This window comes from Limnothrix sp. FACHB-881 (assembly GCF_014698135.1).
Lineage (GTDB): Bacteria > Cyanobacteriota > Cyanobacteriia > CACIAM-69d > CACIAM-69d > CACIAM-69d.
On sequence record NZ_JACJSN010000015.1, the window covers coordinates 57672 to 115342 of the forward strand.

Annotated in this window: 50 protein-coding genes and 1 tRNA gene (1 of these 51 only partly in view); 27 read left to right on the forward strand and 24 right to left on the reverse strand. The window is 55.6% G+C overall.

What is annotated here, in order from left to right; translation table 11 throughout:
• On the forward strand, positions 1-250 hold the 3' end of the coding sequence (locus H6G52_RS13715; protein ID WP_190529044.1) for an NUDIX hydrolase. 308 nt of this gene lie to the left of the window's left edge; only the last 250 of its 558 coding nucleotides appear in the window; its start codon lies beyond the left edge, outside the window; it ends in the stop codon at positions 248-250.
• A gap of 376 nt (positions 251-626) precedes the next feature.
• The gene (locus H6G52_RS13720; protein WP_190529047.1) at positions 627-2045 is read left to right on the forward strand and encodes an FAD-binding domain-containing protein; all 1419 of its coding nucleotides are present in this window, start codon (positions 627-629) and stop codon (positions 2043-2045) included.
• A gap of 49 nt (positions 2046-2094) precedes the next feature.
• On the opposite strand, the gene H6G52_RS13725 is transcribed toward H6G52_RS13720, so the two are convergent.
• From H6G52_RS13725 to H6G52_RS13740, 4 genes are read right to left on the reverse strand one after another with little or no spacing between them, the layout of a single operon-like run.
• The gene (locus H6G52_RS13725; protein WP_370567708.1) at positions 2095-2502 is read right to left on the reverse strand and encodes a type II toxin-antitoxin system VapC family toxin; all 408 of its coding nucleotides are present in this window, start codon (positions 2500-2502) and stop codon (positions 2095-2097) included.
• Positions 2502-2912, reverse strand: coding sequence for a hypothetical protein (locus H6G52_RS13730; protein WP_190529049.1), 411 nt, complete (start codon positions 2910-2912; stop codon positions 2502-2504). Before H6G52_RS13730 ends, H6G52_RS13725 begins: the two co-directional genes overlap by 1 nt.
• Positions 2913-2939: 27 nt before the next feature.
• The gene (locus H6G52_RS13735) at positions 2940-3341 is read right to left on the reverse strand and encodes a type II toxin-antitoxin system VapC family toxin (RefSeq protein ID WP_190529051.1); all 402 of its coding nucleotides are present in this window, start codon (positions 3339-3341) and stop codon (positions 2940-2942) included.
• Positions 3342-3346: 5 nt separating this feature from the next.
• Positions 3347-3757, reverse strand: a complete 411-nt coding sequence (locus tag H6G52_RS13740) for a hypothetical protein (protein ID WP_190529053.1) — start codon at positions 3755-3757, stop codon at positions 3347-3349.
• Between the two features lie 460 nt (positions 3758-4217).
• Between H6G52_RS13740 and H6G52_RS13745 the strand changes: the two genes are divergently transcribed.
• The gene (locus tag H6G52_RS13745; protein ID WP_190529055.1) at positions 4218-5312 is read left to right on the forward strand and encodes a hypothetical protein; all 1095 of its coding nucleotides are present in this window, start codon (positions 4218-4220) and stop codon (positions 5310-5312) included.
• 98 nt (positions 5313-5410) lie between these two features.
• On the opposite strand, the gene H6G52_RS13750 is transcribed toward H6G52_RS13745, so the two are convergent.
• Complete coding sequence (locus tag H6G52_RS13750) at positions 5411-5785, reverse strand: hypothetical protein (RefSeq protein WP_190529057.1); 375 nt, start codon at positions 5783-5785, stop codon at positions 5411-5413.
• Positions 5786-5997: 212 nt separating this feature from the next.
• Here H6G52_RS13750 and H6G52_RS13755 point away from each other — a divergent pair, with 212 nt between their 5' ends.
• Positions 5998-7368 carry an AAA family ATPase gene (locus H6G52_RS13755; protein ID WP_190529059.1) on the forward strand — a complete coding sequence of 457 codons (1371 nt, stop codon included), beginning with the start codon at positions 5998-6000 and terminating at the stop codon, positions 7366-7368.
• Positions 7329-8243 carry a DUF4435 domain-containing protein gene (locus tag H6G52_RS13760; protein WP_242026386.1) on the forward strand — a complete coding sequence of 305 codons (915 nt, stop codon included), beginning with the start codon at positions 7329-7331 and terminating at the stop codon, positions 8241-8243. The genes H6G52_RS13755 and H6G52_RS13760 overlap by 40 nt, the downstream gene beginning before the upstream one ends.
• 170 nt (positions 8244-8413) lie before the next feature.
• Here the strand turns inward: H6G52_RS13760 and H6G52_RS13765 are convergent, their stop codons facing one another.
• Positions 8414-13129, reverse strand: a complete 4716-nt coding sequence (locus H6G52_RS13765) for a glutamate synthase-related protein (protein ID WP_190529061.1) — start codon at positions 13127-13129, stop codon at positions 8414-8416.
• 879 nt (positions 13130-14008) lie between these two features.
• Between H6G52_RS13765 and H6G52_RS13770 the strand changes: the two genes are divergently transcribed.
• The gene (locus H6G52_RS13770) at positions 14009-14320 is read left to right on the forward strand and encodes a carbon dioxide-concentrating mechanism protein CcmK (protein ID WP_190529063.1); all 312 of its coding nucleotides are present in this window, start codon (positions 14009-14011) and stop codon (positions 14318-14320) included.
• A gap of 131 nt (positions 14321-14451) precedes the next feature.
• Complete coding sequence (locus tag H6G52_RS13775) at positions 14452-15057, forward strand: Uma2 family endonuclease (protein WP_190529065.1); 606 nt, start codon at positions 14452-14454, stop codon at positions 15055-15057.
• Between the two features lie 124 nt (positions 15058-15181).
• Here H6G52_RS13775 and H6G52_RS13780 read toward each other — a convergent pair whose 3' ends face one another.
• From H6G52_RS13780 to H6G52_RS13790, 3 genes are read right to left on the reverse strand one after another with little or no spacing between them, the layout of a single operon-like run.
• Positions 15182-15475 (reverse strand): antibiotic biosynthesis monooxygenase, encoded by a 294-nt coding sequence (locus H6G52_RS13780; RefSeq protein WP_190529121.1) that lies wholly within the window; start codon positions 15473-15475, stop codon positions 15182-15184.
• 60 nt (positions 15476-15535) lie between these two features.
• Positions 15536-16225, reverse strand: coding sequence for a response regulator transcription factor (locus tag H6G52_RS13785; RefSeq protein WP_190529067.1), 690 nt, complete (start codon positions 16223-16225; stop codon positions 15536-15538).
• Positions 16206-17330, reverse strand: a complete 1125-nt coding sequence (locus H6G52_RS13790; RefSeq protein WP_190529069.1) for a sensor histidine kinase KdpD — start codon at positions 17328-17330, stop codon at positions 16206-16208. Before H6G52_RS13790 ends, H6G52_RS13785 begins: the two co-directional genes overlap by 20 nt.
• A gap of 309 nt (positions 17331-17639) precedes the next feature.
• On the opposite strand from H6G52_RS13790, the gene kdpA reads away from it, so the two are divergent.
• From kdpA to H6G52_RS13815, 5 genes are all read left to right on the forward strand, one after another.
• The gene (kdpA, locus tag H6G52_RS13795) at positions 17640-19280 is read left to right on the forward strand and encodes a potassium-transporting ATPase subunit KdpA (RefSeq protein ID WP_190529124.1); all 1641 of its coding nucleotides are present in this window, start codon (positions 17640-17642) and stop codon (positions 19278-19280) included.
• A gap of 147 nt (positions 19281-19427) precedes the next feature.
• Positions 19428-21518 carry a potassium-transporting ATPase subunit KdpB gene (gene kdpB / locus H6G52_RS13800; RefSeq protein WP_190529070.1) on the forward strand — a complete coding sequence of 697 codons (2091 nt, stop codon included), beginning with the start codon at positions 19428-19430 and terminating at the stop codon, positions 21516-21518.
• 171 nt (positions 21519-21689) lie between these two features.
• A complete protein-coding gene (gene kdpF / locus H6G52_RS13805) occupies positions 21690-21941 on the forward strand; it encodes a K(+)-transporting ATPase subunit F (RefSeq protein ID WP_099531710.1) in 252 nt (83 codons plus the stop codon).
• Between the two features lie 3 nt (positions 21942-21944).
• The gene (gene kdpC / locus H6G52_RS13810) at positions 21945-22526 is read left to right on the forward strand and encodes a K(+)-transporting ATPase subunit C (RefSeq protein ID WP_190529072.1); all 582 of its coding nucleotides are present in this window, start codon (positions 21945-21947) and stop codon (positions 22524-22526) included.
• 155 nt (positions 22527-22681) lie between these two features.
• Positions 22682-25531: a cyclic nucleotide-binding domain-containing protein gene (locus tag H6G52_RS13815; protein WP_190529074.1), complete on the forward strand. Its 2850-nt coding sequence runs from the start codon at positions 22682-22684 to the stop codon at positions 25529-25531.
• 186 nt (positions 25532-25717) lie between these two features.
• Here the strand turns inward: H6G52_RS13815 and H6G52_RS13820 are convergent, their stop codons facing one another.
• Entirely contained in the window at positions 25718-27091 is a 1374-nt protein-coding gene (locus tag H6G52_RS13820) for a TldD/PmbA family protein (protein ID WP_190529076.1), read from the reverse strand.
• Between the two features lie 415 nt (positions 27092-27506).
• Between H6G52_RS13820 and H6G52_RS13825 the strand changes: the two genes are divergently transcribed.
• The gene (locus tag H6G52_RS13825; protein WP_190529078.1) at positions 27507-28670 is read left to right on the forward strand and encodes a GuaB3 family IMP dehydrogenase-related protein; all 1164 of its coding nucleotides are present in this window, start codon (positions 27507-27509) and stop codon (positions 28668-28670) included.
• A gap of 265 nt (positions 28671-28935) precedes the next feature.
• Here the strand turns inward: H6G52_RS13825 and H6G52_RS13830 are convergent, their stop codons facing one another.
• The 6 genes from H6G52_RS13830 to H6G52_RS13855 all read right to left on the reverse strand — a co-directional run bounded on the left by H6G52_RS13830 (position 28936) and on the right by H6G52_RS13855 (position 34964).
• Positions 28936-29286 carry a DUF5615 family PIN-like protein gene (locus tag H6G52_RS13830; protein ID WP_190529080.1) on the reverse strand — a complete coding sequence of 117 codons (351 nt, stop codon included), beginning with the start codon at positions 29284-29286 and terminating at the stop codon, positions 28936-28938.
• 2 nt (positions 29287-29288) lie between these two features.
• A complete protein-coding gene (locus tag H6G52_RS13835; RefSeq protein ID WP_190529081.1) occupies positions 29289-29513 on the reverse strand; it encodes a DUF433 domain-containing protein in 225 nt (74 codons plus the stop codon).
• A gap of 125 nt (positions 29514-29638) precedes the next feature.
• Positions 29639-30478: a nitrate ABC transporter ATP-binding protein gene (locus H6G52_RS13840; protein ID WP_099531717.1), complete on the reverse strand. Its 840-nt coding sequence runs from the start codon at positions 30476-30478 to the stop codon at positions 29639-29641.
• 92 nt (positions 30479-30570) lie between these two features.
• A complete protein-coding gene (locus H6G52_RS13845; RefSeq protein WP_190529083.1) occupies positions 30571-32568 on the reverse strand; it encodes a nitrate ABC transporter ATP-binding protein in 1998 nt (665 codons plus the stop codon).
• Between the two features lie 80 nt (positions 32569-32648).
• Entirely contained in the window at positions 32649-33485 is an 837-nt protein-coding gene (gene ntrB / locus H6G52_RS13850) for a nitrate ABC transporter permease (protein WP_190529084.1), read from the reverse strand.
• Between the two features lie 105 nt (positions 33486-33590).
• Positions 33591-34964, reverse strand: coding sequence for a CmpA/NrtA family ABC transporter substrate-binding protein (locus H6G52_RS13855; protein WP_190529085.1), 1374 nt, complete (start codon positions 34962-34964; stop codon positions 33591-33593).
• A 616-nt stretch (positions 34965-35580) separates the two neighbouring features.
• On the opposite strand from H6G52_RS13855, the gene H6G52_RS13860 reads away from it, so the two are divergent.
• The 4 genes from H6G52_RS13860 to murD all read left to right on the forward strand — a co-directional run bounded on the left by H6G52_RS13860 (position 35581) and on the right by murD (position 39553).
• Positions 35581-35835: a hypothetical protein gene (locus tag H6G52_RS13860; RefSeq protein WP_099531721.1), complete on the forward strand. Its 255-nt coding sequence runs from the start codon at positions 35581-35583 to the stop codon at positions 35833-35835.
• Positions 35836-36305: 470 nt separating this feature from the next.
• Positions 36306-37520, forward strand: coding sequence for a murein transglycosylase A (locus H6G52_RS13865; protein ID WP_370567711.1), 1215 nt, complete (start codon positions 36306-36308; stop codon positions 37518-37520).
• 101 nt (positions 37521-37621) lie between these two features.
• On the forward strand, positions 37622-38116 hold the full coding sequence (locus H6G52_RS13870) for a hypothetical protein (protein ID WP_190529086.1): 495 nt from the start codon (positions 37622-37624) through the stop codon (positions 38114-38116).
• Positions 38117-38182: 66 nt separating this feature from the next.
• Entirely contained in the window at positions 38183-39553 is a 1371-nt protein-coding gene (gene murD / locus H6G52_RS13875) for a UDP-N-acetylmuramoyl-L-alanine--D-glutamate ligase (protein ID WP_190529087.1), read from the forward strand.
• A gap of 22 nt (positions 39554-39575) precedes the next feature.
• Here the strand turns inward: murD and H6G52_RS13880 are convergent, their stop codons facing one another.
• Both H6G52_RS13880 and H6G52_RS13885 read right to left on the reverse strand, forming a co-directional pair.
• A complete protein-coding gene (locus H6G52_RS13880; RefSeq protein ID WP_190529088.1) occupies positions 39576-42320 on the reverse strand; it encodes a DNA methyltransferase in 2745 nt (914 codons plus the stop codon).
• A 96-nt stretch (positions 42321-42416) separates the two neighbouring features.
• Positions 42417-43211 (reverse strand): TIGR01548 family HAD-type hydrolase, encoded by a 795-nt coding sequence (locus H6G52_RS13885; protein WP_190529089.1) that lies wholly within the window; start codon positions 43209-43211, stop codon positions 42417-42419.
• Between the two features lie 313 nt (positions 43212-43524).
• On the opposite strand from H6G52_RS13885, the gene H6G52_RS13890 reads away from it, so the two are divergent.
• From H6G52_RS13890 to aguB, 4 genes are all read left to right on the forward strand, one after another.
• Positions 43525-43824, forward strand: a complete 300-nt coding sequence (locus tag H6G52_RS13890) for a 30S ribosomal protein PSRP-3 (RefSeq protein ID WP_099531728.1) — start codon at positions 43525-43527, stop codon at positions 43822-43824.
• A gap of 353 nt (positions 43825-44177) precedes the next feature.
• Entirely contained in the window at positions 44178-45218 is a 1041-nt protein-coding gene (locus H6G52_RS13895; RefSeq protein WP_190529090.1) for an agmatine deiminase family protein, read from the forward strand.
• Between the two features lie 23 nt (positions 45219-45241).
• On the forward strand, positions 45242-45577 hold the full coding sequence (locus H6G52_RS13900; RefSeq protein ID WP_190354041.1) for a nucleotidyltransferase family protein: 336 nt from the start codon (positions 45242-45244) through the stop codon (positions 45575-45577).
• A 53-nt stretch (positions 45578-45630) separates the two neighbouring features.
• On the forward strand, positions 45631-46491 hold the full coding sequence (aguB, locus tag H6G52_RS13905; protein WP_099531733.1) for an N-carbamoylputrescine amidase: 861 nt from the start codon (positions 45631-45633) through the stop codon (positions 46489-46491).
• 312 nt (positions 46492-46803) lie between these two features.
• Here the strand turns inward: aguB and H6G52_RS13910 are convergent, their stop codons facing one another.
• Positions 46804-46965 carry a hypothetical protein gene (locus H6G52_RS13910; protein WP_190354042.1) on the reverse strand — a complete coding sequence of 54 codons (162 nt, stop codon included), beginning with the start codon at positions 46963-46965 and terminating at the stop codon, positions 46804-46806.
• Positions 46966-47258: 293 nt separating this feature from the next.
• On the opposite strand from H6G52_RS13910, the gene H6G52_RS13915 reads away from it, so the two are divergent.
• Complete coding sequence (locus H6G52_RS13915; RefSeq protein ID WP_190529091.1) at positions 47259-48104, forward strand: S-adenosyl-l-methionine hydroxide adenosyltransferase family protein; 846 nt, start codon at positions 47259-47261, stop codon at positions 48102-48104.
• Here the strand turns inward: H6G52_RS13915 and H6G52_RS13920 are convergent.
• Positions 48096-50309 carry a caspase family protein gene (locus H6G52_RS13920; protein WP_190529092.1) on the reverse strand — a complete coding sequence of 738 codons (2214 nt, stop codon included), beginning with the start codon at positions 50307-50309 and terminating at the stop codon, positions 48096-48098. The two genes, H6G52_RS13915 and H6G52_RS13920, sit on opposite strands and share 9 nt — an antisense overlap.
• Positions 50310-50426: 117 nt before the next feature.
• Here H6G52_RS13920 and H6G52_RS13925 point away from each other — a divergent pair, with 117 nt between their 5' ends.
• Positions 50427-51080, forward strand: a complete 654-nt coding sequence (locus tag H6G52_RS13925; RefSeq protein WP_099531736.1) for a class I SAM-dependent methyltransferase — start codon at positions 50427-50429, stop codon at positions 51078-51080.
• A 118-nt stretch (positions 51081-51198) separates the two neighbouring features.
• On the opposite strand, the gene H6G52_RS13930 is transcribed toward H6G52_RS13925, so the two are convergent.
• The 3 genes from H6G52_RS13930 to H6G52_RS13940 form a co-directional block, all read right to left on the reverse strand.
• Complete coding sequence (locus H6G52_RS13930; protein WP_190529094.1) at positions 51199-51882, reverse strand: hypothetical protein; 684 nt, start codon at positions 51880-51882, stop codon at positions 51199-51201.
• On the reverse strand, positions 51879-52487 hold the full coding sequence (locus tag H6G52_RS13935) for a DUF3318 domain-containing protein (protein WP_234406475.1): 609 nt from the start codon (positions 52485-52487) through the stop codon (positions 51879-51881). Before H6G52_RS13935 ends, H6G52_RS13930 begins: the two co-directional genes overlap by 4 nt.
• 215 nt (positions 52488-52702) lie before the next feature.
• Positions 52703-54241 carry a NupC/NupG family nucleoside CNT transporter gene (locus H6G52_RS13940; protein WP_190529096.1) on the reverse strand — a complete coding sequence of 513 codons (1539 nt, stop codon included), beginning with the start codon at positions 54239-54241 and terminating at the stop codon, positions 52703-52705.
• Positions 54242-54437: 196 nt separating this feature from the next.
• Between H6G52_RS13940 and H6G52_RS13945 the strand changes: the two genes are divergently transcribed.
• The 4 genes from H6G52_RS13945 to H6G52_RS13960 all read left to right on the forward strand — a co-directional run bounded on the left by H6G52_RS13945 (position 54438) and on the right by H6G52_RS13960 (position 56579).
• Positions 54438-54722: a hypothetical protein gene (locus H6G52_RS13945; RefSeq protein WP_099531740.1), complete on the forward strand. Its 285-nt coding sequence runs from the start codon at positions 54438-54440 to the stop codon at positions 54720-54722.
• Positions 54719-55063, forward strand: a complete 345-nt coding sequence (locus tag H6G52_RS13950) for a cupin domain-containing protein (RefSeq protein ID WP_190529097.1) — start codon at positions 54719-54721, stop codon at positions 55061-55063. Before H6G52_RS13945 ends, H6G52_RS13950 begins: the two co-directional genes overlap by 4 nt.
• Positions 55064-55212: 149 nt before the next feature.
• Entirely contained in the window at positions 55213-56382 is a 1170-nt protein-coding gene (locus H6G52_RS13955; protein ID WP_199312417.1) for a GTP-binding protein, read from the forward strand.
• A 126-nt stretch (positions 56383-56508) separates the two neighbouring features.
• A tRNA-Cys gene (locus tag H6G52_RS13960) sits at positions 56509-56579 on the forward strand.
• A 193-nt stretch (positions 56580-56772) separates the two neighbouring features.
• Here H6G52_RS13960 and H6G52_RS13965 read toward each other — a convergent pair.
• Complete coding sequence (locus H6G52_RS13965; RefSeq protein ID WP_242026389.1) at positions 56773-57447, reverse strand: TetR/AcrR family transcriptional regulator; 675 nt, start codon at positions 57445-57447, stop codon at positions 56773-56775.
• Positions 57448-57671 lie beyond the last annotated feature (224 nt).

The following is a 57671-nucleotide window of genomic DNA, read 5'->3' on the forward strand; positions in this document are numbered from 1 at the left end:
CGCCACTTGGCATTGTTTGGGAGATTTCCCGATCGCCCCGGGCTATTCCGATGAGCTAATTTATGCCTTCTTGGCCACAGATTTGACCAAGCTAGAAAAACCACCGCTACAGGATGACGATGAAGATATTGAAGTGGTGTTGATGACTCCTGAAGTGTTTGAAGAAACGGTGCGATCGGGGGTGATGGTCGATGCCAAAACCGTCACCAGCTATTTTCTAGCCAAGCCATTTCTAGCGGGATCAAACTAAGCCAATTGCCTCAGAAGTTTCGTGATTCCGTACAGATCAGCGGCTGAGTCTTGCAATCCGCAATGTGCGATCCGCAATGCGCGATCTAAACCACAGGCAAAACGAAATCCATGGCATAGACAAAGGGCTTAGGGCGTGTCGTTAAATCACCTGAAACCTTGATTCTGCCGTTGGTAGATCGTGGGGAACAAGGGGCTTAAGCCCCTTGTTACAACGCCTGGGACATGGAAAATTAATTGTCTCCGCCCGATCCTAGGAAATGACGACAGGCCCTAAGCTCCTTCTTGGCAGGCTTATTTAGTGTCTGATTCAGGGACTAGAGCAAACTCTGAAACCATATTCCTTAATTCGTTACTCTGAATCATTGGCAGAAATCATGACTGACTTAATTCTGTTTTGGCATCGAAAAGACCTGCGAATTTCCGATAATTTAGGTCTGGCCCAAGCCGTTGCTCGATCGCCCAAAGTTGTCGGTATTTTCTGTCTTGATCCTGGAATTCTTGATCGGGATGATGTGGCTCCCGCACGGGTGGCTTATCTGATCGGTTGCTTGGCAGAATTGCAGCAAACCTATCAAGAACGGGGCGGAGATTTCCTGATCCTCAAAGGGGATCCCACGGTGGAAATTCCCAACTTAGCCGATCGCCTCGGAGCTGTGGCCGTGGCCTGGAATTGGGATGTGGAACCCTACGCCTTGCAGCGAGATCGGGCCCTGTTGGCTGCCCTGAAGGAGCGGGGCGTTGCTGCTCAAACCCAGTGGGATCAACTGCTCCATGCGCCGGACGAAATTCGCACCGGCTCCGGCACGCCCTACACGGTCTATGGGCCCTTTTGGAAAAATTGGCAGTCCCGATCGAAAGCGGCCCCCGCTCCCACGCCCGATCGCCTCTTGCCCCTCACCGAAGCTGAACGGGCCAAAACCCAGGCGATCCTGCTGCCCACCGCTCGCCAATTGGGGTATCCCTGGGATGGGCCTTGGATTTTGGAACCAGGAACCGCCGCCGCCCGATCGCGCTTGGAAACCTTCTGCCAACGCGCCATTGAAGCCTACGATCCCGATCGCAACTTCCCCGCCTTAGAGGGCACATCGGGCCTGAGCGCCGCTTTGAAATTTGGGGCGATCGGGATTCGGGAAATTTGGCAGGCCAGCGCCAGCGCCCTCGACCATGCCCGCAGCGAAGAAGCCATCAACAGCATTCGCACCTGGCAACAGGAATTAGCCTGGCGCGAGTTTTATCAACATGTGATGTATCACTTTCCCGAACTTGCGGAAGGAGCCTATCGTGCGCCCCTCAAAACTTTTCCTTGGGAGAACAATGAAGCTCTCTTTGAAGCTTGGTGCAATGGCCAAACGGGTTATCCGATCGTTGATGCGGCAATGCGTCAACTGAATGAAACCGGCTGGATGCACAACCGTTGTCGCATGATTGTGGCCAGTTTCCTAACCAAAGATTTGATCATTGATTGGCGTTGGGGCGAAAAATACTTTATGCAAAATCTGGTCGATGGCGATCTTTCGGCTAACAATGGCGGTTGGCAGTGGAGCGCTTCCAGTGGCATGGATCCGAAGCCATTACGCATTTTTAATCCCGCTAGCCAAGCCCAAAAATTTGATGCGGAGGGTGACTATATTCGCCAGTGGGTTCCTGAGTTGCGCCGGTTGGATACGGGATCATTACTCACTGGAAAAATCACCCCGATCGAGCGTCGATCATTGGGTTATCCCGCCCCGATCGTTGATCACAAAATTCAGCAGGAACGCTTTAAGCAACTCTACAAAGCCCAAAAAGCCTAATCATCCAAATGAAAGGCTGAAAAGTCGATTGTGGGCAAGGGTTAGCAGTTTAGCGAATTAACCAATTCTCCAATTGCAATCCTTGCACGCGAGAGAGATCAGAATCGTTGGAAATCAAAATCCAATTGTGGGCGATCGCCGTTGCCGCAATCAAAATATCTGCATCTTGAATTAGGCAACCGCGCGATCGCAGATCTGCATAAATCTCGCTAGCAATGTCCACAATTTCTGGATGCGTCACTGGCAAGACATCGACCAATTGGCAAAAATCAGTAAAGGCTTGGATTTTCTTTTGCGACTTGTTCGCTAACAAACCACGCCGACATTCAAAGTAGGTAATAGCGCTAATAGCGATGGGCATCACCACAATTACCTCAAGAAACTTAGCTTTTACTGAGGTATTGCCCTGAATGATGGCACTCACAATATTCGTATCTAGCAGATAGCCAACCAACACTATTTCCCCTCAATGATGGCCACGAGTTCTGCTTTCTCTGTGTCGGATTCTTCGGCTGCAATCTGACTAAATGTTTCCATAACTAGCCACAAGCTCACACGCTTCAGAAGCGTTTCCTCTGGTGTGGCTAAGATGGCTCGCCAACGATCGGGCGATTGCGAAAGGGAAGATGCCACCCGATCGAGTACCGGCCGTTTCAAGCCAGGATCCCAGTCGGGATGTGCCGCCAAGGCCTGGTCAATTAGTTGTTCAATCCGGTCGATCGCCCGTTCTAGGCTAGGTTCTGCGGGCGCGGCCGGCTCGATCGCCCCATCCCAGCCCAGGAGCGATCGCACCAAGTCCCAAATCAGCCGCAACCGATCGCCCACTGATAATCGCAGCGCTGCCGATCGCAAGTCTCCTGGATTCATTGCTTGATCCTCCATTGTTTTTTAGATTCAACGAATCAGCCAATTTTCCAATCGTAATCCTTGCACGCGAGAGAGATCAGAATCATTGGAAATCAAAATCCAATTTTGGGCGATCGCTGTTGCCGCAATCAAAATATCTGCATCTTGAATCAAACAACCACGTGATCGCAGATTTGCATAAATCTCGCTGGCAATATTGACAATTTCGGGATGTGTGACCGGTACGATATTCACAAGCTGGCAGAATCGATCAAAGAGTTCTAATTGTTTGGGTGCGGCCTTCGCTAATAGACCCCGCCGAATTTCATAGTAAGTTATGGCGCTAATGGCTACGGACTCAGTTGCCAATAACAACCGAAGCTGGGACAGCAGTTGAGAATCCCGTTTTAAAAACTCACTGACAATATTGGTATCTAGTAAATAAACCATTCGGTTTATCGCCCTTCAATCAGTTGCTGCAATTCTGCCTGATCCGCTTCAGATTCGTCTTCACTGGCTGCAAGTAAGGCTTCAGTGGCTAACAGCAACGCTACTTTTTCTGATAACGCCGTCTCTGACATGGCTAATAGGGTTTGCCAATGGTTCGGGGATTGGGCAAATGTGTGGCGCAAGTTATCCAGCAAACGGGTCTTGAGTTGTGGTTGATAGTGCGGTTGGTGACTTGCCGCCTGGTCAATCAGCGGCTCAATTCGGGCGATCGCCTGTTCTAGGTTAGGTTCTGCGGGCACGGTCGGCTCGATCACCCCATCCCAGCCCAGGAGCGATCGCACCAAGTCCCAAATCAGCCGCAATCGATCGCCCACTGATAATCGCAGCGCGGCTGATCGCAAGTCCCCTGAATTCATCGCTTGATCCTCCACTCGATCGTCTGCTGTGATCTTGGCACAAGCGCTTCTGCAACGGGCGATCGCCAATCGTAAGCGCCTTCCAGACAAAGCAATCTCCCTAGCGTGTCAGGCAGCCTGCTTCCCGACCGTCCCAGTTCAAAGCATTTTCCCGCCTGCAAACGGCATCACGAAGCGCCTAATCGGCATTCCCACACACCGTCTACCATGCAGAGCAGAAATCAACTAATAATCCAGTTTATAAAGTACCTTTTGTGATCCATTTATTTCGGTATCAGTGATCAGAATCACAAAAAAGCCGTGATTAATTAAAAATTAGGGAAACATTGTTGTAATTTCATTGGAGAATGAGCATGGCGATTAAAAATAAAGCAGTTCAGCCATGAAACTGTGAAGCTCCTCAAGTCGCTTATGTTTGCCATGGACAGTTCTGATTCCTAGTTTCCCCCTCAGAATTCTCATGTCTGAATCCACATCCGAATCAGCATTCGATTTGCAGCGCAGTATTGAGGGCCTCCTAGATAGCATTTCCAGCGTTGATTTTTCTACCGTGCGGGAAGCCGTCCATAAAGCACGCATCGATAATCCCGCCGCATCACCCAAAGAGATTGCAAAAATCATCATCGGGCAGCAAGCCTTGTGGAGTGGTTTGATGGGAGCGGGAACAGGCTTATTAGGCCTGCCTTTGCTAGTGGCTACCTTGCCGGTTGCTTTAGTCAAGACACTACAATTACAAGCCTTTACTATTCAAGGTGTGGCCTATGCCTATGGCTACTCTGCTGAAACAACAGATTTCAAGACTGATGCTTCGCTGATCCTGTCTAATAAGTCCTTCGATGATATTTCTCGATCACTCCAGAAAATGCTGGCGGCTCAGATAGAACAAGCATTCACAGATCTTGAATCAGAATTGGAACGTGAAGAGCAAAATCATCAATCTAGCCACAACCTGAAAGCTACAGTTGCACAAGCAGCGACAAAGATTGCTACGGCGACCGCTGTGAAATCAACTATTTCACACAGCAGCAGGTATGTTGCCCAAGGAGCGGCTCACATGGGGAAAGATGCAATTCTGAATTTCAGCACTCAGTTATTGCCAAAGTTTGTGCAGAAAGCAGGTGCTTTTCCGCTAGTTAAAGATGCGCTTCTAAATATTAGTACTCAATCAATGCCAAGATTGTTGAAAACGGCAGTGACCTCTCCTCTAGGTAAGGATATTGTTTTGCAACATATGCCAAAGCTTGTGCAGAAAGTAGGCACTATGCATCCGTTGCGAGAAATGATTTGGAAGACATTTGGCAAGCAGATGGCTGAGAAAGGAATTAATAGAGGCTTGCGTCAGGCGCTTCCTGTAGTTGGTGCAGTGATTGGCTTTGGGTTTGATTACAAAGCAATTCAGAACGTAGGGAATGTGGCGATCGACTACTACGAAAACAATGGCCCTGAACACTTAAAAGCACTCATGGAAATCTTCGGGACAACACCTTCTGAGGATCTGGATGAGGATAATCCATTCTTGTCGAGCGATCTTGACGAACTCTTTGCAATCCCTTGATAGGGTGCATAGGAGTACGATCTCGGAGTCACGAAACAGTTAGCTTTTGTCCTACGCACCACCACCATGCATCATCGAAACCAACCAAATGGGTTTAATCAAGCTGGGTTGAGTGCTGGGGATTCGATCGCGGGTAAGGGTTCGATCGGGGCGGCGATCGGAACCCACTGACAAAAACAAACGGCGATCGCCTCAAACGCGCTGCCCATCTCCCGAGGTTCATAAACCTCAACCCGTGTTACTTGCCAATTGCTAAGGCGGCTGTGGGTGCTGGCGGCGGGAAATTGCGGATCGATTGCCGACTCAACCCGCACATAATCGCGCAATCGATAGCCCGGTTGAGGCAAGGGGCGCTGAGACGCATCGTAATACTCAGCCAAAATATCCGTCAGGCTACCGCTGGGCATCAGTTGCCGATCATCCCACCCTTCCGCGTCGGCCGTTTCCGTTTTGAAAATGATGTAGCGTCCCATGGTCTGCCTCAGTCTTCAGGGACGAGTCGGGCTAGTGACGACGAGGCTATATCGTCGGTTTCCCATCGCCCACCAAGTAACAGTGATGCTAACTTAGAGGTATCGCCTTTTTATTACACATCCGTCAATTATACTATTTGTGTGGCGGCTCAAATTTTGACCTGCACTTTGCCAAGACTACTAATAGCAAATTGTGTAAAACCAGAAAAAACATGAAAATTCAAAAAATCTCTGTTGATGGACTTTTTGGTGTTTTTAACCATGAAATATCGTTGAATTTAAGCGAAAAAATTACAATTATTCACGGGCCGAATGGGTTTGGAAAAACAGCTATCCTGAGAATGTTGAATGGATTTTTTAATGCTCAATATTCTATTTTCAAAAAAATTCCATTCAGGAACTTCCAGATTGAATTTGTTAATGGGGATAGTGTGGCAATTAAAGGGAATACAAAAGACAAGATGCAAAGCCATTTACAAGACATCGAATTTGTCTATCGTGAGCCAGGACAAGAAGACAAAGTTTTCTGTTTAAAAAGCAACCAAAGAATGACAAAGCGAAAAATGTCAAATTTTCGTTTTGATCCTGATGTATGGGAGGAAGTTATACCCGAAATTCGCCAAATCGGAAGCAAACTGTGGCGAGATTTGCGCACAGGTGAACCTCTTACGGCCCAAGAAGTGCTCGAAAAGTACGGTCATCTTCTGACTGATGAAGGAAATCCATACACAGAAGATGACTGGTTAATTAAGTTAAAAAGTGATGTTCATATTCGGTTAATCGAATCACAACGATTATTAAATTTTCTTCCGAGTCGTTCTTCTAGAAGCTACTCTGGTTCACCTTCAATGTCGCCCACAGTACTAGCCTATTCAGAAGAGATTGCTCAACTCATTAAATCGAAACTTGCAGAATATGGTGCAACTTCTCAGTCTCTCGATAGAACCTTTCCTGCAAGAGTGGTCAAGCAACCATTATCTCCTGAAGTTACAGATGAACAACTCCGCCAGCAATTAGATGAGCTAGAAGAAACTCGTTCTGGATTGATTGAAATTGGTCTATTAGATCAGGATGGGGATACAGAGTTACTAACTCAACTGCAATCAATTGATGAAAGTACTCGAAATGTTCTTTCGGTCTACATTGAAGATGTCGAGAAAAAACTTGACGTTTTCCGTGAAATCGCAAACAAAATTGACTTGCTTAAAAGGATCATTAATAAAAAATTCTCTTACTCCTATAAAGAGATCAGCTTTAGCAAAGACAAAGGATTTGTTTTTAATACACTATATCATCCTAATTCGCCAGATCATGGCACAGTTTCACCGACAGACTTATCATCTGGTGAACAACATGAACTAGTACTGCTGTACGAATTACTGTTCAAGGTTCAGCCAAATTCCTTAGTCTTAATTGATGAACCTGAACTTTCGCTTCACGTAGGCTGGCAGTCTCAGTTCTTAAAAGATTTGCAAGAGATTACAGAGCTTGCCGATCTTGATATTCTGATTGCCACCCACTCTCCTGATATTATTCAAGACCGTTGGGATTTGACTGTGGAGCTAAAAAGACCGCAGCAATGAGAGATCATATTTCTGTTAATCGCGAAGCGAATGCTATTCACATGAGGAGAAGCACATTTTCTGGTGCTTTTTTATTGATTGAAGGCAACTCAGATAGAACCTTCTATGAGCGCTTTATCGATGACAAAGAATGCCAAATAATAGTAACTTCAGGAAAGTCAAGAGCTATCAGTATTCTAGAGAGTCTGGAAGGTTTTAGTTTCCAAGGTGTGATTGCTATTGTTGATGCAGATTTTGATCGACTTGAAAATTTCGTCTCTACAAGCCCTAATTTGATTCAGACAGACACGCATGACTTAGAAACTATGCTTCTGATTTCACCTGCTCTTGAAAAGGTGATTCGCGAGTTTGGAATTCGGAGTGACGATGAAAGCTCTAGACAGAAAATGACTGATTTTAGTAATACAATCAGAACGAAACTTCTTGACTGTGGAATACCTATTGGATATTTGAGGTGGATTTCCTTGCAGGAGTCACTAGACTTAACTTTTGATGGGATTGAATTTGCCAAATTTATTGATGGAAAAACAATTCAAATTTGTCTAAAAAATTTCATAAAGGAGGTTAAAAATAAGTCGCAAGCTCATTTATTACAAACTGAAGATCTGCAAAAGAAAATAGAAAATCAAAGAAATAATAGTCATGATCCTTGGCAAGTTTGCTGTGGACATGACTTAGTTGAAATTCTATCTCTTGGATTGCGCCAACTTGCTTCCAAGAAGAATAAATCTGAAGTAAAACCAGATGATTTAGAACGAAGTTTGCGACTGGCTTACGAAGGAGTATTTTTCTACCAGACACATCTCTATACAAAAGTTCGCCTGTGGGAAAGCAACAATCCTACGTTTCGAGTCTTACATAATAGCAGTGCTTGAAATCTATAGGCTTCAAAATGTTGTGTTGCCACCACGGTCTTCTTGACTGTCGAGCCAATGCCAACATTCATTGCAAACAATAACCCCAGTCGATCGCCCTAAATAAGCAACCAACTGGGGTCAAGGCATCGGGCAGCTCATCACCACCCGATCGCCCTAGGAAACTGAAACTAAACCGTTGCGGCTACCTTTTCCTCAGCGGGGTTGGCATTTGCTTCCGGCGTGTTCGCTTCCGACGGCGGAACCACTTGCCAGAACTTGGGCAAGCTGTTCGCCCAGTCGGACAGGATCGCCTTTGCCTTCGGGCTGCCGGTCTTTTCGGCGTGGGCTTCGATCAGCGTCTTCAGTTGCTCCTCGCCCGCCGGGGTGCAAACCCGCTGGATCTTGACGATTTCGCCGTTCACCTTGCCGGGGAAACTGCCGTCCTCGTCGTAGCAGTAGGCTAAACCGCCGGTCATGCCCGCGCCCACGTTGCGACCCGTGGAACCGAGTACCACGATCGTGCCGCCGGTCATGTATTCGCAGCAGTGGTCGCCTGCGCCTTCGATCACCGCTTGGCCCTTGGAGTTACGCACGCCGAACCGCTCGCCGGCCCGACCGCTGGCGTAGAGCACGCCGCCAGTGGAACCGTAGAGGCAGGTGTTACCAACGATCGCGTTGTGTTCTGGGGCGAAGGTGGCTTCGGCGGGCGGCCGGACGATGATTTCGCCGCCGTTCATGCCCTTGCCCACGTAGTCGTTAGACTCACCAATCAGCTCCAGGGTCATGCCGTTGATGTTGAAGGCTCCGAAGCTTTGGCCGGCGCTGCCCACGAAAGTGAGGTGCAGATGCCCTTCAAAGCCCTTGTCGCCGTAGCGCTTGGCGATGTTGCCGGAAACCCGCGTGCCCACGGAGCGATCGGTGTTGATGATCTTGATCGTCTTTTGCACCGTGCCCTGGTGGCGGATCGCCCGTTGGATGTCCTCATCGCCCAGGATCGCGTTGTCCAGCACCACATCGTTGCTGTGGGGGCGGGGGCTGTGGTTCAGCCAACTGCGATCGCTCCGGGTATCGGGCAGGTTGGTCAAGATCGACAGGTCGATCGCCTGGGTCTTGGTCAGGCTGGCATCTTCGCGCCGCTTCAGCAGATCAGCGCGGCCAATCACCTCATCCAGGCGACGGAAGCCCAACCGGGCCAGCAACAACCGCACTTCCTGGGCCACGAAGTAGAAGAAGTTAACCACATGATCCGGAATACCGGGGAACCGCTTACGCAGGTGCTCCTGTTGGCTGGTGACACCCACGGGGCAGGTGTTCATGTGGCAGACGCGGGCCATGATGCAGCCCTCGGCGATCATGGCGATCGTCCCGAAGCCGAATTCTTCACCGCCCATCAGCGCCGCCATCAACACATCCCAGCCGGTCTTGAAGCCGCCATCGACGCGCAGGACGACGCGATCGCGCAGGCCGTTTTCCATCAGGGACTTGTGGACTTCCGCCAAGCCCAATTCCCAGGGGCTACCGGCGTGCTTAATCGAGCTGAGGGGCGAGGCTCCCGTGCCGCCGTCGTGGCCGGAAATTTGGATCACGTCGGCGTTGGCCTTGGCCACCCCGGCGGCCACCGTGCCGATGCCCACTTCGGCCACCAGCTTCACGGACACCTTGGCGCGCGGGTTGATTTGGTGCAGATCAAAGATCAGTTGGGCCAAATCCTCGATCGAGTAGATGTCGTGGTGGGGCGGCGGCGAAATCAGGGTTACGCCGGGCTTCGATCGCCGCAGCATGGCGATGTAGGGGCTGACCTTCTTACCGGGGAGCTGACCGCCCTCACCGGGTTTCGCCCCTTGGGCCACCTTGATTTCGATTTGCTCGGCGCTCATCAGGTATTCCGGGGTCACGCCAAAGCGCCCCGAAGCCACCTGTTTGATCGCGGAGCTGGCCGTGTCGCCGTTCCGCAGGCCCTTCAGGTGCGGGAAGGTAGCCGACAGTCCGTTTTCGTCCACATCGTTCAGGGTGGTGTAGCGGCGCGGATCTTCGCCGCCTTCGCCGGAGTTGGACTTGCCGCCAATCCGGTTCATGGCGATCGCCAGCACCTCGTGGGCTTCCGGCGACAGCGCACCGAGGGACATACCACCCGTGCAGAACCGCTTCAGAATCGACTCGATCGACTCCACCTCATCCACGGAAATCGGGCTGCGGCTGGTGTCGAAGTCCAGCAAGTCCCGCAGGGCCGTGGGGGTACGCTGCTGCAAATAGCGCTTGTAGACGCTGTAGTGGTCGTAGGCTTCAGTGGTGAGGGCTTGCGCACCGGGCATCCATTCACCGTCGGGCGTTTGGGCCTTGAAGGCATCCACGGCCTTGTGCAGGGCCTTGGCCATTTCCGGCGAGTTCATGTGGTATTCGCCACCCTTGCGGTACTGGACGAAGCCCATGTTTTCCAGCTTCTTGGCCGTCAGTTCGGGGAAGGCGGTCGCATGGAAGGTCATCACTTCCTGGGCCAGTTCCGCCACGCCCAAGCCACCAACGCGAGACGGCGTGCCCACAAAGGCCAGGTCGATCAGCTCGCGGCCAATCCCGATCGCCTCGAAAATTTGTGCCCCGTGGTAGCTAGCCAGCAGTGAGATTCCCATCTTCGAGAGGATCTTCAGCAACCCGGCTTCCACGGCGGCCCGGTAGTTGGCCTGGGCCTGCTCGATCGAGCAGGCCGGCAACTTACCGCTGCCCATCAGGTTTTGGGTGCGATCGCTGTTCCACCAATGGCGGATGCTTTCCAGGGCCAAGTAGGGGCAAACGGCGCTGGCCCCGAAGCCCACTGCACAGGCAAAGTGGTGCGTGCTCCAGCATTGGGCCGTGTCCGCCACGATCGACACCTGCATCCGCATTCCTTGGCGGATCAAGTGGTGGTGAACCGAGCCGATCGCCACCAGCGGCGGAATGTAGGTGGTGTCCGGCGACAGGCCATCGGTGCGATCGCTCAGGATCAGGATTTCCGCCCCGCCTTGCACCGCTGCCACGGCCCGCTCTTGCAGGGCTGTAATCGCTGCCTGCAGACCCGCCGGGCCATCGGCCGTGCTGTAGAGCGTCGAAAGGGTGACCACTTGCATTCCGGACTCGGACAGCTTGCCCAGTTCCGTTTCATTCAGCACGGGCGAGCTGATCTTCAGCAGGCGGGCCGCTTCCGGAATGGGTTGCAGCAGGTTGCCGCGCCGTCCCAGGTGCATTTCCAGCGACATCACCAACTTTTCGCGCAGGGGGTCGATCGGTGGGTTCGTCACCTGAGCAAACCGCTGCTTGAAGTAGTCATAAAGCAGGTGGGGGCGGGTCGAGAGCACTGCCAAGGGGATGTCATCGCCCATGCAGTAGGTCGGCTCCTTACCGTTGGCCGCCATGTCCACAATCACCAAATCAATGTCCTCGGCGGTGTAGCCAAAGGCCGTTTGGTGTTGCAGCAGGCGACCCTCATCCAGGGTTTTATCGGTGGCGAAGGGTTGGGCGGTTAACTGTTGTTGATGGTCGCGCACCCAGTCGCCGTAGGGATGCTGGCGAGCCACCTTCAGCTTCAGATCCCAATTTTTCAGGACTTCACCGGCTTCCAGATCCACGGCGATCGCCTGACCGGGGCCGAGACGACCCTTTTCGAGGATGTTCTCGATCGGGATGTCCACCACACCGGCTTCCGAACCAACGATGATGTAGTCATCGCGGGTGATGCAGTAGCGGGCGGGGCGCAGACCGTTGCGATCGAGCGTTGCGCCGACGATCTTGCCATCGCCAAATACCAGCAGCGCCGGGCCATCCCAAGGTTCTTGCACCCCGCGATAGTAGTTGTAGTAATCGACGATTTCCGGATGGTCGGCCAAATCCGGCTGATTTTCGTAGGCTTCCGGAACCAGCAGGGTGACGGCTTCCAGGATGCTGCGGCCCGATCGCACCAACAGTTCCAAGGAGTTATCCAAGTTGGCCGAGTCGCTGTTTTCGTAGCTAACGATCGGCTTGAGGGCGTTCAGCTCCTCGGTTGTCCAATTTTCATGGGCCAAATCCGCCTGCTTGGCCAACATCCAATTCAGATTGCCCAGCAGGGTATTGATTTCGCCGTTGTGGCCCAGCATCCGCATCGGTTGCGCCAGGGGCCAGCGGGGCATCGTGTTGGTGCTGAAGCGTCGGTGGTAGACCGCCCAAGCACTGGTGTAGTCCGGGTTGGTCAAGTCTTGGTAGAAGCGACCCAAAACCTCCGATCGCACCATCCCCTTGTAAATAATCGTGTGGTTCGAGAGGGAGCAAGCGTAGAATCCTACGGACTGGGATGTGACTTTTGTATCATCCTCACCGAGTGCCTTCACCACCGCATTTCCGAGCCGACGGCGCAGTTGGTAGAGTTGCCGTTCCAGGGCATCGCCGGTTAGGGTGGATTCAATAATCACCTGCTCGATCGTTGGCAGGTTCTCGCGGGCTTGGATGCCCAGCACCTCGGGGCGGGTGGGCACAACACGCCAACCCAGCAGGGTCAAACCGACCTCCGTGATCGTTGCGTCAATGGCGGCCTTGGTTTTGGCCAGCTTGTCCGCATCCAACGGCAGGAACAACATCCCCACCGCCGTGCGATCGCGATCGATGGTCTTGCCTTCGGTGGCGGCCCACTGCTCAATCAGGGTCCAGGGAATTGCCGTCATCACCCCTGCGCCGTCGCCCGAGTCGCGATCGGCACTGCAACCGCCCCGGTGCTCCATGCAACCCAGGGCGATCAGAGCTTTCTCCACCAAGTCGTGACTGGCTTGGGCCTGGCGCTGGGCAATGAAGCCTACGCCACAGGCATCGCGCTCCTCAGTCAGGTAGCGCAACCCGGATTCCGGCATTACCGGCAACGGATTGCTGGAAAACACAGGGGCTTGGCTGGTGCGGTCACTCATAGTGGATCGGGTGGACTAGGCGATCGGGGTGAATAAAAAAACAGACAGCGAGGGCGATCGAGCCACAGCGGCAATCAGGTAGCCGCTGCTGAGATCGATCAAGTTAGAGTCGATCGGATGCGATCGAAACTACAGAGTTTGCGTTATGACTGGGTTAAAAGACCGTCTGTTGAGCTTGGTCTTGAGTCCCCGGCAAAACGACCGGAATACATAGCCAGAGGGCCTTACTGATTGTCCGGTGAACGCGGTTGCACTGGTTGTATTGGCAACTACTGATTAGCACTGATCGGTAACGATCGTGTCAATCGCTGGCGGAACCGGCATCGGGAGCACGGGGTTAGCACGCGGGCGATCGACTTCAATCCCATGACCCAGTTCAATCCCATGACCCAGGGCCAAAACCGCTGGAAGCAGAACCAGTTAACCGCGATTGGGTTGGTCGGATCGGAAGATTGGTGCGCACATCCGCCAGCACAAATCGTCATTCATCGAGTCGTACAGATGACTGGGGAGTGAGGGGGTGCACCAAAATGATTCGAGCCTTCAGGATAGTCAGCAAACCCAATTCTAAAGAAACTGTAGCGCTTTAATCTAGATCGGCCCTTGGCGTTTATGCAACTGATCGGCCAACGAATGTCGATCGAATGTTGATTGGACTCGATCTGAATTGCTAACTCAGTTGCCTAAACTGCCCGTTGGGTTGCTCATCTTTGCTGCCATTTCCCCGCGAGCGAAGAGACCCGGATGGGTTTCCTAGTCCCAATCCTGCCGTTGTGCAGATCCCTGGCGGCGATTCGACCCGATCGCGCTACACTTTTGCCAGGGTTGGCTGAGCCGCCCCGCGACCTGCGCCCTTCATTTTCGCGTCCCTGCTGTCCCATGCCCATTGCCGTTGGAACGATCGAAACCCTTGGCTTTCCCTCCATCCTGGCCGCCGCCGATGCCATGGTGAAAGGCGGGCGCGTCACCCTGGTGTTCTTTGACAAGGCCGAAAAGGGCAACTTTTTCATCACCATTCGCGGCCCCGTCTCCGAGGTGGAGCGGGCCATGGAAGAAGGGATCAAAGCGGCGAAAGCGGTTTATGGCGGTCAGGTAATGAGCCACTACATCATTCCCCACCCCTACGACAACACGGAGGGCGTGATGCCGATCGACTACACCCCCGAAAGCGAACCCCACCGCGTCACCTAAACTTTCAATTATTTTTCTGTTCAAGCGAAAACGGGAATTGGATCAAGGGATCTGAGATAGCAACGCTGAAATGATCAAGGTGGAGCTGCATCGTGATTGCTCAAATTCAGCCTCCATTTCCGTCCCAATCCATGACCGCTGCCGAGTATCTGGCTTGGGAATCTGAGCAGCCCATTAAGCATGAATACATCCATGGGCAGGTGTATGCCATGGCTGGCGGAACCTTGCCCCATAACGATATTGCGGTGAACTTAACCAGCGCCCTGCGGTTGTTTTTGCGGGGAACAGGCTGCAAAGTGCGAATGGCTGATGCCAAGGTGCAGGTCAGCGCTGCCGGGCCATACTTTTATCCCGATTTAGTTGTGAGTTGTGACGATCGCGATCAACGGGCGATCGAGGCCATCAGTTATCCCAAATGCATTGTTGAAGTGTTATCCCCCAGTACCGCTGGGTTCGATCGCGGCGACAAATTTCGCTACTATCGCCGCATTCCAACCTTGGAAGAATACGTGCTAATCGATGCGGAAAAGGTGGGAGTTGATTGCTACCGCAAAACGAGCGCGGGGAAGTGGGAATTAACCGCATATCCTGACGATGAAGCCGATCTGAACCAGCCGATTCTTGAGCTGGTGAGTCTCGATTTTGCTTGTCCGCTGTCGTTGGTTTACGAAGAAGTGGAACTGAGCCAAGCGATCGATCCAAATCCTATAGATTCCACTCGATCGGTTGAGTCATGATCGCCCGATTCAGCTCAGGTGTGCTCAATCGCCCTCTGCGCCGCCGCCACTGGCACAAGATAGGCGACTTGTGCTCCTATGGATGAATTGCTGGGAGAAACGACATTCTAGCTTCGAGGAGTAATCAATCTTCAGGCTTCAAAACTCCCGCTTCCAACTGATCGAGATAGATAAATTCTGGTGCTTTCACACCGGCTTGTTTGCGGATTTCTACCAACTTCGGTGACTCAAAAAACGCCCTGGCATCTTGAATTGAAGTCCAATGGGAGAAGTGAACAATCTTGTTGGAATCGTATTCATCTCGCAATACCTGATAGGAGCGCTCGCCTGCCTGTTGGCGAAGGTTGGCAGCGCCGTCAAAAATCGCTTTCCAAGTGGCGTAATCTTCCACTTCATGAATGATCAACACATGGGCCATAATGCAATCAACCTCTTGCACGAATATCACGAATCTTAGGTGAAAAATCCCCAAGGCCACCTAGGAGATGGCGCGATCGCCCATCAGCGCTTGGTGTTGCAAGAGGTGAACTACGGCTTGGGTGCGATCGCGCACGCCCAGTTTTTGCAAGATCGCATGGACATGCACCCGCACCGTGCCGGGAGCAATGTGTAAGGTTTGGGCAATGTCTTGGTTGCTTTGGCCTTGGGCAATCAGATGCAAAATTTCCTGTTCCCGGTGGGTGAGTTCCTCGATCGCCCCCGTGGCCAGGCGATCGCCCCGACTCGTGACGGTTTTGGAAACGCTAGATTCCCCCGATTGGGCCATGGCCGCTTGGATTTGGCTGGTGGCCAGGTCATCCCACCAGGAGGCCCCGGCGGCGATCGATCGCATCGCCAGAATCAACGTTTCGGCGCTGATGCCTTTGCGACAATAGCCACGCGCTCCGGCGGCCACCAACCGGGCGATCGCGTCGGGTTCAGCACGGGAGGTGAGCACCAACACGGGCAAAGCGGGCTGAATTTGCACCAGTTGCCGACAGGTTTCCACACCGCCCAGCCCCGGCAACCCAATATCCAGCAGGGCCACATCAAAGCATTGTTGGCGAGCCAGCTCGATCGCCTGTTCGCCATCGGCCGCCGCCGCCACCTGCCAATCGGCTTCCTGCTGGAGCCGGATCGTCAGCCCTAGGCGAAATAGCTCGTCGTCTTCAATCAGCAGAATTTGCATGGACTGCGGGGGTAGTGGGCGGAGGACAAGCGGCCAGTTCCACCAGGAAGGTTGCGCCTTGGGGCGATCGATTCTCTGCCCAGATTCTACCGCCGTGGGCTTCGACGATTTGGCGGCTGAGATAAAGCCCCAACCCCGAGCCGGTGAGCTGGCGATCGCTGCCCGCTTGGTAGAACCGATCGAACAGCTTGGGCAGCGCCGCCGGGGGAATGCCGGGGCCCGAATCCGACACCTCCAGCCGATGGCAAGACCCGAGCGATCGCAACTGCACCAAAATTTGCGAGTCGCGCGGCGCGTGGTTGAGGGCATTCAGCAGCAAATTATCGATCGCCCGTTCCAACTGCAAGGCATCGGCCTCCACCCAAAAGCTGGCCCAAAAGCCCGAGTCGCCGCGCTCCAGCCGAATCGTGACACGCCGCCCCGCCGCCAACACCCGCAACGGGGCGATCGCCCGTTCCGCCAGCTCGCCCAACTCCCAAGGCTGGCGATCGAGCAAAACCCCCTCCGCATCGTTGCGATAAATTTCCAGGACGCTTTCCAGCAGGCGCAAGCTGTTGCGGTGACTGCGTAACATCACTGCCAACACCTGTTGCTGTTGTTCGGTGGCGGGGCCCAGTTGTTGGGCTTGGAAGGCTTCCAGGGTGGCGATCGCCCCGAGTAGCGGCGTTTTCAGGTCATGGGTCAAGGTGGCGGCAAAGTCCTCGCGCAGTTGGGCGAGCTGGCTTTGGGCAGCCAGTTGGGCCTGTTGTTGGGCCAGCCGGGTGCGATCGCGCCGGGCCCGATCGCTCAACAGGGCCGTGACCAACAGGGCCAAACAAACCAACAACCGATTGGTGATGGCGGCCGGTGAACCCATCACCCCGGCCGGCACCCACAGGTTAAGCAACACCAGCCCGATCGCCCCCAGGGTGACGACCATGGTGGTTTTGGGCCGACCATAGGCCCCCACCAGCCCAACGGGTAGCACGTATAAATAACCCAACACGTAATCGGTGGGGGTCAAAAATTCAGCGGCGATCGCCAGCACCGTCCAAAGCACCGTGGCGCTACCGATCCAAACCCGTTGTCGGGCCAAGGGAGCTGATGGGGTCGATCGCCGGTTCATGTCATTGTCCTGGGGTTAGCAGTGGGAGCGATCCGGTGGCGTTTATAAAGATCATCTCGTAGGTTGGGTTGAGGCACGAAACCCAACACCTGTAACCCTTGCATCGATCGCGTTGGGTTTCGCAAGGCTCAACCCAACCTACAGGACTAAACGGTTGGTATAGATCGACGATCGCCTAGGCCGGATGTTTAGACCGATTGATAGATGGCGAATTCGGGGCGATCGCCTGACGATCAAGAGGATTCCCTAGCGCCCGCGATCGGGTGGATGGGGGTCTGGTCTTTCGTCCGATCGAGCGATCGGGTCTTTATGCTACTGGGCTGGTTGCAAATTGCCCTGACGTTGTTGATCGTGGGGGCGATCGCCCCGTTTTTAGGGCGCTACATGGCGCGGGCATTCCAAGGGCCGGACTGGCTGCCCGAACGCTGGCTATACCGGCAAATTCGTCACCGCACCGATGAGCCGATGACCGGCGGGCAATACCTGCGGGCGGTGCTGGCGAGTAATTTGGCGATCGCTCTGGTGGGTTTTGGTGGGTTTTGGCTGCAAGACCGCTTGCCCCTGAATCCGACCGGTTTGGGTGCGCCCAGTTGGGACTTGGTGGTGCATACGATCGTCTCCTTTCTAACCAACACCGACCAGCAACATTACTCGGGCGAAACGGCGATTAGCTACGGTTCCCAAGTGGGAATTTTGGGCTATTTGATGTTCTTCTCGGCGGCCACAGGGCTGGCGGTGGGGATCGCGTTTATTCGCGGCCTGAGTGGACAACCCTTGGGCAATTTCTATCGGGATTTGACGCGATCGATCACGCGGGTGTTGTTGCCTCTGTCGTTGCCGATCGCCCTGTTGCTGTTGCTAAATGGTGTGCCGGAAACCCTGGCCGGGCCGGCGATGGCCAGCACCTTGGAAGGGGCAACCCAGGCGATCGCTCGCGGCCCCGTGGCCCACTTTGAAGCGATTAAGCAACTGGGGGAAAACGGCGGCGGATTCTTTGCGATTAACTCCGCTCACCCCTTTGAAAATCCCAACAATTTCACCAATAGTTTAGAAATTGTGGCGATGTTGCTAATTCCCACGAGTTTGATTTTTACCTATGGGGAAATCAGCCAAAACCGGCGACAAGCTTGGTGGTTATTTGGCTTGGTGGGCAGCATTTTTGTGGGCTTAATTGCCCTCAGTGCGATCGCGGAATGGCAAGGCAACCCGACCCTGGCTCCTGGCCCCAACTTGGAAGGCAAAGAACAGCGCTTTGGTTGGGCCCAAACAGCTCTTTGGGCAGTCACCACCACGGCCACCATGTGCGGCGCAGTGAACGGAATGCATGATTCCCTGATGCCGGGGAGCGGTTTGGCTACCTTGCTGGGGTTGTTTTTGCAGATGGTTTGGGGTGGCCAAGGAACGGGCACGGCTTATCTGTATGTGTTCCTGATTTTGACGGTGTTTTTAACCGGGTTGATGGTGGGTCGCACGCCGGAATTCCTCGGCCGAAAAATCGAAAAACGGGAAATCATTTTGGCCAGTGCGATCTTGCTAGTTCACCCGGTGTTTGTGTTGATTCCCGGGGCGATCGCCTTGGCCTTTCCAAAGCAATTGGCGGGCATTTCCAACCCCGGCTTCCACGGCGTTTCCCAGGTGATTTATGAATACGCCTCGGCAGCGGCCAACAATGGCTCGGGCTTTGAGGGCTTGGGTGACGGAACCCTGTGGTGGAACCTGTCGGCAACGGTCAGCATTTTGGCGGGGCGCTACCTCCCGATCGCGGCGTTGCTGTTACTCGCCGACGGCATGGCCCAAAAGCAACCGGCTCCGGCCACCTCGGGCACGCTGCGCACGGACACGTTTTTGTTCACGACGGTGACGGGCGTAACGATTTTGATTTTGGGTTTGTTGACCTTTTTCCCGGTGTTGGCCCTGGGGCCGATCGCCGAAGGATTCGCCCTGCGTTAGGGGCTGTCATCAATCCCGTCGCCGTAGGGGTTGGGTCTCCCAACCCTGACCCGAGCGAGCGCACCCAACCTGTCCACCACCGGGAATGTCAGGGATCGTGGTGGAGCCGTTAATCCATTCAGCGCTTTTGTCAGGAACCGTCTGTTTATGAACAGTCTTGCAAATAAGATGCGGCGCACTCCGGGCGGCCCCCGATCGCAACGTCGCCACACGCCCAAAGTCAGTCACCAAGGGTTATATGGCCGCGCCATTCAGCAGGCCTTTTGGAAGCTCGACCCGCGCCAGGCGGTGCATAACCCGGTGATGTTCGTGGTCTGGTTGGGCACGGTGGTGACGCTGTTGGTGACGATCGCCCCGGATTTGTTTGGCCCCGTGGCCGACCTGAATGCCCGGGCCGTGAATGGCGCGATCGCCCTGATTTTGTTGGCGACGGTTTGGTTTGCCAACTTGGCCGAGGCGATCGCCGAAGGACGCGGCAAAGCCCAAGCCGATGCCCTGCGTGCCACCAAGGCGGATACGATCGCCCGGCGGTTGTTGCCCGATGGCAGCGAAGAAGCCATATCTGCATCTCGGTTGCAACGGGGCGATCGGGTGCGGGTGGCGGCGGGCGACGTGATCCCCGCCGATGGGGAAGTGCTGGCCGGGGTGGCTTCGGTGGATGAGTCGGCGATTACCGGCGAGTCGGCTCCGGTGCTGAAGGAGCCAGGATCGGATACGGCCAGCAGCGTCACGGGTGGCACGCGGATTGTGTCCGACGAGCTGACGATTCGCGTTACTGCCGATCCGGGGCAGGGGTTTATCGATCGAATGATTGCCCTGGTGGAAGGAGCCGAGCGCCGCAAAACCCCCAACGAAATTGCCCTCACGGTGTTATTGGCGGTGTTGACCCAGGTGTTTTTGTTGGCGATCGCCACCTTGCCGCCCGTGGCTGCCTATGTGCAAAGTCCCGCCAGCATTGCGATTTTGATTGCCCTGTTGGTGGCCTTGATCCCCACCACGATCGGGGGGCTGTTGAGCGCGATCGGGATCGCCGGGATGGATCGGGTGGCCCAATTCAACGTGATCGCCACCTCGGGCCGAGCCGTGGAAGCTTGCGGCGACATCAACACCCTGCTGCTGGACAAAACCGGCACGATCACCCTGGGCAACCGCCTGGCAGAACAGTTCATTCCCGTGGGCGGCCACCCGATCGACACCGTGGCCCGTGTAGCCTGGGCCGCCAGTTGGTTTGACCAAACCCCCGAGGGCAAGTCGATCGTCCGGCTGGCGGAAAAACTGAGCGATCGCCCCCATCCCACCCCGGAAGCCGCCACGGGCCTAGACTTTTCCGCCCGCACCCGGATGAGCGGCACGGACTTGCCCGACGGCACGGAATATCGCAAGGGCGCGGTGGACGCGATTAAGGGATTCGCTCGATCGCGCGGTGGCTCGATTCCCGCCGATTTGGACGCGGCCTTCGAGCAGGTGTCGCGGTTGGGGGGCACACCCTTGGCAGTTTGCGAAAACAACCAAATCTACGGCGTGATCTATTTGAAAGACATGATCAAACCCGGCATCCGCGAGCGGTTTGACCAACTGCGGCGAATGGGAATTCGCACCGTCATGCTCACGGGCGACAACCGAATCACCGCCGAAGTGATTGCCCGAGAAGCGGGAGTCGATGACTTCATCGCGGAAGCCACGCCCGAGGACAAAATCGCCGCCATCCAACGGGAGCAAGCCCAAGGCAAGCTGGTGGCCATGACCGGCGACGGCACGAACGACGCGCCCGCCCTGGCCCAGGCCAACGTGGGGGTGGCCATGAACTCCGGCACTCAGGCGGCCAAGGAGGCGGCGAACATGGTCGATCTCGACTCCGACCCCACGAAGCTGATCGACATCGTGACGATCGGGAAGCAACTGCTGATGACCCGGGGAGCCTTGACCACCTTCTCGATCGCCAACGACGTGGCCAAGTATTTCGCGATTATCCCGGCCCTGTTTGCCTCGATCGGGCTGGGGCCCCTGAACGTGATGGGCCTGACGAGTCCCAACTCGGCGGTGCTATCCGCCTTGATCTACAACGCCCTGATCATCCCGGCGCTAGTGCCCCTGGCCCTGCGGGGGGTGGCGTTCCGGCCCCTGTCGGCCGATCGCCTCTTGCAGCGCAACATTCTGGTCTACGGCCTCGGCGGCACGATCGCCCCGTTCATTGCAATCAAGGCGATCGATGTGGCAATCGGCCGCTGGGTTGGTTGAGTTCGTTATTAATGCCCTCATCCCCCGGCCCCTTCTCCCAAGGAGGGCGAAGGGGAGAAAAGATTGCCCCTCTCCCGACCTGGGAGAGGGGTTGGGGTGAGGGCAATCCAAGGAACCGTCCCGTAGGTCAAGCAAGCATTTGAGTCTTTATCCAACCGGAGCCTAATTTCCATGAAAACCCTGTTGCACCATTCAGCACCGGATCGATCGCCCGATCGCCGCCTCACGCCTTGGGTGCGCTGGAGCCTGCGCTGGGGCCTGGCTTGGCTCGCCGCCCTCGCCGCGATCGCCCCGGCCACCGCCGCCACAAGCCCAGCCCCCCTGAACAGCGGCCAACTGGGGGCGATCGCCCTGTTGGGTCTGGCCACCATTGCCCTGTCGATTTATCTGTTCGTGGCGATTTTTCAACCGGAGCGGTTTTAGATCATGGACTTCCTACGCGAAATGGGGCGATCGCTGCGACTGTCGGCGGCCCTGTGGTTGTTGACGGCGGTGATTTACCCGGTGATTTTGTTGCTGGCGGGGGCGGCCCTGCCGTTCCAGGCCAATGGCAGCTTGCTAACGAATGATCAAGGTCAGGCGATCGGGTCAGCCCTGATTGGTCAGCCCTTCACGAGCGATCGCTACTTTTGGCCCCGCCCCAGCGCGATCGCCTACAGCACCGATCCCCAGGTGGCCAAAACCGGCATCTCTGGCGCAAGCAACCTGGCCCCCACCAACCCGGCCCTCGCGGAACGGATCGCCACCGACAAACAGCGGATCCAACAGACCGGCATCGAACCCACGGGCGACTTGCTCTACAGTTCCGGCTCGGGTCTCGATCCACACATCAGCCCCGCCAGCGCGATCGCCCAGCTCGATCGGGTGGCCCGCGCCCGCCAAGTGACCCCCGACCAACTGCGGAGCCTGATTGACCAAGCTACCGATCGTCCCTTCCTGAATCTGTTCGGTGAGCCGGGGGTGAATGTGCTGAAGCTGAATCTCGCCCTCGATCGGCTCAATCGTTAGGAGACCGGCAGAGGAATCGTCGCTTCCCAACTTGTAATGGCGATTTTTTAAGATTGAGGTGCGGGGCTGGCCCTGCACCTCATTCTGTGCGTTGATAGCAGGATTCATTGGCCTGATTTTGTTTTCGTTGCTCCCCTATTTCGCTCAAAAAACTCATGTTCGCTCGCTTCTCTGAACGCACCTTTCACTGGGTGCGCTGGGTGCTGACGATCGGGTGGCTCCTCGCGATCGCCTCCCTGTTTTACGACCCCTTTTCCGCTGCCTTGACCCGCTGGGAACAAACCTGGAGTCCGTTTCGGGTTGACCCCACCCGATGCATCACCGTCCAAGGCAACTGCTTGCCGGAGCAGCCCTACCCGATCGGGACTTCCCTGTTTTGGGGGATTGTGGTTCCGGCGGGGATTTTGATTTTGCTGGTGTTTGGCCATGAACTGTGGCGGCGGATTTGCCCCCTGTCGTTTTTGTCGCAAATTCCCCGGGCCCTGGGTTGGCAGCGACAACGCACCAAAACCGACCCGAAAACCGGCAAGGTGAAATCGGAACTGGCCAAGGTGAAACCCAATTCCTGGCTGGGGCGCAACTATCCCTATTTGCAATTTGGCTGGCTGTTTGTGGGCCTGTGCTTGCGGATTTTGGTGATCAATTCCGATCGCCTGGCCCTGGGCCTGTGGCTGTTGGGCACGATCGCGATCGCCATTACCGTGGGCTATCTCTACGGCGGCAAGTCCTGGTGTCAATACTTCTGCCCGATGGCTCCGGTGCAGCGGATCTATGGGGAGCCGGGCGGCCTGTTTGCCAGCAAGGCCCACACCAGCGAAACGCCGATCACCCAGTCCATGTGCCGGACGATCGACCCGGAAGGCAAGGAACGCAGCGCCTGTGTGGCCTGCCAAAATCCCTGCATTGATATTGACTCCGAGCGATCGTATTGGGATGACATCACTGATCGCACCACCCGCTGGCTCTACTACGGCTATGTGGGTTTGGTGGTCGGCTACTTCGGCTACTACTACCTCTACGCCGGTAACTGGAATTACTACATGTCCGGCTATTGGGCCCGGCAAACCGATGCGATCGGCCAATGGCTGAAACCTGGGTTTTATCTGGCGGGCCAGGCGATCGCGATTCCCAAACTGCTGGCTGTGCCCCTGACCTTGGGGCTATTCACGGTGCTGGGCGTGGCGATCGGGCTGGCGGCGGAACGGGCGATTCGGCAACTGTGGGCCGGTAGCGCCAAGCTCCCCCGCGAAGTGCTGCAACACCGAATTTTCACGATTTGCACCTTTGCGGTGTTCAACTTCTTCTTTATCTTTGGCGGCCGGTCGATCATCACCCAACTGCCCTATAAGGTGCAGTGGTTGTGGGATGTGTCCCTTGTGCTGCTCAGTGCCTTTTGGTTGCAACGGGCCTGGGCCCGCAGCCCCCGGCTCTATTCCTTGGAGAACTTGGCCAACCGCTTCCGCAAGCAGTTGGTGAAAATGCGGTTGGATGTGGCGCAGTACTTTGAGGGCCGGTCGATCGACGATCTGAACCCCCACGAGCTGTACGTACTCGCCAAGGTGCTGCCCGGCTTCACCCAAAATCAACGGCGGGAAGCCTACAAAGGCGTGCTGCGCGAATCCCTGGAAGAAGGTTTCACGGACACCGCCAGCAGCTTGGAAGTGTTGCGGCAACTGCGTCAAGAGTTGGATATTTCCGATGATGATCACCGGGAAATCCTGGCCCAGTTGGGCGTGGAAGATCCGGCCCTGCTCGATCCGAACCGCCAACGCAGCTTGGAAAATCTGGTGCGCTTGACGGGCTATCGGCGTGCTCTGGAGCGGACGATCGCCCTGCAAGAAAATCGGGGCGGCCCGCGCCAAAGTGCCCTGGAATCCTTGGCGGTCAACCCCGAGGAGTTGGCGGCCCTGCGCTTGGAATATGGGATTAGCGACAGTGACGAAGAACGGGCGATCGCCCAGCTCGATCGCGTCCAGGCGGCGGAACAGCGGGGCGATCGACTGATCGCGCGGCTGACCGTGGAGGTCGATCGGTTCCGCCGCTTGCACCAACCGCAACTGCTGGCCCAGCCGGCCCTGTCGTCGTTGCTGACGGTGTTGCGATCGACCGTGCGCCACCAGCAGGAGTTGGTGATTCGCGGGCTGTTGGAAATTCTGGAGCGGTTGGGCAACGACCCGGTGGCCGAGCGGTTTGCCCAAACCCTCAGTACCTTGGCGGCTGTGACCCTGCCGGATGTGCTGGCCGATCCGGACGATCGCTGGAGCGATCGCCTGACTCCCGAGATTTGGCAGCAGCTCAATGCACCGGGGGGCGGCGCTTGTGCGATCGACCTGCCCGCTTCGGACATTGCCGACGACCTGGCCCATTTGCTGGGTGAGGTGGAAATGCCGCCCACAGCCCAAGCGGTGGCCCTGTTTGGCTTGGCGCGGGTCGATCGCCCCCGGGCCGTAAGTTTGGCGCGGGATTGGCTGGCGGCTCCTGACCCGATCGTGGCGGACACGGCCCAACGGGTGGTGGATGCTGACCCCGATCGGCCCCTGCTGTTGGTGGATTGTCCGACCCTGGAAAAACTGGCGGCCTTGGCCAATACCGATTTCTTCGCGGATTTGAACGGGCAACTGCTGCTGGAGGTGGCCGCGCGATCGGAAGTCCGCAGCTACCGGGCCGGCGCGGAAATCGTCGAAGCGGGCGACACCTGCCGCGAACTGCTGGTGTTGATCGAAGGCGACGCGCAAATCACCCGACCGGGCGAACCGGAGCCGACCGCCTTCCATCCGGGGCAAGTGCTTGATGAGCTGGAAGTTCTGGCCCATTCGGAGCAAACGGGCACGGTGGTGGCCCTGTCGGAACCGACGCGGATTTTGGCCATGCCGGTCGATCGCTTTGATGACCTGCTGGATCAGGATCGCGAGCTGTCCCGCCGGGTGCTGGAGCTGGAAAGCCGCCGTCTGCAACAGGTCTTGAGCCTGCGATCGACCCTGGCGACCGCCGGGACTGTGGGCTAACCGTTCCGATCGCTGGGGCTGCATGGCCAAACGGCATCAGCCCAATGCCATGAACTGAATAGTCGAAAGTGGGGGCGCATTTCGGTGCGCCCTTGCTTTTGGGGCGATCGCTCCATGGCTGGTGATTGCTGGGAGCTGGCCCGTTAGCTTTCCTGTTCGTTGCCTGGCCAGAATGCTGCTGATCGCCTAATCGCCCGATCGCCCCGTAATCGACAGGCCATCCACCACGATCGAGGGTGTGTAGCAAGAGCCGTTCCATTCCGCATCTCCCCCCAGCGCCACCACCTGTTTCAAGGCGGCATAAACATTGCCCGCCACCATGGTGTCCTTGACTCGGCCGACAATTTGCCCCTGCTCCACCCAAAAGCCCAGGTCAATATTCACGGAAAAATCTCCGGAAATGCCTGCGCCGCCGCCCAACATTTGGTCAATGATCAGGCCCGAGGGCAAATTGGCAATCAGTTGCTCCAAGCTGTCTTGGCCGGGGGTAATTACCATGTTGAACAGGCCGGGAGCCGGATAGCTGCCCAAGCCGGGCCGGAAACCGTTGCCGGTGGTGCCAATGCCCAGGCGGCGGCCGGTTTTGCGATCGGCGTAGAAACTTTGCAGCACTCCGTCTTTCACAAAGTCAATGGCCCGGGTGGCTGTGCCTTCGTCATCAAAGGGGCAACTGTAGGGCCCCGCTTCGGGCTGCTGAGACAGGGTTACTCCCCCATCCAAGACCCGATCGCCCAGGCGGCTGCCTTCCAACTTGCCCGTTTGCCCACCCCAAGGCGAGGCTCCTTCGAGGGCTTGCTTGCCATTGAGGGCAGCTTGGACGGTTCCCCAAAGCATGTCGGCGGCTTTGGCTGTGAACAGGACGGGTAACCGGCCGGTGAGGGTGGCGGCGTTTTGCCGAGACCAATCGAGCCGCTGCACCACCTGTTGGGCGATCGCGATCGGGTCGAGTTGATCGCGCTGGGTTTGCCCATCGGCCACATATAAAAAGTCATCGCCCCGCACCCACTCGGCGGACAGGTAACAGCCCAAGGTGGTGTCGCTGTAGCCACAGTCGAGGCCGCGGGAGTTCACTAATCGGGTGGTTTCCACATCCGCTTCCCACTCCGCAGAACAGAGCACATCGGGATGGTGATCGCGGATATGGGTGATCGCGCTTTTGCCCCACTCAATTAACTGTTCTACGGCGATCGCCTGGCCCAAGTCTGGGTAGTGGTCGGCGGCGGCGCTGTCAGCTAGTTCAATGTCTTCCGGGTCGTTCAGCGCACTGAGAGCGATCGCTCGTTCCACCAAGGCCTGGGCATCCACGGGCCCATAGGCCACCGCCAGGCCGGGCCGACCATTTTTCCAAAGCCGCAGGGCCGTGCCCGCGGCCTGGGCGCTTTCAATTTGCTTCAGGCGGTTTGCTTCAAAGGAAACCGGCCGCGATAGGGACTGGGATTGATAAACTTCAGCGGCTTCGGCACCGGCCCGCTGGGCTAAATCGAGTAATTGCTCCGGTTCGATCGCACCTGTGGCGATTCCGTTGGTTGCAGAAACTTCCGGCCACTCAGCAGCACCCATAGGGCAATTCACAGGGGCAATTGACAACATCACTGCGGCTTTTGGGATTAGCACAGGGTCGGCCAGGGGCCGGCCAACACCAAGGGAGCCACGCGGGCAACCCCTCATTTCACCAGCGATCGTGCGCCAGCAAAACCGCGCCAGACCGCAACGCTGCCCCAAATTGTACCGTTGCGGGGGCCGCGCAACCCGCCCATTCCCGGCCCAGTCCTCCGAAAGTCAAGGGGGCGATCGCGAATCGATCGCCCAAGATTCTAGAAGCGATCGCGCCGTCTGCTAGATTTGATACCCTAGCTGGAATACATTTCGCCAACCCGCTCAATCACCCCCCGAATTCGCTCTGCAAAACGAATTCTAGGGTTATCTATATGAGCGATCGCAAACCTCGATTCGAGCCAAGGAGCAAGCAAGCGCAGTGGACATTCAATTGGGACGAGGCAAAACCGCTCGCCGGGCCTACGGTATTGATGAAATCGCCCTGGTGCCGGGGGGCCGCACCGTTGATCCAAACGTCACCGATACCCGCTGGACGATCGGCGGCATCGAACGCACGATCCCGATTATTGCCAGCGCCATGGACGGCGTGGTGGATGTCCAAACCGCCATCAAGCTGGCCCAGTTGGGGGCATTGGGCGTGTTGAACCTGGAAGGGATCCAAACCCGCTACGACGATCCCGAACCGATCCTCGATCGGATTGCCTCCGTCGGCAAAGACGAATTCGTGCCCTTAATGCAAGAACTCTACGCCGAACCAATCAAAGAAGCCTTGATTGCTAAGCGAATTCAGGAAATGAAGGCCGGCGGCGGCATCGCAGCCGTCAGCGCTACCCCGATCGCCGCCCAAAAATTTGGCAGCGTGATCGCCGAAGCCGGAGCCGACATCCTCTTTATCCAAGCCACCGTCGTTTCCACCAACCACGTCTCCCCCGAAGGCGTGACCCCGCTGGACTTGGCAAAATTCTGCAAAGAAATGCCGATGCCCGTGGCCCTGGGCAACTGCGTCACCTACGAAGTGACCCTGCAACTGTTGGAAGCTGGAGCCGCCGCCGTGTTGGTGGGGATTGGCCCCGGCGCGGCCTGTACCTCGCGCGGGGTGCTGGGCATTGGCGTGCCCCAAGCGACTGCCGTGGCCGACTGCGTGGCCGCTCGCGACGAATTCTACGCCAAGACCGGTCAATACGTGCCGATCATCGCTGACGGTGGCTTGGTGACCGGCGGCGATATCTGCAAGTGCATCGCCTGCGGAGCCGATGCGGTGATGATTGGCTCGCCGTTCGCGCGGGCGGCCGGTGCGCCGGGTCGCGGCTTCCACTGGGGCATGGCCACGCCTAGCCCCGTGTTGCCCCGGGGGACGCGAATCAAGGTGGGCACGACGGGAACCCTGGAAGAAATCCTGATCGGCCCCGCGAAGTTGGACGATGGAACCCACAACCTGTTGGGCGCACTGAAGACCAGCATGGGGACGTTGGGAGCCAGCACCCTGAAGGAAATGCAGCAAGTGGAGGTGGCCGTTGCGCCGTCGCTGTTGACCGAGGGCAAGGTGTACCAGAAGGCCCAACAGTTGGGCATGGGCAAATAGTCGATCGCCTGCTGAGGTTGTCGATTCGTCTCAATTTATAGGGCGATCGGCCACAATCCTTATCGAGAGGCAAACTCAGCGTATAGAATAGAGGTATAGCGGAGACGCATGTTTCCGTTCACTCCTCACACCACACCCCGCTCGAACAAGCTTCGGGCGGTTTTTTAATGCTTTTGAATCGTCTGAAGCATGTGCGATCGCTGTTCTACCAATTTCGGAGCTGGATTTTGGATAGTCGAAAACTCTGTAATGGACTGAGAAGCGATTAAGAAGCACGATCGCTAATTTCAACAAGAGCTTCGCCTTGCTTTAGTAATTCCCATGCCGTGGGTAAGGTTGTGGATAAAACCTCTCGCAATTTTGCGTTGGATGTGTTGCCGCAAGTTAGCCAAATAATAGGTGGTGGCGGCCCAAGGCGTTCGACCAGCTCGACAAAATCGCGATCTTTAGTCATGAGCGCTGCTGACTGGGTGCGAGCCGCTTCAAAGATTTCTAGATCCTCTGCATCACGAAGACCTAGATCTCGCAAAGCGTGGGTTGAAATATCGAATGTAGTAATCATCCAAGGTGCTAGGGCTGGAGAAAGATGGGCATCTAGCCACAAAGACTGAATCATTGTTATCCAACTAAGACCACATGGTTTAATTTGCGAGCTGCATAAATTAGAGCTGCTTGAATATCTTCTGGCTCCAAGTCGGGAAGTTCTTCTAAGACTTCTGAATTGCTCAATCCCGTTGCCAGTAAATCAAGCACATCTGCAACCCGAATCCGCATACCACGAATGCAAGGCCGGCCGCCACATTGCTTGGGGTTGATGGTGATTCTGGACAGTAAAGTGGGCATGATATAGCTCAGAAATGGCTCAGTAATCAGCCTTAGCTTAACAAGAAAATCCCCGATCGCCCTTGAAGAGCCATCGGGGAAGAAGCAAAGTTGCTGAGGAGAAAACTGAGAAAAACCGATCGCGCCTATTCGTCGTCGTGGGCGTAACGATTGAACAGGTAATCGAGGGCGTAGTTCCGCAGATCGTAGTAGCGCGGATCTTCCATGATCAGATCCCGATCGCGTGGGCGATCGAACGGAATTTCCATCACTTCCCCAATTTTTGCGGAAGGGCCGTTGGTCATCATCACCAACTTATCGGCCAAGAAGAGCGCCTCATCAATGTCGTGAGTGATCATCAACACCGTGCAGCGGCGACCACTCCAAATTTTCAGCAATTCTTCTTGGAGTTCTTCCTTGGTGATGGCATCCAACGCACCAAAGGGTTCATCGAGAATCAACACTTCCGGTTGAATAGAAAGGGCGCGGGCGATCGAAACCCGCTGCTTCATACCCCCGGAAATTTGCGGCGGCTTCTTTTCCATGGCTTCGCTGAGACCCACCATGGCCAGGTTGTCGCGAGCCATAGCACGCTTTTCCCGTTCGGGTTTTTCGGGAAACACCGCATCGATCGCTAGATAGACGTTTTCAAACACCGTCAACCAGGGCAATAGGGCGTAGTTTTGGAACACCACCATTCGATCGGGCCCGGGCTTTTTGATGTCTTGACCTTTGAGGCGCACAGTGCCGTGGGTGGGCTGGGCGAACCCAGAAACCATGCTCAAGAGGGTCGATTTACCGCAACCGGAGTGACCGATTACGCAAATAAATTCGCCCTCATTAACGGTGAGGTTCACCCCATCCAAAACGACGTAGGGGCCTTTACCGGTGGGGTAGGTTTTGTTAACCCCTTTGAACTCTAGAAAGGGCGTGCCGGAAGACTGGAGCGGCGCAACTTTTTGAGCGCTGTTGGTGGCGATCGACATCCTAAAAACCTCCGACGAATCGGTTAATTCGGATTGCAAACTGAAGCGATGTTTCTCTGTCGGGGCGCACCGCCGTGCGCCCTCTTCGGAATTTAGGCAGCCAAGATTCGTGGCGGATCGAGGTGAACTTCGGCGATCGAGATGTTGGCCTTAATCGCCAGACTGTTCAGGTAGCTGATCGGGTCTTCCGCGTCGAAGGCCGAGCCATCAAACAGTTCGATCGCCCCGCGCCGGAACTTCTCATCCAGCAAGCCCAACTCCCGGGCGGCGATGCTGTAGGTGGTTGGGCGCACCACCCGCTCCAGCACTTCCAGCCAGTTGCGTGGGAAGGGCACATCGCCCCAACGCGCCATCTGCGCCATCATCCACAGGTGCTCCGTGCGGCTGGGACGGTTGGCCCCTTCGCCATAGAACCAGTGGTGGGCATATTCGATCGGGTTGCCCAGGTCGCAGGTCAGCTCCTTCGGATCGCCCAGGTGGATGTATTCCTCGCGAGTGCCCACATAGGCGCGATCGCTCAGGATTTTGCGGACTTCCAAGTGGTTTGCCGGGTCGGAGCAGTAGCGGCAGGCATCCAGCAGCGCCTTCACCAGGGCCACGTGGGTGTTGGGGTAGGCGTTGGCCCAGTCCTCGCGCACGCCTAGGACTTTGCCGGGGTGTCCTTGCCAGATTTCCAGGTCGGTGGCGATCGTCACGCCCACGCCTTCCATAGCTGCCCGCAGGTTCCAGGGCGAACCGACGCAATAGCCGTCAATACTGCCCGCTTTCAAATCCACCACCATTTGGGCCGGCGGAATCGTTTCCAAATGCACATCATGATCGGGATCAATTTCGTTGGCTGCTAGCCAATAGCGCAGCAGCAAATTGTGCATGGAAGAGGGGTGAACCATCCCCAAAATGTGGGATTTACCCGGCGTTTCCCGCAGCAGCTTTTTGAAGTCGGCGGCGGTTTGGACACCTGCATCAAACAGCTTTTTGGAAAGGGTGACGGCGTTCCCGTTGCGGCTCATGGTCAGGGACGTGACCGTTGGCAACGGGCGATCTTCATGGCCGCCAACGGTTAACCAAATTGGCATTCCCGAGGGCATTTGGGCCGCGTCGATGTAGCCACCAGCGATCCCGTCTACAATGCCGCGCCAACTGGTTTCCCGCACCAGGTTGACTTCATCGAGACCATATTTTTCAAAGAAGCCCTTTTCTTTGGCCACAGCCAGGGGCGCGCAGGCGGTGAGGGGCACAAAGCCGATTTCCAAATTGACTTTTTCCAAGCCATGTTTGGCGACCACTTCCACCTTGCGGGCGCGAATTTTCTTCACCCGTTTCTGTTGGTTTAGGAAGTAGATCATTTCCGATCGCAGCTTGTAGTAGCTGGGATGTTCCACCACTTCCATCCGCTTGCGGGGGCGGGGAATATCCACTTCCAAAATTTGCCCAATCTTGGAGCCGGGGCCGTTGGTGAGCATCACGATTCGATCGCTCAACAACACTGCCTCATCCACATCGTGGGTCACCATCACGGCGGTGACTTGGTTTTCCTCGCAAATTTGCATCAGCTTTTCTTGCAAATTGCCGCGAGTCAAGGCATCAAGCGCGCCGAAGGGTTCATCCAACAGCAACAGCTTGGGCTTGAGGGCCAGCGCTCGGGCGATCGCCACCCGTTGTTTCATCCCGCCGGACAGTTGACCGGGGCGCTTTTCGGCGGCTTGTTTCAAACCCACCATATCAATGTGGGTTTGCACCATCGCATCGCGCTCGGCCTTGGGCAAATCCCCCATCACTTCATCGACAGCCAGGGCGATGTTTTCGCGGGCAGTCAACCAGGGCAGCAGCGAATAGTTTTGGAACACCACCATTCGATCGGGCCCAGGTTTTTTAATTCGTTGTCCTTCCAGGGTGACGAGGCCATCGGTGGGAAAATCCAACCCGGAAATCATGTTCAGCAGGGTGGATTTGCCGCAACCGGAGTGACCAATCAGGGAAACGAATTCACCCTTTTTGATCGTCAGGTCAATGCCCTTGAGGGCGAGATATTCACCTTGGTTGAGGGGAAAGACTTTTTCGAGATTCTCGATCGCAACGAATGCACTCATGGGGCAATCCTCTAAAAACCAGCGGAGGGAATAGGTAGGGGCGCAACGCTTGCGCCCTTAGAAACTGGCGATTTACCGATTTATTCCGGCAGGATCAGGGTTTGGATGTAGGCAACAGCGCGATCGAGAATCAAGCCCACAGCTCCGATGTAAACCACGCCCAAAATGATTTCGCTGACGTAGTTTTGCTGATAGGCATCCCAGATGAAGAAGCCGATGCCCAACGTGCCGCCAATCACGATTTCAGCCGCGATAATTGCCAACCAAGACAGACCGATCGCAATCCGCAAACCCGTGAAGATGTAAGGCAGGGCCGAGGGGAACAGAATCTTGAAGAAGAAGGTTTTTTGCTTGAGTTGCAACACCTGTTTGACGTTGATGTAGTCCTGGGGAATTTGCTTCACACCCACCGTGGTGTTAATCAAAATCGGCCAAACAGCGGTCACAAAAATCACGAAGATTGCAGAGATTTCCGGTTGTTGGAACGTCACCAGGGCGATCGGTACCCACGCCAGCGGTGCAATCATCCGCAAGAACTGAAAAACTGGATCCAAGGCCTTGTCAATAGCGGGTGAAAGCCCCACTAAGATCCCCAATGAAATGCCCACGACCGAGGCGATCGCATAGCCCTGGGCCACGCGCACCAGACTCGCCATCGTTTGCCAAAACAGACCCTTATCCAACCCGCCGCGATCGTAGAAGGGATAGAGCAGCAGGGTGCGGGTGCGCTCGTCGGTAAACACGCTCAGGGGGCCGGGCAACCGGGTCACACCCGACCAAGCAATCAGTTGCCAGATGGTCAGGAATCCTAAAATCCCGATCGCGGGTAATAGGATCGTGCTGCCATTTTTCTTCAGCCATAGGTCAAAGGCGGAGGGCTTGGAAATGCCATTCGATCGAGATACAGAAGGTGCCATGGTGATGTTCTCTCGAAGGTCGAAGAAAGAAGTTGAATGAAGCAGAATTCAACCAATTGGGTGTGTGAGTCGTCCTGAAGGAGTTGGTTCCTTGGGAGCGAATTCCTAAGCCTTAATGGCCAAGCTCTTGAGGTAATCTTCGGGCTTTTCAGGATCGAATTTGATGCCGTCAAAGAAGGTTTCTACCCCACGAGAAGGACTGTTGGGTACATCGGTGATCCCAGCTTCCTTGGCAGCTTCTAGCCAAATACTGTCGCGATTGACCCGTTCAACTAAATCCTTCGCCTTAGCGATCGTGAAGCCATAATCCTTGTGAAAGCCCCAACGAATAGTTTCCGTGAGGAACCAAAGATCATGGCTCTTGTAGGGATAGGAAACGCTCCCGATCGGGTCTTTCCAATAGAGCGGGCCCTTGTTGAAATCGTTGATCTCAGGCTTGCCATCTCCCATGGCATATTTGCCTGAGAAAGGCGGCTCCAGAATGTTGGCAGGAATGTTGAAATAGTTCCGACCGGAAACAATTTTCACCAATTCTGCGCGATTTTCGGGCTTGTCGCACCATTGCTGGGCTTCCATGATCCCCTTCAGCAATGCCTTGGTGGCCTTGGGGTTGGCATCTACCCAATCGGCCCGCATCGCAAAATATTCTTCAGGATGGTAGGGCCACATTTCGGTGACCAAACAAGACATAAACCCAATCTTGTCGTTCACAATTCGATAGGGCCAGGGGTCACCGGTACTGAAGGCATCCATCGTCCCGATCCGCATCCCTTGCACGGTTTCTGGCGGGGGAACAGCCAGCAAATCAATGTCCTGATTGGGGTCAATCCCACCGGCTGCAAACCAATAGCGAATCCAGAAATCTTGGTTTACGTTGGGAAAGGTGTGAGCTGCTTTGAATTTGCGACCATTAGCCTTGGCATAGTCCTTGATATAGGCTTGAGCGTTTTTGAGATCTAAGCCCAATCCTTTACCGGCATTTTTGCCAGAAACAGCGATACCGTTGGCGTTGGTCACCAGTTGGGCCAACACATACATGGGCACTTTTTTGCCGTTGGTGATGATACCATCGGTGATTAAGTGAGGCATGGGCATTTGCCACTGACCCCCATCAACCCCACCCGCTTGGGAACCGATCACCACGTTGTCGCGAGCGGCGGCCCAGTTGGCTTGCTTGGACACCTCCACTTCGGTCATGCCGTACTTGGCAAAAAAGCCTTTTTCCTTGGCAATGATCAGTGGTGCAGATTCGGCGATCGGGATGTAACTCAGCTTGGCTTTGGTGACTTCCGGGGTGGTTTCCGGGGTCAGGGCTGCGGGACTGGCGGCACTGGTGGGCGATCCTCCGGCCGGACTCGCGGCAGTGCCACCGGGTTCTGGGGGATTCCCCAAGCATCCTTTTAAAAGAATGGAGCCTGCGGCGGAGGCTCCAGCGGTCAATAGAAAGCGACGACGCGAAAATCCGAACTCATCAGACATGGCGCTAGCAACCTTAAGTGAAAGTTGAGCACAACAAATCGGGCGATCAAGGGGTCGCCAAATTTGTCATGAGTTGTGAAAAAGCCGATCGCTAAGAGCCAAGGAAATTTAAATCGGAGCTTGATGATGGGTTCTGAATCCCGCTTGTCAAGCGCCTTCCCGCTTTAGCAACTTCAGACATGCTAAAGGTTCTTTCATAAAAAGTCTAGATACTTGACCGGCTCGGGAATAATAAAAACTAAATTATTTTCATAAGCTTATCTTTATAATCTTTTTGTTGAAAACAAGTTTTGATTATCTTAATTAATTCTCACAATCGAAGATTTCACGAATTTCACAATTTAGCTAATCGATCGAGTCAAGCTGCGTTATGGATACCCCGGCTGATGCCTTGGCTGCCCCGATCGATCAGCCGCTCCACAAGGGCAGGGCTTTAAACCCTTTTTTTTGGTAAAGTCTGGGCAAGCTCCATGATTACGGTGGCCAATTGCGGGTCACTGGTTGTTTGGGGCGATCGCCGCTGGCAACCAAGCTGCCTCGGAATGAATGTTGATGAGTATGTTGATGGGTAGTTTGCTGCGGCAGCAGTTGTTGTTGTTATAAGGATCCCGGGCCGATGCCGAGAACACCTGATGAGTTTGCGGTGCATATCCTGTTGGCGGGCGGTCACCGCGAGGAAGTTCGCTTCCGCACGATTCAAGACTTCCAAAAGTGGTACAGCACGGACTTGGTTCCGAAGCAGGACTCTTCGGCCTTCATTAGCGTGCCCATCCAAAATCTCCAGGGTGAATATATGGTGGTGCGACCATCGCAGGTGTTAGGTATCCGGGTGGAACCGGTGTTTAACTCCAGCATTGATCGATCGTTTTAAGGATGCCTGGGAAGCCAAAGCTGCTCCTTTGTGGGTCTCCTCGATCGACTAGGAGTTCTTGAGCAGTCGCTTCAGGGGCGATCGCGGTTGAACGGCGGTTGGCCATTGGTCTCAAAACTGGTGTGGCAATGCAATGGAACGATCGAGGAAGCAATTCCCCGATCGGGGCTTGCGCGATCACCCGCCAGTCTGATAGCAATAGTCCGTCGATCCCCAATCCGATCGCCCCTGAGCCGATCGCTGTCGCCCCATGCCGATCGGGGATCGCGATTGCTCCTCACCGCTTCACCCCAACCACCCCCATGAGTCTGAAAGATTCCCTGAAAGATGCCTTGTGCCATCGCTTCCGCCATCGCTCCGATCAATCTGATCAATCTGAGCTAAGGGCTAAGTTCGATCACCTGGCCACCAATCGCCGTTCTGGCAATCATGCCGCTCCCAAGTTTGGTTACTGGGGGGCGGTTTTTAGTCTGAGTTCTCTTCTGGGTTCCCTGGCCTTGAGCGGTTCCACCTTCAGCGGTTCCACGGCCCTGGCTCAGGCCACCACTCGACCCACTCCGCCCCCTCTGCACCAGGGAGAAACCCCTCTCTCACCAGCGGAACAGCGGATTCCCCTGCGGCCGGTACAGGCGCGATCGATTGCGGGTCTGTTGGGCTTAGATGAGCAACTGTTCGGCCGATCGGGCGATCGCCGTAACCTGTTGCAATCGATCGACCACAGCTTGCGCTATTTGCAATCGCCAGCGGCCGCCACGGCTTACCAAAACTATCCCGTTGCCGACATTACGCGCGATCGGGTGTTGCGGAGTGTGCGGCGGTTTCGGCAACTGGTGACCCAGGCGCGATCGGCCCGCGAGTTGGCCACCTTGGTCGATCGGGAATTCATGCTCTACCAATCGATCGGGCGGGATGGCAACGGTGATGTTTTCTTCACGGGCTATTACGAACCGATTTATCGTGCCAGCCGCACCCCCTCCGCCACCTATCGCTATCCGATTTATCGGGAACCGGCCGACTTGGCCAGTTGGCGCACCCCCATGCCCACCCGCGAAGTCCTGGAAGGCAAAGATGGCCAAGGCACCAACAGCCCCCTGCGCGGTCAGGAAATTGCTTGGTTAAGCGATCGCCTAGAAGCCTTTTTGGTGCATATCCAAGGCTCGGCCCGGCTGCAATTGCCCGATGGCAACGTGATCACCGTCGGCTATGCCAACCACAACGGCTATGGCTACACCAGCGTGGGCCGCGAGCTGGCCAAAGATGGCAAGCTGCCCTTTGAAGGGTTGACCCTGCCGGTGATGATTCGCTATTTCCGCCAAAATCCCCAGGAATTGGATAACTACTTGCCCCGCAATACGCGGTTTATCTTCTTCCGGGAAACCTTTGGCGCACCGGCCACAGGAACCTTGGGTGTTCCCGTTACGCCCGATCGCTCGATCGCCACCGATCGCTCCCTGATGCCCCCCGGAGCCTTGGCTTTGGTCAACACAATGCTGCCCTATGCCAGCGCGGACGGGCGCGTGGTGAATCGCAACGTCAGCCGGTTTGTGTTGGATCAAGACACCGGCAGCGCCATGATTGGCCCCGGCCGAGCCGACTACTTCATGGGCACGGGCCCGATCGCCGGGAATCGAGCCGGGGTCACCGGGTCGCGCGGCCGGCTCTACTACCTGTTGCTGAAAAATTAGTTGCTGAAAAATTAGTTGCTAAGAAATTAGTTGCTAAAAAATTAGTTGCTGAAAAATTAGCAATTGTCCGCAAGCAGTTGGCAACCATTCGGAGATCGGCCATGAGCAACCAAGGGCTGAATGGGGCAGGGCCCCTGTCCCACGAACAGGTCACCCAATGGATTGGGGAAATTCAAGCCCTCAAACAACAGGTGACCGACCTGAAACGCGATCGGGATGCGGCCTACCAGGCCGCCGACGCTTGGCAAGCCCGTTACACCACGGAAGCCCAACAACGCCGAGCCGATCGGGAACAGTTTCAGCAACAACAGACCCGGCTGCAAGGGGAAGTCGATCGGCTGCGGGGCAATCCCGATGCAGTGCTGGACGGGTGGGAACCGCTGGGAGAGGCCGCCAGCGCCGGGGCCGCCCTGCCCGCCAGCACTCCGGCCACCCTGGCCGAGGCTCAAATTGAATGTCGGCAACTGCGCGAGCAACTGGCACAACTGGTACGGCAGCTCCAGGCAGAACGAGAAGCCCACGATCGCACCCGACGGGATTTGACCACGGCCCTGGGTGACGCGATCGATGCCTTGGAACGGGAACGGCAGCGCTAAAGAGAGTCTGATTCAAAAACAGCAGTTCAGAAGCAAAAGTTCAGAAACAAAACGGGAGCCTTGAGCGTGCAAACGGCTTGGATTGTGGGATTGGGTAAATCTGGAGTGGCGGCGGCGCAACTGTTGGCGGCCCAGGGCTGGCAGGTGACCGTGAGCGATCGGGGAACGGGCGATCGCCTGGCCCCGATCGAAGCCACACTCACCCAGTTGGGCATCCAAGTCCGATTGGGCGACACCTTCAACCCCGACCCGATCGAGCCGCGACCGGATTTAGTGGTGGTCAGTCCCGGCGTGCCTTGGGATAGCCCCGGCGTGGCCCGGGCCCGGGCGCTCGGCATCGACACGATCGGGGAAATGGAGTTGGCTTGGCGCAACCTGCAACAGACCCCTTGGGTGGCCATCACTGGCACCAACGGCAAAACCACCACCACCGCCCTCACGGCCGCCATCTTTCAAGCGGCCGGCCTAAAAGCGCCCGCCTGCGGCAACATTGGAGCCGCCGCCTGTGGCTTGGCCCTGCCGGAAGCTGACCCGATCGATTGGGTGATTGCCGAAGTCAGCAGCTACCAAATTGAATCCTCCCAAAACCTGGCCCCCAAAATTGGCATTTGGACCACCTTCACCCCCGACCACCTGGCTCGCCACTACAGCCTAGATAACTACTTCAACATCAAAGCCAGCCTGATCGATCGAGCGGCCCTGCAAATTTTGAACGGTGACGATCCGGCCCTGCGGGCCCAGGCGATCGCCCCCTATCCCAACGCCATTTGGGCGAGCGTGGACGGGCGTGACCAGTTGCCCGCCAACCCCGATCGGGGGGCTTGGGTCGAAGACGGTTGGGCCGTGGTGGCTGGCCAAGCGATCGTGCCCGTGAGCGCCCTGGCCATGACCGGCCGCCACAACCAACAAAACCTGCTGATGGCCGTGGCTGCGGCCCACTACGCTGGCATTGCCCCGGAAACCATTGCCCAGGCGGTGCGCGACTTTCCCGGCGTGCCCCATCGTCTGGAGCGGGTGGGCAGTTGGCAAGGCATCGACTTCATCAACGACAGCAAAGCCACCAATTACGACGCGGCCGAAGTGGGGCTGAAGGCGGTGGCCCAACCGGCGATCCTGATTGCGGGCGGCGAGGCCAAAGAAGGGGACGATCGCGCCTGGATTTCGGCCATTCAGTCCCGAGCCGCCGCCGTTTTGCTGATTGGCAGTGCGGCCGAAACCTTCCAAGCCAATCTGCAAGCGGCTGGCTATGGGGCCACGGAAATTGTGGAAACGCTCGATCGGGCAGTGCCCCGGGCCGCCGAGTTGGCCAAAGCACACGAGGCCCCGATCGTCTTGCTGTCGCCTGCCTGTGCCAGCTTTGACCAGTTCCCGAATTTTGAAGTTCGGGGCGATCATTTCCGCCAATGTTGTCTCGATTGGATTGCCCAACAAAGCTAAAAGACGGTTTGGCTTTGATTAGTTAATTCGACCGATCGCCTGGGGGTCGATCGAGCGCCCAGGGCCCGACGATCGCTTCACCTTGTTGTTCTTTTTCTGCCAATTCCAAATTCAGCGCCAACAGTTTTTCCAAAATGTCGTCGCTGGCTTTGAATCCGTAGGCTTTCAGTACCGCCTTATCAAGTTTGGCGTGGAGTTTGGCGAGGCCGCTGGCGGGTTCGTGGAAATAGCCGTTATAGAGTTGGGTGATACCCCATTGGCGTTGTTCCATGATTTGGGTGCGGTAATCGTGCAAATCCTGGGCGATTTGCCGAATGTCGTTGATGATTTTTTGGCTCGGTTTTTGGGGAAATGGAAAGGTTTCAAAACAGGTGTTGGGCGTATAGCGCGTATCGCCTTTAAGCGTTGAAGCTTGTTCTTTGACCCACTGCCGGTGTATATCCGAAGTCAAAATTCCCAATACATAAAAATCATCCGAAGCAACAACATTAGATGCGTCACCTGGTAACCATTCCAGTGGGGCAGGAATGAACGTCACCCATTTGGAGTGTCGCGGAATTGTTAAATAGAAGTCCCGAAGATGAGCTAGAGCCGTCCTCATGGCTTCGTTAGTTCTCTTAAATCGCCACCACTGTTCTCGAAGAACTAATTCTCGACTATTTTGGCGAATTGGACGAACTGTGTTCTCTAAATGCTTAAATGGCAAGCTGTATTGACTAGCTTCATCATAAGATCGATTTTCAAAATCAATGATCCATCGGCTTGGCTTGCATCCAGGAACCTTGGTTAAATTAGTTCCAGTAGAAAAAGGCTTAATAATGGATTGATTCTTTTTATCTGAAATCACCCAAGTTTTAACTGTTTCTTCATCAACAATAAAGCCCTTGCCAGTTGGCTTTACACCCTCAAAGCAAAATCCTCTATTGCTTAATAGTTTTTCCGCTGACGAAACATCCAATGATTCCGAGAGAGATGGCGTAATTTGCGAAACTATCTGATCATCCAAAATTAAAAGCTTTTGATCATCATAACTCCAGTTAACAATGCTGACTTGAACAACAGCCTCGCCAGACCAAGGCTGTGAAGAAACGGCACTATAAATCCTTCCTCCGTTCTTTGTAATGTAGTCTAAACCTGCTTTTCTAGTGTTTCCCTGTCTAATGGTGTTAGTTGCAACTAGACCTACCCTAGTAGATGCTATAGAACTCTCGTGAGCTAGCCGAAACCAGTAGGTACAAAAATCGACTTGATTTTTTACCTCTGGAAATCTAGAGAAAACCTTTTCAATATACTTATCTCCGAGTTCCTTACGAATTCGATTTCCACCCAAAAAGGGTGGGTTGCCAATGATGGCATCCGCTTGGGGCCAGGAATTAAACAGCGCATCTTGGCGCACAATATTTTGATCCAATGTGTCCAAAGGCAGGGCTTCTTCCTTGATTTGGAGCCGATCGATTGCTACTTTTCGGGCGATCGTCATCGTCACCTGCGCCAACTGCACCGCAAACGAATTAATATCAATCCCAAAAAATTGCAGCGGACTCACCGACCTCAGCGGTATTTGCACCGACTGCTTGAGATCACAGATGCGATCGAGAATTACCTTCTCCAGATCCTTCATTTCCTGATAGGCCACATAGAGAAAATTTCCCGACCCACAAGCCGGATCAAGCACCCGATACTCGATTAATTCCTGGTGCAATTTCTCAAAATCGTTCACCGTTTTGGCCGCCTCAATCTTCGCTTCCCAATAGTGCGAAATCGTCGGCCGCACGATTTTCATAATGTCAATTTCTGACGTGAAATGCATTCCATGGGCCCGCCGCTCATCACCATTCGCCGTGCCCTCAAAAATGCTGCCAAAAATTGCCGGTCGAATCTGGCTCCAATCCTCTTGGGCCGCAACCTTCAGAATTTCTAGCTCCTTCGAGTTCAGCTCGATCGGCAACACCTTGGCAAACAAACCACCGTTGAAATAGCCCACCCCCTGAAACCGACCCGCAGGAGCTATATGATTCCGATTCATTTCATCAAATAGCGCACCGAGAATCTGATAAGAACTCTCACCTTCTAAACAGTCCAAAACGCAGCGCGTAAACAAATCCGACGGCAACAGCCCCCGATCTTCCGCGAACATTGCCAAAACGCACTGCAACACAAACCGCTGAATATCAATCGGTTTAAAACTTCCGGATTTGGTGTAAAGTCGCTTCTCCAAGTCTCGATAAAGCTGCCCCATCCGCATGGCAGCTTCTTGGGTAATTTCCTGTTGATTGTTGTTAAAAACCGGCTTTGTTTCACCCGGCTTCATGAACGCAAATGCACTCGATCGCTGGCTGAGATCTGCCAAAGCAATCCGATCGACCGGCTCATCAATTTGCGTATCGAAATCGTAAATCCAAAACCAATCGAAATTGCACAACACCACGTAGCGCGGCCGGTTTGGAACCAGGCGCTCCCAATAGGTGAAGGCTTGGCGGCGATGCTTCTCCAGGGATTCGCCGCGCTTTTTCATTTCAAACAGCACCCCCGGCCGGGGCGGCTTGTCGCTCGATCGCCACACCAAATCCGCAAAGCCCGTGTGGCCGCTGGCGCTGCCCTTGGCCACCCGCGTTTCAAACACCGCCCCCGCTGCGATCGCGTCCGCATAGCCAAAGGCCGCAAAAAAGCGATTCAAAAAGGTTTGGGCCTCGCCTTTTTCATCACCTCGAAAAACTTTTGCTGCTTCCGAAAAGGCCAACAACGGAGCCGGATCAATCAAAGCCATAGGGGCAAAGCCATGGGAAATGTGCGATCGAACTGCTCCCTATTGTCGGGCCAAATGCTGAGTTCAAGGCCTCGTTCAAGATCGAAGCCGCCGCAGTTAATGCCAATCTCGAATTCGATCGCCCGCTAATTCCGTTACCGACGACAACACAACATCTGCGCCATTGGCCCTCAAGGTGGCAGTGTAGCGATCGCGCGTGGCCGAATCAACCAGGGCATGGGGCGGCAAAATGCCCACCGCAATCCAACGGCGATCGGGGGCGATTTTGCGCGCATTCAGCACCGTTTGCATGTCCGCCGCCGTGTCGCCCGCATAAATCACCGGCAGTTGCAACCCGGCCGGTTCCAGGTGATCGACCACCATTTGCAAGCCCGTGGGGTCGGGTTTTTCCGGCGCATCATTCATGGCCACCAACACCGGATCGATTAGCCCCACCCGCTGAGTTAAAACAAAATTGGCTGAGGCCGGTGTAGCGCCGCTAAAAAATCCCCAGCCCATTTGGGACGCGGTGAGCTGTTCAAAATAGGCGCGATCGACCAGCAGTGGTTCATCGCAAATGTAGCCCGTCCAACTGCTGGGATCTTCGGGATTGGGGCCGCGATATCGCTTTTGGAAAAACAAGACCAATTCGTCATAGTTCAGGGCCAATTCTGCGCGCGATCGCCCCTGACTTTCCCAAAATCGATAGACAAATTCCTGAGAGGCTAACCAATCGTTATTCCAAGATCCTTCGGCTTTAATCGCGTCAATGTCCGCCATCGTTGGGCGAAATTGGCCATCGGTGAAGGCTTCCACCGTGTCCGCCAAGGCACGGCGGTAGGACTGGCCCACATCCCGAATTACGCCATCAATGTCAAAAACCGCGATCGCCTGGAGAGAATTGGAAGTCATGGAAAGGGTCAATCAACAGAATAATCTGCAATCCTGTTTCAACAGCCGCAACCATATCATGGCGACATCGCGGCGACATTATGGCGATCTCGTGGCGATCTGGGGGCCTGTGGCGATGATCCGATCGCTGCTAATTGCGGAAAGGCGATCGTCAACCGCCCCCTTGCGGTACGATAGACTGCTGTGCTGTCGTCAGTTGCGATCGCCCTGGACGAGTTGAAGACCCGCTGGAGTCGCGTAAATTTCGTCTGAAGATCCCGACTGGCCGAACCCTTGCCAAATACCCGTAGCAGTCGATCTTGGAGGCATCAGCTTGTCGAAGTTTATTTTAAAGGTTCTCTGGCTTGAAGAAAACGTCGCTTTGGCGGTGGATCAAGTTGTGGGCAAAGGAACCAGCCCGCTGACGGCCTATTTCTTCTGGCCGCGGAACGATGCGTGGGAACAACTGAAGTCGGAGCTGGAATCCAAGCATTGGATTTCGGAGTCCGATCGGGTGGAATTGTTGAACCGCGCCACGGAAATTATCAACTACTGGCAAGAAGAAGGCCGCAAGCGTCCTCTGGCCGAAGCCCAAGACAAATTTCCCGATTTGGTGTTCACGGGCAGCAACTAGTGAGCAACGGGGGGCGATCGGGCTGCAAAGCTGTCGATCAATCCCCGTTGAATCGTTGTTTTCAATCAGCGCGGTGGCCTCGGGGCGATCGCGCTTGATTTTTGGCTAAGTTTCGTTCGATCCATTGGGCATTGATTGAGGTTGAAGACGGCGGCTTAACCGGCTGTTCACCTCGATCGGCTAGGGTGAACGCAGCATTGACCCCATCAGCCCGGTAGTAGCGCGGTTAGGCCAAAGTACGCCACAGATGGGCGCACGGCGGTGCGCCCCTACGAAATGTGCTTGATCGCCATTTCAAACCGCCATTTCCAATCGTTTGATCATCTCCAGTCCTGCAATTCTCATCACGTCCCATGTATTTCCCTCCTGAATGGCACGAACATGCGGCGGTTTGGTTGGCTTGGCCCAGCCATCCCGATTTGTGGCTCGATGCCTATCGCGATGTGCAATCGGAGGTGTTGGGTCTGGCGCGGGCGATCGCCGATTGCGACCCCGCCACCGGCCAGCCGCGTGGGGAAGCGCTGCACGTGCTCGCCTGCGGTTCGGCCCAGGTGGCGGAAGCCCAAGCCGCCCTGGAACCCTTGGGAGCCACAATTTACGACGAACCCTTTGGGGACATTTGGTTGCGGGACACGGGGCCGCTGTTTTTGCGCGACAGCTTAGGGGAGCCGGTGGCGATCGGGTTTCGGTTCAATGGTTGGGGCGGCAAATATCTGCTCGACTATGACGACTCGGTGGCGGAACGGATCGCCCTGCAATCGGGGGTGGACTTTTTGCCGCATCCCTGGACCCTTGAAGGCGGGGCGATCGACCACGACGGCGAAGGCACGCTGCTAACTACCCGCCAATGCTTGCTGAACCCCAACCGCAATCCCGATTTGTCGCAAGCGGACATCGAAGCCAAGCTGCAATCCAACTTGGGCATTGAGCAAATCATTTGGCTGGGCGATGGGCTGCAAAACGACCACACCGATGGCCATGTGGACAATTTGGCGCGGTTTGTGGCTCCGGGAACGGTGGTGTGCATGGAACCCAGCGGCCCCGATGATCCCAACCGGGAGGCGCTCCTAGAGGCGATCGCCACGTTGAAGGCGGTACGGGATGCCAAGGGCCGGGCGATCAAGGTGTTGACCATCCCATCACCGGGTCGCGTGGAAGACGAGGAGGGCGAGCTGATGGCCGCCAGCTATGTCAATTTCTATATCAGCAATACGCGGGTGATTGTGCCCCAATACGGTTCGCCCTTTGATGGGGCAGCAGTGGTGGCCTTGCAGGCGATCGCCCAGGATTTGCGAGATATTTGGGGCGATCGGGAAGTAATCGGTTTGCCCGCCAAAAATATCCTGCAAGGGGGTGGCTCGTTCCACTGCATTTCCCAACAGCAACCCCGCTAGCGATCGCGATTTGGAATCGTTCTATGCTCGATCGTCCAATTACCCATCAGGTTGCTCCTAAAGCTCTCCCAATTGAAATTCCTGAACCGGCTATTCAGGACTTTTGCCAACGTCACCACATTCAAGTGTTGGCGCTCTTTGGTTCTGTTCTGCGCGAAGACTTCCGAGATGATAGCGATGTGGATATTTTGGTGCAGTTTTTACCGGGTAAAACACCAGGGTTCCAAATTGTGACGATGCAGGACGAACTGACTCAGCTCTTTGGAAAAGTCGTTGATTTGCGAACACCGGCAGAACTCAGCCGATATTTTCGCGATCGCGTTTTATCTGAAGCCTATATTCTCTACAAACTCAGATAGCAAGTTTAGATTTAGAGTCTATTTCCATCACCAACAACCATCCTTTTCAACCCATGACAAACCATCGCACTGTTACCGTTGCTGCCCTGCAAGATGCCTTTGAAACCTGGAATTTACAGGACAATATCGATCGCGTTGTGGCCGCCGCTCGCCAAGCAGCTAGCCAAGGGGCGCAAGTAATTTTGCCGCCGGAATTATTTCAAGGGCCCTATTTTTGCAAAGAAGAACGGGCGGAGTTTTTCGCCTCGGCTTACCCCGCCACGGAACATCCGGCGGTGGTGGCCATGCAGCAGGTGGCGCGGGAAACGGGCACAGTCATTCCCACCTCAATTTTTGAGCGCGACGGCCAGCACTACTACAACAGCTTGGTGACGATCGACGCGGACGGCTCGATCCTCGGTCTCTACCGCAAAAGCCACATTCCCGACGGCCCCGGCTACGAAGAAAAGTTCTATTTCCGGGCGGGCAACACGGGCTTTAAGGTTTGGCACACCCGGTTTGGTTGCCTCGGTGTCGGCATTTGTTGGGATCAATGGTTTCCCGAATGTGCCCGATCGATGGTGTTGATGGGGGCGGAAGTGCTGCTCTATCCCACGGCGATCGGCTCGGAACCCCAGGAGCCAAACCTGGATACGCGGCCCCTGTGGATGCGGGCGATGCTGGGCCATGCGGTTTGTAATGTCGTGCCCGTGGTGGCGGCTAACCGGATCGGCAATGAAGAGGGGCAAAAGTTCTACGGCACGAGTTTCATTTGCGATCACCGAGGCGAGCTGCTGACCCAAGGGGCGATCGATCAACCCGAAATCCTGATGGCTCAGTTGGATTTGACTCAGACGGCGCTCGATCGCGCCAGTTTTGGTTTTTTCCGCGATCGCCGGCCCGAGTTCTATGGGGCACTGACGGAATCCGCCTAAAGCAACCATCTCCACAGCCGCCTGGGTCGTCGGTTCGTAGCAGACCCAAGGCAGATCGCAATCTCGATCAAAACTGATCGATCGAAACCCGCTTGGGACGCATCCGATCGCGGATCTTTGGGCTGCGGGAAGAACTGCTGAAAGCAGCCCCAATACAAAGCTGCCCAGGTTTTGCGACCCAGGCAGCTTTGATGTGATGACTTTTCCTTGGAAGATCAGACGGGCGGGAACTTGCGACAACGCAGAACCCAAGCGCCGATCGGCAAGCGATTCTGAACAAATTGAATCAGCTCTTAATTGACGGATTGACAGTTATTTCAGGTACTCAGCTTCGGCTTCGAGGCTACGAACCAAATCGTTGTCACCCTTGGCGCGAGCCACTTCAATGCGGTGTTCCAGCAGCTTGCGCAGATTTTCGCGGTGAACTTGCGCAACTTGGGCGGGGTTGGGGCGATTGCGGCGGATTCCAAACATGGCTAGGAAACGATCGACGAAAGGTGGATAGGGGTTGAGAGTGCCTGGGACGATCGTTGAAGTGACCAACCAGACGACAGAAGGCGCGAATGCTGCGATGATTCAGCTTGCAGAAGCCAATCATTAGCTTCGGCTGGCGACACTAGCCACTCCTTAGAGGGCCTTCCATTGCTAAGATAGCGTAATTTTGATTCAGAAAGTATCAGCTATTACAGAAAATTTATCTTTTTTCAGAATCGATTCAAGTAACTGATGTTCAAATGATGTTCAAGGCCCCCATCTTTCGGTAACCCATGGATTTTTCCTCAACAGCTCCCCTCACCGCTTGGTTAGCGCCGCCTCGGCCGATCGCCCTGTTGACGGACTTTGGCACGGCCGATGGCTATGCGGGGGTGCTGAAGGGGGTAATCGCCCAGGTCAATCCCGCCATTCCCACCATTGATCTGACTCACCAAATTCCCCCTCAGGATTTGTGGGCGGCGCGGTTTGTGTTGGCCAATTCGGCGGCGGCGTTTCCGTTGGGGACGGTGTTCTTGGCGGTGGTGGATCCGGGAGTGGGGGGCGAACGGCGGCCGATCGCGATCGCCTTTGATCGGGGCTGGTTGGTGGGCCCAGACAACGGCCTTTGGAGTGGCCTGTTGGCGCAATTCCCGGCGGAGTCGGCCGTGGTGCTGACCCAGCGCAACTTTTGGCGATTGCCGAACCCGAGCCACACATTCCACGGCCGCGATATTTTTGCGGCCGTGGCGGCCCACTTGGCTAATGGGGTTCCGTTGGCGGATTTGGGTAACCCGATCGACCCGGCCAGTTTAGTGAATTTGCCGTTGCCGGGTTTGGTGTCCCATCCGGCGGCCGGGGCCAATCCGGCCAGCTTGGAAGGAGTGGTGCAGCATGTGGATCACTTTGGCAATCTGATTTCCACCATTCCGGCCCAACGGGTGAGCGATCGCTCCTGGCGCGTGCGCATTGGCGAGCAACTGATTCCCTCGCAACTCACCTACAGCAGCCGATCGCTCCATGACTTTGTGGCGCTGGTGGGTAGCCACGATTGGGTGGAGGTGGCCTGTGCGGGGGGGAATGCGGCCCAGCGGTTGAATCTGAATCGGGGCGATCGAATCCTGGTGGAGTTTCTAAATTAACCGAAAGGGCAATTCCCAGGCCATCCATTGCCGACAGTCGAGGGTATAGCTATCGGGGCTGGGCGATCGACTGGGGGGCGCAGCATGATTCACGCTGATTTGCTGGAGATCTTCCAACAGTTGGCGGGCCAGGGCCAGCGGTTGCGCCAGGGGCCACAGGCGATCGCCCTCACCGGTTTGCCGACTGGGCAAGCTGGCCTGCACCCGCTCCAGGGGATCTCGACTGAGCCACACCAACAGCGACCCCAAGCCCCGACTGGGGGCAGCGGGCCAACTGAGGGTTTGGCGACTGTTGGGGGCCAACAGGGTTTGGCCCGGCTCCGTATCCTGCCCCAGGTCTTGCACCAGGGTGGCTCGTCCCAGGGAATCCAGTTGCAACACTAAGGCCCACAGGGGAACGGTTCCGGCATTTTCCAGGGTGAGTTGGGGCCGGCTGCCGCTGGTGAAGGTGGCCGGGGCGATCGAACCGTTGGGGCCGATCGCACCGCCAGCGTTGGGCAAAGTGCTCCATTGCAGAAGGGGGCGATCGGGCGTTTCCAAAGCCGCCAGGGTGATGCGCACGGGCCAACCGGCTCCCTGATTCAGCGTGGCCCGCCAAAGTTTCCGCGCCAACAAACTATGTAATTGTGGCCCTAAGCGCTGCACGGCGGTCTTGAGCGCTTCGCCACCTTCACCCACCGTATTGGGCCAGAGGGTTTGGCCCGGTCGCCAGAGGCCATAGGCGGTTTTGGTTTCGTCTCCGTTGGGGTCAGGATTGGCAGTGGGGCGGGCCGCCCGGGCAAACCAAGCATCGATCGCCCGGTTTTCGGGATTCACCACCGTCACATGGGACAAGGCATCAAAGGCGCTGGTGGCATCAATCCGCTCAATGCGCTCAAAGTTTGGATCGAGAGCCACCTGTAGCCCCAAGTTGCGGGACAAAATGCGCCACCGTTCCCGCAAGAGTTGCCCCGATTGCCAGGCGAAGGCCTCAACCGGGCGATCGCGGCTGTCTTCGGTCACGGGTTGCCCGATCGCCCGCCAACCATTGCGGCTGGTGATGCGCAGTCCCCCAATCCAGGCTGTGTCATCCGCTGAATTCGTGGCTGCGGGTTCCAGAATGAGACCCTGGGTTGCGCCTGCCAACACCGCAGGGGCCAAACCGGCCAAGCTCACCGTCACCGTGCGATTCACCGAATCCGTGGCCAAGACTGTGCCCGCGCTGGGCCCCGCTGCCGTGGCCAACCATTGCCCCAAGTTTTCCCCAATATTTCCCCCAATTTTTTCCCCAATATTCTCCCGAATCGCAGCGGCCCCCAGCCGTTGGGCGATCGGCTGTTGCTGGCCCCCTTGATCCGTAACCTGGGCGGCGGTGCGAGCCAGGTCAAACCACAGGGTGCTGGCGGGGAGGCTGTTCCAAAGTTGTTGCACCAAAGCCCAGGTGAAGGCCCCGGCCACAAATCCCGATTGGGGCAATTCCAGCACGGGGCGATCGGACTGGCTGGCCCGCAACCACCACCCGCTGGCGGCGGTCGATCGCCCCGATCGGGCGCGGCGTAACTGTTGCTGCCAAGCCAGTTCTTCCGGATCCAGAACACCAGGGGTGAGCATCGGGCGCGATCGATGGCGAACCCAAGCTTGGGCCGGAGCAGGGGCAAATCCCGCATCCACAACGCCCAGCACCCGTTCCGTGGGCAGCGATCGCAGCCAGTCTTGAATCGTGACTTCGCTCCAATCGCGCAGGGGGGCGATCGGCTCTGAAGGGGTCGCCGCCTCACGGGTTCCGGCGGCCAAATGGCCATCCACCGGAACCAACAGGCCCGTTCCATCGGCCAAAATGCCCCCATAGCCGCTGAATTGCCACACCACCGCATCACCGGCCCGGAGTCCCGCCGCGCAGTCCTCCAATGCCGCTTGCCATTGGGCCCGCCCCGCCGCCCGATCGGTCAAGGTCACCACATCTGCCGCCTGAAAGCCCAACCGCGAAGTTAGGAGTTCTTGCCAGAGGGCCACATCATTCAGGCAACCTTCCAAGGCCACCGAGGCCGCGTTGGGGGCGATCGCCGCCGGTTCGTATTGATTAATGCCAATTAACAGGGCCTTGCGCCGGCCGGTTGGTTCCGCCAACACTTGCGCCACCCGTTGGGCTGCGATCGCCTCTGCCAGCCCCCATCCGGCCAGCGCCGCTCCCGATCGCCCCAAAAAGTCTCGTCGCGAAAGTGCCATAGCTTTCAACTCGCCGCCGTCCGATTCATCCTAGCGCGGTGATTCCCCGGCTCAACCAGCAATTTTCTGTACCCTAGTATTGATTGCCCATTTCTATCGCTTTTCTGCCCGATCATGATGCTGCTCCGTCCCGACGATCGCACCAAACTCGATGACAGCAACGACAACTTTTTTTACCAAGACCCACGGTTGGTAACCCATGTGGATGAGGGGTTTATTGATCGGCTGACTCAGCTCTATGGCCAACAACTGCAACCCAACACCAAGATTCTGGATTTGATGAGCAGTTGGGTTTCCCATTTACCGGAAAATTTAACGTTTGCGGAGGTGGTGGGCCATGGGATGAATGCGGCGGAATTGGCCAAAAATCCCCGGCTCGATCGCTCCATTGTGCAGAACTTAAATGTAGATTTGAAACTTCCCTTTGAAGATGCCTATTTTGATGCGGTTTTGAATACGGTTTCCGTGCAATATTTGCAATATCCGGAAGCAATTTTCAGTGAAATTCATCGCATTCTGAAACCCGGCGGCATTGCCATTGTCAGTTTTTCCAATCGGATGTTTTATCAAAAGGCGATCGCAGCCTGGCGCGATCGCTCCGAAACCGATCGAGTGGCCCTGGTTTGTGAATATTTCAACCATGTGCCCGGCTTTGGCAAACCGAAATACATAATCGAGCGATCGAGCGGGCCCGCCTTCCTGAGAATGTTGGGGCTAGGCGGTGGTGATCCGTTCTATGCTGTCATTGCCCAACGGGAACCGGTTGCCTAGATTGCTTGATTTGGGATTGCTTGATTTGGGATTGCTTGATTTAGGGTCGTTTGATCTGGGATCGCTTGATTTGAGATCAATTCCGGGGGATTAACTCACGGGAACTCAATCCTTGGGGTTAATCCACCGGGGTAGGATCAGGGCGATCGGGCAAATTAGCCGGTTCAGAAGGGACGGGATCGATCGGGCGGAAGGATTGGAAAAAGGCCCGAGATTCCGGCCAACCCATCGATGACTCCGCCGCCGTGGTACCAAAAACCAGCACAAATAATTGGCTATAGGCGGGGCGAAAAATGGCGCGGGCTTCGTATTGAATGCCGCGCTTGTTTTGAAAGGAAAATTTGAGAGTTGGCCATTGGCTCGATCGCACCCATTCCGATCGTTGAACCCGTTCGGCCCCAAACTGCAATGCCACCCCCGTGGCCACATGCTGAAGGTAATGTGGCAATGAACCGGAATTGGCGGAATCAATGGCCGGCCCCGCCTGATCACCCCTGGCGTAATAGAACCGCGTGCCGCCGTCGTAATGAGCGGAAACCCAGGGATCCGTTGAGCTGTCGGGTATGGCCGGAAACCAAATTTGAAAACTGCGATTGGGCGCTTGGTACTGATACCCTGCCGTGCCCGTTGGGGTGGGGCGGGCGGTCTCCGTGGCCGTCAGCTCCGCCGTTGGCCCGGGGGCCCTGTCTGGAACTGAAACTCCCGGGTTCGATCGACCACAGGCCCCCAGGCCCCCACCGAGGCCCACCGCCAGCATCACTGTCACCAGGGCAACCCGTCGCACCAATCGCCTAGGGATCATGACTCATGCCGGAGGGGAGATAAACCGGCGATCGCGCGTAAGCGTTGACAACGAAGCAATTCCAAAAATTCCATGCCCGGTCGCCGCTCCAATTGGGCCACTGCTTCGATGCCTTCAAGCAACAACCGAGCCGCTTCCGGTTCTTCGTAGCCCCGACGCACCGCCACCGCGATCGCATCGAGATCCACTTCCAATTCCCGCTCGGTTCGCTGGTTGTTGCGCCAAATTTGCCAGCCGGCCAAGCCCGCCAGCCCACCGGAAGCCACTGCCCCCAATGCGTCCCCTTGGCTAATTTGCCAAGCGGCGCTGGCCAAGCCCACCAAGGTTGCCCCTTGATACCAGTTGGGTTCAACCCAGCGCACCCCCATTACCCAACAGGATTGGCGCAACATCAACAAATCTCGCTGGGGCCGGGGAATTCGCCGCCACAGTTCAAAATTCACATAGATTGGTCGATCGCGCTGCCAGGGCAACGGCAAGGTACTCGACAACACTTGAGGTTGCTCTGAACGACCCACAATCTTGATTGTCATCCGTGCCGAAGCCGGCAACAGATCCAGTAAGCGCAATATTTCTGGCTCAGGATTCGGCATCGATCGCCCCACAACCCACCTATCCCATCAAACTCAATACCGTAGTCGAAAAAGGGGCAGTCTGGATCTGTTGTGGCTAAGTCTGTTGTAGCTAAGTCTGTTGTAGCCAAGTCTGTTGTAGCCAAGTCTGTGCCACTCTCGTCCCAATCACGGATAGCACCAGTTTGCCGAATTCGATCATGCATCCCAAAAATGCATCCCAAATTTAAAAAATTTGACGATCCACCCTAGCGCGGTGCGGGGGCCGGAGTTGCGGTTGGGGGGCTGGGTTTCACCAAGGTTGGCGTGGCCGGCGCAAGCTTGGTGGGCGGCATGGGCGTGCCCAAAATATGGGGGCTGCCATCGTCATAAAAACCCGCCACACAGGCAATCATCAGGGAAGCTAGCGTGCCCACAAACAGGGCCCGCCAACCCAAATTCAGCAACTCCCGTCGCCGCTGGGGAATCAGGGCGCTCAGACCCCCTACAAAAATGCCCAAGGCTGGCAGGTGGGCAAAGCTGGAGAGCGCATAACTCACAATCAACAGGGTGCGATCGCTGATTGCGTCGTCTCGGCGCAGTTCCGCCAGGGTTTGATAGGGCGGAATGGCGGTTTCCAAGAGCCGCCGACCGATAACCACCGCCGACTCCCAGGCATCATCCCAAGCCACCCCCGTCAGCAGTGTGAGCGGAAAGAAACAAATTCCCTCCAAGTTGGCCAGGGTAACCACTCGAAATAATTCCCCGATCGGCCCGGGAACCAGCCCTAACGCAACAAAGAAGCGATCGACCAGCGACACCAACCCCACAATCAACACCAGGGCCGCCACAATCCAGCCACAAATGCGTAACCCTTCCAGGGCCCCCGCCATGGCGATCGCCCAGGGACTACTATCCGGCTCGATCGCCCCGCCGGCCATGTCTCGATTGCCCAAGGTTCGATCGGCCAAGGTTCGATCGCCCAAGGAACTTTCAGCCGCATTAAAAGGATTCAGGGGATAGTGTTCTGGTGTGCTTGGACTGGCTGGATTCAGAGGATTTTGCGATAAATTTGCCATCATTACCCCCGACAGGCGATCGCGCGTCAGGGGCACTTGGGTTTCCGGAACCAAAATTTTGGAAAGTACAAAACAAGCCGGAATACCAATAATGGCTGCCGAAATTAAATGACCTAAAATGTTTGAAAAAACCGGCTGCAAAAAGTCCACATAGATCGCCAACGTGGAAGAGGAAGCCGTTCCAAAACAGCAAGCCAAAATAGCGCATAGCTCGCTGCGCGTCATTCGCGACAAAAACGGCCGCACCACAATCAACGCTTCAACCCCCGTCACCACATTCACCACGCCGCTTAGTGCTTCCGCTCCGCTCAGTCGGGTGGTTCGATAAAACAACCGCGAAAAACCATTCACAACCGCTTGCATGACCCCCAAGCTGTAGAGCAGGGCCATCAGTCCTGAAAAAAAGACCACCGTGGGCAAAGCGCGAACGGCAAAGATATAGCCCAAAGGTGGGTTTTCGCCAAAATCTTTAGAAACAAACTGGGAACCAAAAATGAATTTTGCCCCCGATTCGGCAGCGGCAAAAATCCCATTGAGAGCACTATTTAAAACATCAAAAATATCGCGCGTGATGGGCAGCCTGAACACCAGAAACCCCAACACAAGCTGCAGGCTCAGCCCCCAAATTAACGTGGCCCAAGGAATGAGTTTCCGATTTTCCGAAAAGAGCCAAGCCACACCGCAAAGCCCAAAGATGCCCAAAAAGGAAACGAGATTGAGATAACTCATGAGCAGGACAAGGAAATGAATTAGCCCCACGCCGCTGCTGCTTAGCCTATTTTGGGCGGCGCTATTTTGAGCGATCGAGTTCAGGAGCGCTCCCCCAAATTAAAATGCAAGGAGGGGTTAAATAACAGCCATTGCCACTCGATCGCCCTCCGATACCCCTTGGCGGAATCCTGGTCAGCCCACCTCTGAGAAACCTATGGATGCCTTTGCACCGGAAGCACCCGATTGGACAGACTCCGCCGTTCACGCCCTGGAGTTCTGTTGCCCCACCTGTGGCGCATCGGTTTTAGAAGCGGAGCGCGTGTGGATTAATCGGCGATCGCCCGTGCTCACGGAAACCTACCGCCGCAAGTGGCAGGAGTTCTATGGGTGTCATTGCGGCTGCGTGTGGTGGGCTTGGAGCGATGAACGCCCCCCGTCTGATTTGGTGGCCACGGAGCCGCCAGCACCCCCCGAAAATCGAGGAGAGGATTGGTTTTGAAACGAGTTGCGCTCTCGGAAGTCCCGATCGAGCGGGTTTCCCACAACCCCGCGATCGCCAAGCAAGTGCTCTTGCGACAAGGCGACCTTCCCCACCTCACCAACTTTTCCCGAGCCTGCTTTGCGCCCGGCCAGGTCGCGCCCGGCCATGCCCACTCGGATATGCACGAAGTCTTCTTCATTGAAGCCGGCCAGGGGACAATGATCGTTGATGGGCAGCGCTTTGATCTGGTTCCGGGTGTTTGCCTGGCGATCGCCCCCCATGAGGTGCATGAAATTGCCAACACGGGCCCCGAAGAATTGGTAATTACCTACTTTGGCCTACGGGCGATCGGGGATTGAGCAATCCCACAAATCTCAGCTATCTTTGAGAATGATTCTCATCCCATTGACAATAGCCAGAAGCATCCCCCAGCGCCTACTGACCTAGCGTCCACCCGCTAACGGCCCATCCACGCCCTACTTCATTTCCTTTCATCAATCCCTGTCCCATGGCCACCAGTCAAGATCTAACCGCCCCCAGCCCAGTCATGGCCGCCCCTAAATTGGGCTTGCCAGTCACCATCATCACAGGCTTTTTAGGCAGCGGCAAAACCACCCTGCTTAATCATATTCTGAGCAATCAACAGGGTCTGAAGACGGCTGTTTTGGTCAATGAGTTTGGTGAAATTGGCATTGATCAAGAGCTGATCGTTGAAGTCTCAGACGATGACAGCGTGATTGAACTCGCCAACGGTTGCATTTGCTGCAACATCAATAATGACTTGGTGGATGCGGTCTATCGCGTTTTGGAACGAGAAGAACGGATTGACTATCTGGTGGTGGAAACCACGGGCTTGGCGGATCCTTTGCCCGTGGCGTTGACCTTCCTGGGCACTGAACTGCGGGATATGACGCGGCTCGATTCGATCATCACCTTGGTCGATTGCGAAAACTTCAGCCTCGATTTGTTCAACAGTGAAGCTGCCTATAGCCAAATTGCCTATGGCGACATTATTTTGCTGAACAAAACCGATCTCGTTGCGCCCGAAAAGGTGGAAGCGCTTGAAGAACGGGTTCGGGAAATTAAGCAAGGCGCTCGCATTTTGCGCACCCAAAACTCGGAAGTGCCGTTGCCTCTGGTTTTGAGTGTTGGCCTGTTTGAATCGGATCAGTACTATCACCCGGAAGAAAGTGCTGATGCCCATGATCATGACCATGAACAAGCGCATGATCATCACAACCATGACGCTTGCGATCATGACCATGAACAAGCGCATGATCATCACAACCATGATGCTTGCGATCATGACCATGGCCATTGTGTCCACGACCACGATCATGACCATCATCACCACGGCCATGACCATGACCACCATCATCACTCCCACCACCTAGAAAATGATGGATTTGTGTCCGTTTCCTTTGAGAGCGATCGCCCCTTTGTGATCCGCAAGTTCCAGAGCTTTTTGGATGATCAAATGCCGGAAGCAGTCTTTCGGGCTAAGGGAATTTTGTGGTTCCAAGAAAGCGAAAATCGCCACATTTTTCACCTGTCTGGTAAGCGCTTCACCCTGGAAGATGATCTTTGGAAGGGGCAACCCAAAAACCAGCTCGTGCTGATTGGGCAAAACTTGGATCAGGCTACGTTGCTGTCGCAGTTGGAAGATTGCCTGGCCTAGGCTGAGGCGATCGGCTGCGGTGGGCGATCGCGCCGTTTCCCTCGCTGGTTCAGAATTTTGAGCCTGGGGGGTTGCCCAAATGCAAAACTGATGGCAGAATGACATCTGCCGAACAGAACGGCGCAAGGCGGCATGGCCAAGTGGTAAGGCAGAGGACTGCAAATCCTTTACCCCCAGTTCGAATCTGGGTGCCGCCTTTTAAAAGACTTCAATCAATCCCGGCAATCGGCTAACCCCGGTAATTGGCTCAAGACCCTGTTTTGCGCCTGCTGTTTGGGAATTGCTGAGCAGCGGGTGCAAATTGCACTGGAGGTGCACAACCGCGCTCGGTAATCATCAAATCAGGCGATCGCCTCCTGCTGACGCTGAGTGAACCTCTGAACCGATCGATCAGCTTTCAAGGATCTCGGAGTCTTCAAAATGATTGTCTTCAAAATAATTCAATAAATAACTCAACATTAATTTCTTCGTTTCCTGAACTAAGCGGGTTTGCGCCAAGTCCGTCTGCCCGAAAGTAAACCATAGCAATGTGCCAATTCCCTTGACGATCACAAAGGCGATCGCCTCATAGGTTTCTGCCGTTTGACCGGGATAGCGATCTTGAAAATAGTCAATGTAGCCCTGGATCAGGCGATCGTCATTTTCTGCATCAATTTCGGCCAGCTCTGGCAGTCCTTGCAAGGGCATGAGAATCGCTAAATAGCCCGGGTGGGTTTTCAGAAATTGATCGAAAGAATCAACAATCCGATCAACATAATCCTTGAGGGATAAATTTTTAGCCTCTGAGGCATGGAGTTGGAGAAATAACGCATACATCTGATCGTTATAGCGCTCTGCCAAGGCTCCGACGATGGCGTTTTTGTCGGGAAAAAACTGATAGAGCGACCCGATCGGGACTTCTGCTTGGGCCGCGATCGCCTGGGTGGTGGTGGCGTTGTAGCCTTCGGCGATCAAAAGTTTTTCTGCCACATCCAAAATTCGATTCACGCGGGCTTGGCTGCGGGCCTGGCGTGGTTTCTTGCGGGCTGCTGGTTTGGGGGGAGCTTTGGTTCCGGGAGTCATCATGCGTTGAACTGGGGCCAATAGGGGGCTTGACAAAAAACGAGGATCGCTCATATCTTGAATATGAGCAAATTTCATATTTATCTTTCCACTTCAAGGTTCCTATGTCTAGTTCCCCGCGCTGAAGCCATTTTTGATTGGGCTTAATTAAGCTTAATTGGGTTTTCTGGAGCTTTTTCTCGAAATTTCATCGCTGAATACGACGTTTCCCCGGCTTAATCGTATGT

Bases quoted from the DNA above. Each gene is read 5' to 3' on its own strand.
- H6G52_RS13885 (WP_190529089.1), bottom strand. From the start codon at position 43,211: ATGACTTCCAATTCTCTCCAGGCGATCGCGGTTTTTGACATTGATGGC.
- H6G52_RS13740 (WP_190529053.1), bottom strand. From the start codon at position 3,757: ATGAATTCAGGGGACTTGCGATCAGCCGCGCTGCGATTATCAGTGGGC.
- H6G52_RS13745 (WP_190529055.1), top strand. From the start codon at position 4,218: ATGTCTGAATCCACATCCGAATCAGCATTCGATTTGCAGCGCAGTATT.
- H6G52_RS13735 (WP_190529051.1), bottom strand. From the start codon at position 3,341: ATGGTTTATTTACTAGATACCAATATTGTCAGTGAGTTTTTAAAACGG.
- H6G52_RS13925 (WP_099531736.1), top strand. From the start codon at position 50,427: ATGCTGCTCCGTCCCGACGATCGCACCAAACTCGATGACAGCAACGAC.
- H6G52_RS13920 (WP_190529092.1), bottom strand. From the start codon at position 50,309: ATGGCACTTTCGCGACGAGACTTTTTGGGGCGATCGGGAGCGGCGCTG.
- H6G52_RS13930 (WP_190529094.1), bottom strand. From the start codon at position 51,882: ATGATCCCTAGGCGATTGGTGCGACGGGTTGCCCTGGTGACAGTGATG.
- H6G52_RS13845 (WP_190529083.1), bottom strand. From the start codon at position 32,568: ATGAGTGCATTCGTTGCGATCGAGAATCTCGAAAAAGTCTTTCCCCTC.
- H6G52_RS13895 (WP_190529090.1), top strand. From the start codon at position 44,178: ATGTATTTCCCTCCTGAATGGCACGAACATGCGGCGGTTTGGTTGGCT.
- H6G52_RS13820 (WP_190529076.1), bottom strand. From the start codon at position 27,091: ATGGGTGCTGCTGAGTGGCCGGAAGTTTCTGCAACCAACGGAATCGCC.
- H6G52_RS13955 (WP_199312417.1), top strand. From the start codon at position 55,213: ATGGCCACCAGTCAAGATCTAACCGCCCCCAGCCCAGTCATGGCCGCC.
- H6G52_RS13835 (WP_190529081.1), bottom strand. From the start codon at position 29,513: ATGCCCACTTTACTGTCCAGAATCACCATCAACCCCAAGCAATGTGGC.
- H6G52_RS13910 (WP_190354042.1), bottom strand. From the start codon at position 46,965: ATGTTTGGAATCCGCCGCAATCGCCCCAACCCCGCCCAAGTTGCGCAA.
- H6G52_RS13785 (WP_190529067.1), bottom strand. From the start codon at position 16,225: ATGCAAATTCTGCTGATTGAAGACGACGAGCTATTTCGCCTAGGGCTG.
- H6G52_RS13915 (WP_190529091.1), top strand. From the start codon at position 47,259: ATGGATTTTTCCTCAACAGCTCCCCTCACCGCTTGGTTAGCGCCGCCT.
- H6G52_RS13965 (WP_242026389.1), bottom strand. From the start codon at position 57,447: ATGATGACTCCCGGAACCAAAGCTCCCCCCAAACCAGCAGCCCGCAAG.
- kdpC (WP_190529072.1), top strand. From the start codon at position 21,945: ATGGACTTCCTACGCGAAATGGGGCGATCGCTGCGACTGTCGGCGGCC.
- kdpA (WP_190529124.1), top strand. From the start codon at position 17,640: ATGCTACTGGGCTGGTTGCAAATTGCCCTGACGTTGTTGATCGTGGGG.
- H6G52_RS13755 (WP_190529059.1), top strand. From the start codon at position 5,998: ATGAAAATTCAAAAAATCTCTGTTGATGGACTTTTTGGTGTTTTTAAC.
- H6G52_RS13775 (WP_190529065.1), top strand. From the start codon at position 14,452: ATGACCGCTGCCGAGTATCTGGCTTGGGAATCTGAGCAGCCCATTAAG.
- kdpB (WP_190529070.1), top strand. From the start codon at position 19,428: ATGAACAGTCTTGCAAATAAGATGCGGCGCACTCCGGGCGGCCCCCGA.
- H6G52_RS13880 (WP_190529088.1), bottom strand. From the start codon at position 42,320: ATGGCTTTGATTGATCCGGCTCCGTTGTTGGCCTTTTCGGAAGCAGCA.
- ntrB (WP_190529084.1), bottom strand. From the start codon at position 33,485: ATGGCACCTTCTGTATCTCGATCGAATGGCATTTCCAAGCCCTCCGCC.
- aguB (WP_099531733.1), top strand. From the start codon at position 45,631: ATGACAAACCATCGCACTGTTACCGTTGCTGCCCTGCAAGATGCCTTT.
- H6G52_RS13860 (WP_099531721.1), top strand. From the start codon at position 35,581: ATGCCGAGAACACCTGATGAGTTTGCGGTGCATATCCTGTTGGCGGGC.
- H6G52_RS13900 (WP_190354041.1), top strand. From the start codon at position 45,242: ATGCTCGATCGTCCAATTACCCATCAGGTTGCTCCTAAAGCTCTCCCA.
- H6G52_RS13940 (WP_190529096.1), bottom strand. From the start codon at position 54,241: ATGAGTTATCTCAATCTCGTTTCCTTTTTGGGCATCTTTGGGCTTTGC.
- H6G52_RS13870 (WP_190529086.1), top strand. From the start codon at position 37,622: ATGAGCAACCAAGGGCTGAATGGGGCAGGGCCCCTGTCCCACGAACAG.
- H6G52_RS13750 (WP_190529057.1), bottom strand. From the start codon at position 5,785: ATGGGACGCTACATCATTTTCAAAACGGAAACGGCCGACGCGGAAGGG.
- H6G52_RS13840 (WP_099531717.1), bottom strand. From the start codon at position 30,478: ATGTCGATCGCCACCAACAGCGCTCAAAAAGTTGCGCCGCTCCAGTCT.
- H6G52_RS13770 (WP_190529063.1), top strand. From the start codon at position 14,009: ATGCCCATTGCCGTTGGAACGATCGAAACCCTTGGCTTTCCCTCCATC.
- H6G52_RS13945 (WP_099531740.1), top strand. From the start codon at position 54,438: ATGGATGCCTTTGCACCGGAAGCACCCGATTGGACAGACTCCGCCGTT.
- H6G52_RS13830 (WP_190529080.1), bottom strand. From the start codon at position 29,286: ATGATTCAGTCTTTGTGGCTAGATGCCCATCTTTCTCCAGCCCTAGCA.
- H6G52_RS13790 (WP_190529069.1), bottom strand. From the start codon at position 17,330: ATGAACCGGCGATCGACCCCATCAGCTCCCTTGGCCCGACAACGGGTT.
- H6G52_RS13815 (WP_190529074.1), top strand. From the start codon at position 22,682: ATGTTCGCTCGCTTCTCTGAACGCACCTTTCACTGGGTGCGCTGGGTG.
- H6G52_RS13855 (WP_190529085.1), bottom strand. From the start codon at position 34,964: ATGTCTGATGAGTTCGGATTTTCGCGTCGTCGCTTTCTATTGACCGCT.
- kdpF (WP_099531710.1), top strand. From the start codon at position 21,690: ATGAAAACCCTGTTGCACCATTCAGCACCGGATCGATCGCCCGATCGC.
- H6G52_RS13720 (WP_190529047.1), top strand. From the start codon at position 627: ATGACTGACTTAATTCTGTTTTGGCATCGAAAAGACCTGCGAATTTCC.
- H6G52_RS13765 (WP_190529061.1), bottom strand. From the start codon at position 13,129: ATGAGTGACCGCACCAGCCAAGCCCCTGTGTTTTCCAGCAATCCGTTG.
- H6G52_RS13730 (WP_190529049.1), bottom strand. From the start codon at position 2,912: ATGAATCCAGGAGACTTGCGATCGGCAGCGCTGCGATTATCAGTGGGC.
- H6G52_RS13780 (WP_190529121.1), bottom strand. From the start codon at position 15,475: ATGGCCCATGTGTTGATCATTCATGAAGTGGAAGATTACGCCACTTGG.